The organism is Nitrospirota bacterium (genome assembly GCA_016212215.1).
GTDB lineage: Bacteria > Nitrospirota > 9FT-COMBO-42-15 > HDB-SIOI813 > HDB-SIOI813 > JACRGV01.
Genome location: JACRGV010000089.1, coordinates 1 through 57,671, shown reverse-complemented (window position 1 = coordinate 57,671; position 57,671 = coordinate 1). Strand labels below are relative to the sequence as shown.

The following is a 57,671-nucleotide window of genomic DNA, read 5'->3' as shown; positions in this document are numbered from 1 at the left end:
GTTATCCCTGGAACAGTTCCGAGCAGTTCGTTTAACGGTTTGATCAATATCTCCCGCTGACTCTTAATTGCATCAACAACGATACCGACCCTCTTCTCTGCAAGCCCGACCACAATAACATACTGCTTTCTTTTTAAATCCACCCTTCCCCCCTTTGCTGAAGGAGGGTTATGTGGAATTTGTTCGGACTGCATGAACACAAGGGTCTCTTGAAGTCTGATAACAGGAATAAAATGTCCCCTTAAATTAAAGACCTCTTTTATACCTGTCTTCTTTACAGCATGATCCTGAAATACAAGGATTTCCGAGATATAGTTAAAAGGAATTGCATATTGCCTTCCGGAATCATTTACTATTAAGGCCCTTGCAATAAGCAGGGTTAACGGAAGTATTATGGAAAACTTAGTCCCTCTTCCAAAAGCAGACTCAACATCTATCATGCCCCCGAGGGATGCTATATTTTTTGCAACTACATCAAGTCCTATCCCTCTGCCGGAGACCTCATCTATACTTGCCCTTGTGCTGAAACCCGGACTAAATAAAAATTTCACCATCTCCGTCTCTTCAGGATTTTCACCTTCTGTAATTAATCCCCTGTTTAAGGCAACGGCACTAATTTTACTGAAGTCTATACCTGCACCGTCATCTTTTATGTCAATTATGATCCTGCTTTCCCTGTGTGAGGCAGATAACTCTATAGTACCTCTCTGCGGTTTACCTTTCCCGATACGTATTTCTTCATCTTCAATCCCATGGTCCATTGCATTTCTGATAATATGCATCAACGGATCTGCAAGCCCCTCGATCATCGCCTTATCTAACTTTGTATCGCCGCCGGATAACTTGATTTCAACATCCTTTGATAACTCACTGCAAAGTTTATTCACAATCCCTGAAACCCTTTCAAACAAATAACTAATAGGGACAAGCCTGATGTCAATAATGTCATTTCGAAGGACTGTCAGTCTCTTGTAAAGTTCCTTCGATGCCTTTGCCATTGTACGAACATTCCTGTTATTATCTGAACCATTCTTTACCTCTTTAATTAATTGAGACATGGTATCGTTTAATAAAAATATCTCACCTACAGTGTTTAAAAGGACATCAAGCCTTTCAATGCCGACCCTGACCGTCTTTGTAATGCTTTTTGCCGATGCCCCCTTATTCTTATCTTCCTCTATAGTCACATTACTATGGGGAATATTGTATGATTCAATCTCTTCAATGTTAGTTAAATAATCTTTTACAATCTCATTTACCATTTCTGTTGTTCTTATCTCTTTAGAAGAAAAGATAATATTGAACGATATTAAATCATTACCTGAAAAACCTGATACAGGGATTAATGCTATTATCTCACCGGATTTCTTCATGGTTTCACGGAGTCTATCAATCTCAGTATCAATAGTATTAACAGGGAAACCGGCCTTGATCCTGTAAAGAAATTCTCCATCCCTTATCTTGTTCTCAAGAAGCGTTAACTCATAATCATTTAATCCATTCAGCATCTCGGTGCTCAGATAATCTGCCGGAGTAACTGAACCATTCTCACATCCCCCTTCAACATTCTCAAACAGGTCAATCTTTTCCATTATGGAATTTATATCTATATTTTCTACACCTTTTTCATTTATGCAGGTCAATAGCCTGACAAGGACATCAATCCCCTCAAAAAGTGTGTCGAGTAATCTGCCGGACAGCATTATCCTCCCCATCCTGAGGTCATCCAGCATATCCTCAAGCCTGTGACTTAATCTGGTCAGGTTGCTAAATCCGAAAGTTGAAGAGATCCCTTTCAAGGTATGCATACTGCGAAAGATGTCATTGATTAATTCTTGGTCAGGATATTTTGATGATAGTGCGGATGATTGCATACGGAGGAGATTGTTGCTGATAGACTGGACAATATCTTCTGATTCAACAAGGAATTCGTGGAATTTTCTTTTTTCAGGCATGAGGTTTATAAACAAAAGGGTTCAAGGGGTCCAGTGGTCAAGGGGAAAGGGTCCATGAGTAAAAGTTTTTCACTCGACCCCTTGTCCCCTCGAATCCTTGAACCCTATATTTGCCTTATTTCACGACCTCATATCGGAAATCTTCAATGATGGGATTAGCGAGGAGTTTACTGCACATCTCCTTAACCTTTGCATCAAGTTCTTGCTCAGGTGTGTCTTCAATATTCAATTCTATATACTTGCCGATTCTGACATCTTCAACTGTACTATATCCCAATGTGTGCAGGGATTGCAGCACTGCCTTACCCTGCGGGTCTAATATTCCATCTCTCATAGTAATATATATTTTCACAAGCACGTAAAACCCCCCTAATTTTCAAATACCCTTTTAAAGATATATTCGACGTTTTTCAGATGATAGGAAATATCAAAGCACTTTTTTATTTCTTCATCATTTAAGAAGTTATTTACATCAGGATCTTTCATCAGCAGTTTCTGAAAATCCTCACCGCTTTTCCACGACTCCATTGCATTACGTTGTACCAGACGGTATGCCTTGTCCCTGTCAGGGGTTTTTCCCACCAGCTCCAAAAGTACCCTCTGGGAAAATATAAGCCCGCCTGTAAGATTAAGATTCCTCAGCATATTGTCAGGATAGACAACAAGATTTTCAATAATATTTATAAACCTGTTCAGCATATAATCAAGCAGGATTGTGCTGTCCGGAAGTATAACACGTTCAACCGACGAATGGCTTATGTCACGCTCATGCCATAAGGCTATATTCTCCAGCGCTGCCATCGAGTTGGAACGGATTAGACGGCTGAGTCCTGTGATGTTTTCAGAACCGACAGGGTTACGCTTGTGGGGCATAGCTGAAGAGCCTTTCTGTCCTGATGTAAAAGGTTCTTCTGCCTCCAACACCTCAGTCCTTTGAAGGTGTCTTATTTCAACTGCAAACTTCTCAAGTGTCCCTGCAATTAATGACAATGCACACATAAATTCAGCATGCCTGTCCCTTTGAATTATCTGGGTTGACACAGGGTCCGGAGTTAAACCGAGTTTAGAGCAGACATACTCCTCAACATAAGGAGAGATATTGGCAAAGGTTCCTACTGCACCGGATAGCTTTCCATAACTGATCGCTTCCTTCGCCCTCTCAAGGCGGGATATATTTCTTTTGATGTCTTCATACCACAAAGCCATTTTGAGCCCAAATGTAATAGGCTCTGCATGTATACCATGAGACCTGCCCATCATCACTGTATCTTTATAAAGAATTGCCTTATCTTTCAGGATTCCTTTCAGTTTAGTCAGGTCATCAAGTATAATATTTGCGGCATCAATAAGCTGAAGCGATAGACCGGTATCAAGGACATCAGAGGATGTAAGCCCCTTATGCATGTACTTTCCCTCTTCCCCGATGTTCTCTGATACTGCGGTCAGAAAGGCTATTACATCATGCTTTACCTCATTCTCTATCTCATTCACCCTGTTTGAATCAAAAGATGCCTTCTCTTTTATAACCTTTACAGCCTCTTTTGGGATCTCCCCCAATTCAGCAAGCGCCTCACATGCCAGTATCTCAATAGCAAGCCACTTACTATACTTATTCTCCTGCTCCCAAACCTTTTGCATCCCAGGTAAAGAATACCGATCTATCATTACAAGTTCCCTTTCATCCGAAAATCAACCCCATCCCCACCCTACCCCTCCCCTTGAAGGGGAGGGAATCAACATAGCCCCCTCTCCCTCAGGGAGAGGGTTAGGGTGAGGGTGGGGTTTTCATTGCCCTTTGTGAACCCTGGTTCATGTGGGTTCATCCGTAAATCCTTCCGGCGGGGTTAGAAAACCCCGCCTATACAGCTTTATATTTAACGATATGCGGGACATTCTTGTCCCGCTCATTTTCATCATCCTTTGTGAACCGGAGGCTCATGAGGCTTATCCTATTTTCTTTCTTACTTCTTGCCTCTTGCTTCTATCTTTCTTACTTCTTGCCTCTTACATCTAACTTCTGTTTACTGCTTACAGCTTACTGCTAACTTTATCTTTATTATCCCTTACAATCCTGTCAAGGATGCCGTTTATAAAAGAGCCGGACTCTTCTCCGCCGAACTTTTTGGCAATCTCTATTGCCTCATTAATTGTAACCTTTACAGGGATTTCCTGAATGTTTAAAAATTCATAAGCTGCTATGCGCATGATATTTCTATCCACTACTGCCATCCTGTCTATACTCCAGTTCTCGGCTGACCTATTTATCATTTCATCTATTGAAGTTTCACCTTTAATAACACCCTCTACGATATTACCGGCAAACTCTTTTATGTCATCCGGTACATCTTTATTACTCCAGAACTCATCTATCAGATGTTCGAACTCATGACTAACGTCATACTGATACAACATCTGCAGAGCAAACTCCCTTGCCTTTCGCCTGTAACCCATATTTTTTACTTACCCTCTGCTTTACCCGAAAATGCTCCATAGCTCACCCTCCCCCTAACCCCCTCCCGTCAAGGGAGGGGGAATAAAACCATGTACCCTCTCCCCTGGCGGGAGAGCTGCAATTAAATTCCTACCAAATTCCTCCCCCCTCCTTTGCGGGGGGGAGGCAGGAGGGGGGCATGGTGAGGTGGCCTTAATTTTCATCATCCTTTGTGAGCCGAAGGATCATGACTGTTTACCCCAACAGTTTATATAGATTCGCCATTTCAACTGCATGGACAGCCGCATCCCAGCCTTTGTTCCTGTTCTTTGAGCCTGCCCTTTCAATGGCCTGGTCTACTGTATCAGTTGTTAAGACACCGTATATCACAGGTATTCCTGAGTCAAGGCTTATCCCTGCAATCCCTTTTGTAACTTCTGCTGCAATGTAATCAAAATGAGGTGTCGCCCCTCTGATGACTGCGCCAAGACATACAACTGCATCATACTTATTTGATTCAGCCATCTTCTTTGCAACCATTGGTATTTCAAAAGACCCGGGAACTTTTGCTATTGTTATATTCCCATCTTCTACAGCGCACTGTTTGAATGCCTCCAATGCACCTGCCAACAGCCTGTTAGTTATAAAATCATTGAACTTACTTACCACTACCCCAACTTTGAGACCTGTCCCAATAATATTCCCTTCAATAGGCTCCGGCATAATTACCCCCTTTATTCATCCGAAAATGACCCCAAGTAAGCAGTAAGCGGTAAGCAGTTAGCAGATAAAGACTGCCTTTCCTGTTTACTGCTCACTGCTTACTATTTTCATTTCCCTTTGTGAGCTCCCCGCTCATGACGGTTCATCCGAAAATCACCTCCGGCGGGGTTGGAAAACCCCGCCTATCCCTTTTAACGAGGATAGGCGGGACTTTCTTGTCCCGCTGATTTTCATGGCCCTTTGTGAACCCTGGTTCATGTGGGTTCATCCGAAAATCCCTTCCGGCGGGGTAAGAAAACCCCGCCTATCCAGATATAGATCAAGGATAGGTGGGACATTCTTGTCCCACTCATTTTCATCCCCCTTTGTGAGCGCCCCGCTCATGAAAGTTCATCCGAAAATGACCCCAAGTAAGCAGTAAGCGGTAAGCAGTTAGCAGATAAAGACTGCCTTTCCTGTTTACTGCTCACTGCTTACTATTTACTATTTTCATTTCCCTTTGTGAGCACCACACTCATGAACGTTTCATTTACACACCCTGCAACAAATGGCCCTGCTTGTCTTTTTTTGTTTTTAAATAATCTATGTTATCAGCGTGGGCCTCAACCTCCACAGGAATCCGCTCAACCACATTAAGACCATATCCTTCAAGCCCTACAATCTTTCTTGGATTGTTGGTCATTAATCTGATATGCCGCACACCGAGGCTTACAAGTATCTGAGCGCCTACACCATAATCCCTTAATACCGGTTTAAAGCCTGCCGGCACATAATCAACGTGACCGGCCTCTTTTCCCTCATCCTGAAGTTTATATGCGCTGATTTTCCTGAGTAATCCTTTTCCAACATCATGATTTATGTAGAGCAGAACACCTGCGCCTTCTTTTTCTATCTTTTTCATTGCCTGATGAAGTTGTTCTCCGCAGTCACATCTCTTTGATCTGAATATATCTCCTGTAATACAACCTGAATGAACCCTGACAAGCACCTTGTCCAAATCCTTTATATCACCTTTCACAAGGGCAAGGTGATAATTATGGTCAATATCATCTTCATACACTATTACCCTGAAATCACCATATTCAGTAGGCAGGTTAGATGACTCCACCTGATGTACAAAGGACTCCCGCTGGAGCCTGTATTCAATAAGGTCTTTTACTGTTACTATCCTGAGGTCATTAGCCTTAGCAAAGTTTTTTAATTCAGGTAAACGTGACATAGTGCCGTCTTCATTCATAATCTCGCAGATAACGCCTGATGGATTCAGCCCCGCAAGTCTTGCCAGGTCAACGGAGCCCTCGGTCTGACCCGCACGTTTCAAGACCCCGCCATTCTGTGCCCTAATTGGAAAAATGTGCCCCGGTCTTGCAAGGTCGCCAGGTTTTGAATCCGTGTTTATTGCAGTCAGAATCGTAATTGCCCTGTCGGATGCCGAGATACCGGTTGTAATTCCATTCATAGCATCTATAGAAACTGTAAAGGCAGTACCAAATTGGGCAGTATTTTCCGATGACATCGGTTGAAGGGACAATTCTTCTGCACGTTCCTGTGTCACTGTGAGGCAAATAAGACCTCTGGCGAATCGTGCCATAAAGTTGATGGCATCAGGAGTAATCTTCTCCGCAGCCATAACAAGGTCCCCCTCGTTTTCACGATCCTCATCATCAACAAGGATAACCATCTTCCCCTGCTTAATGTCCTCTATTGCCTCGACAATTGTATTAAGACTCATATATCCTCTTTATCATGCTTTAAATGTTTCCTCAACTCTTTCAATTCCTTCTCCAGCCGCTCCATCTTATCTGCAACAGGGTCAGGCATGTGTACATGGTCCATCATCGCATCTTTAAGGCGCCTGCCGCCCTGTTTCACTACCCTGCCCGGAACTCCGACTACTGTTGCATCAGATGGAACAGGCTCAAGAACCACCGCATTAGCACCTATCTTGACATTATCACCAATAGTTATATTTCCTAACACCTTCGCACCCACCCCCACTACTATATTATTTCCAAGTGTCGGGTGACGCTTCCCCTTTTCCTTACCTGTACCCCCTAAAGTAACACCCTGAAAAAGGGTAACATTATTCCCGATTATGCTTGTTTCTCCAATTACAACCCCCATCCCATGATCAATAAAAAAACCTGTACCAATACTCGCACCGGGATGTATCTCTATGCCGGTTAAAAACCTTCCAATATGTGAAATAACCCTCGGCAGAACAGGAACCCCCTTAACCCATAACCAATGCGCTGCCCTGTATAATATAATTGCATGAAACCCGGGATAAGCTAACAATACTTCCAGAAAGTTAGAAGCAGCAGGGTCCCTTTCAAAAACAGCGTAGTAATCCTTCTTTATAACTTCTAACACTATTCCCCATTCTGACCATTCTTTAATGTCAGGATACAAACTGCATAAGCCGCTATCCCTTCACCTCTGCCTATAGAACCAAGCCCTTCATTTGTGGTTGCCTTTACATGAACCTGCCCTGGTTCTGCTCCAATTGCAGCAGAAATATTTTTTATCATTGTATCCCTGTATGGAGAAATCCTTGGTTCCTCAGCAAGGAGTACAGAATCAATATTAGAAACCTTATAACCCTTATTGCCGATAATCATGTTTGTCTTCCTGAGTAATTCTATACTTGATATACCTTTGATTGCAGGGTTATTATTCGGGAAATGTACCCCGATATCACCCTCCCCTGCCGCACCAAGTAGTGCATCACAAATAGCATGCAACAGCACATCCGCATCAGAATGTCCAATCAGGCTCTTCTCAAAAGGAATATAGACGCCGCCAAGAACAACCCCGTTGCCTGCACCCAGCCTGTGTATGTCATATCCAATGCCTATTCGCAATCTAAAATAACCCCATCCCCACCCTAACCCTCCCCTTGAAGGGGAGGGGATTATTTGAAATACCTAACCCTCCCAGTGAAATGGAGGGAATTTAATGTTGTTTCTTACTTCTTACATCTTGCTTCTAACGTCTTTCTTCTTGCCTCTTTCTTCTAACTTCTTGTTTCTAACTTCTTGTTTCTAACTTCAGCCTTCAGCCTTTCTACCTATTCTTCCTCGCCCTCAATATTAACTCTGCATGAATTAGATCTTCTTTTGTTGTAATCTTTATATTCTCATAAGATCCTTCAATAATCTTAACCTTCCCGCCTGTCCGCTCTACAAGTGATGCCTCATCTGTGCCAAAGAAATCATCATTGTATGCACTTATGAAGGCACTTTCAAGAACACGCTTCTTAAATGTCTGCGGTGTCTGTGCAAGCCAATATAATTCTCTCTTAGGAGTATCTTTTACCATGCCGTCTTTTGTGACCTCTTTTATTGTATCTTTTAAAGGTAACGCGGCCACAACACCATCAAAATACATTGCTGATTTAACAGTTTCACTTATCAATGCAGGAGAAACAAACGGCCTGACACCATCATGCACTACAACAATATCAGTATCCGCATCCAGTTCTTTTATTGCATGATACACTGAATCCTGTCTCCTCTCCCCTCCGATTACTACCTTCAAGACCTTCTTATATCCATACTTTTCCACAACCTCCCTGATGCAAAACTCCTCTTCTCCTGACCTTACAACGATAAAAACATGGTTTACCAGTGGGCAGCTCTCAAACGCATCAATCGTATAAGCAAGGATGGGCCTGCCTTCAAGACGCAGGAAATGTTTAGGCGTCTCCATCCCCATCCGCTTCCCTTTACCCGCAGAAGTTATAATGGCCGTTACTTTCATCTTGGAAACCCCATCCCCACCCTAACCCTCCCCTTGAAGGGGAGGGAATATAATTTTGAACCCTCCCCCCTCAATGGGGAGGGAATATAATTTTTGATTCTCTCCCCTTCAAGGGGAGAGAATCAACATAGCCCCCTCTCCCTCAGGGAGAGGGAATATTCTATGTACCCTCTCCCCCAGCGGAAGGTCCGGGTGAGTGGGCCTTATTTGTCTTACATCTTACATCTTACATCTTACGTCTTACTTCTAACTTCTTCTTTCTATTCACTATTCACTATTCACTGTCTTTAAGGTGATATCGTAATAAACAATGTCATCCCCTCACGGTATACAAGTATAAGCGCTCCTTCGCCTTTTTTTATCTCTCCCACTGCCTTGTTGAAATCCTTTGTATTCTTTGTCTGTTTTTTATTAATCTCCATAATCACATCTCCTGCCTTCAATCCATACTCCTGAGCAGGAGAGTCTGAATCAATAGCCGATATAATAACCCCCTTGACCTTATCCGGTATATCAAGCCTGTCGCGGTATTCAGGTGTAATGTTCTGGACACTTACACCTTTAAATATCCCTACAGCATCCTCTTCCTCACTTCTTCCTTCTTTTGTACCATCTGCCGGAAGTTCACCTATTGTTACCTTCAATACCTTTTCATGCCCCTCTCTGGAGACTTTTATTTCAACCACCTTACCTACGGCAGTCTGTGCTACCATATTTCTGAAATGACCTGTATTCTCAATCTCTTTTCCATTGTATTGTATAACAACATCACCACGTTCAAAACCTGCCTTCTCTGCCGGACTGCCGTCCATCACATCGCTTACCAATGCACCTTGATTTGTAGTTAACTTAAACTGTTTGGCAAGCTCAGGCGTAATATCCTGAATATAAACTCCCAGCCAGCCGCGTGTGACCTTACCCACTTTCACAAGACTATCCATAACAGATTTAACCATATTGCTTGGTACGGCAAATCCAATCCCCATATACCCGCCGCTTCTCGAAAATATAGCTGTGTTAATTCCAATAAGTTCACCCCTTATATTAACAAGCGCCCCGCCGGAATTTCCAGGATTTATAGCCGCATCAGTCTGAATGAAATCTTCATAATCAGCAATACCTACGTTGGCCCTGCCTTTTGCACTGATAATTCCGCTTGTAACTGTCTGGTTTAAACCGAAAGGATTACCGATGGCAAGGACAAACTCTCCCACTTCAAGACTGTCTGAATCCCCCCATGTAACTGCAGGAAGGTCACCGGCCTTTATCTTTATCACTGCAATATCCGTCTTGGGGTCTGCCCCGACAACCTTTCCTGTAAACTCCCTTTTATCGGATAAAACAACCTTTATCTCATCTGCCCCTGATACAACATGATTATTTGTAACAATATAACCATCCTCAGAAACAATCACGCCTGAACCGAGTGCCTGCTCTTTATGTCTCCTTGGCGATTCATGGGGTGACTCATGGTCCCTGAAAAATTCATCTCCAAAGAACCGTCTGAAAAATGGATCCTGGAAAAATGGGTTAAGCGGATTCCCTTCAACACCCTTTGTTGTCTTTGTGGTGGAGATATTTACAACTGCAGGGACAACCCTCTTTGATATTTCAACAAATGCCTTCTCAGTGGCCTCAAGATGTTCAGTTACTTTAGGGGAAATGGGTTCCAGCTTTGCCTGCCCTAAAGAAATCCAGCCGAAATTAGCAGAAATTACTACCCCGATAATCACCCCAATGGAAACAAGAACAGCGCCTGCTATCAGTTTTTTTCTTGAGACCTTTTGAAAATCAAACATAAATACATTCCTCCCCTTTATATCTGAAAGTTATTTTAATAACAACAACATTATATTATTTTTAATCCGAATTTGTAAAGTAAACCTTCTTACATTTTACTTCTTTTCACTATTCACCATTCACTATTCACCATTCACTGCTTTCCGCTCACCTATTACCTATTTTATTGACATGCATCATAAAATAATATAACTATAACGGGCAATGAATAAAAAAACACACATTTTAGCAGACAAAGACAGGGAATACTTATGGCACCCGTTTACCCAGATGAAGGACTGGGTAACAGAATCTCCGGTAATTATAGAGAGCGGCAATGGAGTATATCTTACAGATACAAATAAAAAAAGATACATAGACGGCACATCATCAATTTGGCTTAATATTCATGGCCATAGAAAGAAGTATATTGATAATGCGATTAAAAAACAATTAAATAAGATCGCTCACAGCACCCTGCTTGGACTGTCAAATATCCCTTCTATCGAGCTTGCAGAAAAGCTGATAACACTCACCCATAAATCCGGGTTCGCCTTAGATAAGGTATTCTATTCTGACAATGGGTCAACAGCAGTTGAGGTTGGCCTCAAGATGGCTTTTCAATACTGGCAAATGAGAGGAGGCAGATACAGGAAAAAGACAAAATTCCTGACTCTGGAAAACTCATATCATGGTGATACTATCGGTTCTGTCAGCCTTGGCGGCATTGACCTGTTTCATAAAATATATAAGCCGCTTTTATTTGAGGGATATAAGGCCCCTTCGCCTTATTGCTACAGATGCCCGATAGATAATACATACCCGGAATGTGAACTTGAATGTGCCGTTAAGATGGAAGAGATGCTAAGTGCTCATCATAAAGAGATTGCAGCAGTTGTTATTGAACCCATTATTCAGGCCGCCGCCGGTATGGTCATATCACCGCATGGTTATCTCAGCAAGGTTCGGGAACTATGCACAAAGTACAATGTCCTCCTGATTGCTGATGAGGTTGCCACAGGCTTCGGCCGCACAGGACGCATGTTCGCATGTGAACATGAGGATGTTAGCCCCGACATAATGGCAATAGCGAAAGGGATTACAGGCGGATATATGCCGCTCGCTGCAACACTTGTGAGGCAGGAGGTTTATGATAGATTCCTTGGTGAATACAAAGAATTCAAGACTTTTTTTCACGGCCACAGCTACACAGGCAACCAGTTAGGATGTTCCGCTGCCATTGCAAACCTTGAGATATTTGAGAAAGAAGACGTACTGAACAAAATACAACCCAAAATTAAACTTCTCGGAAAGTTATTATCCATATTAAAAACACACCCTCATGTTGGAGAAATACGCCAGAAAGGTTTAATAGCAGGCATCGAACTCGTCAAAGACAAAAATAAAAAGACACCATACCCCCTCGAACAAAAGGCAGGAATAAGAGTCTGTATAGAAGCCCGCAGGATGGGCCTTCTCCTGAGACCCATCGGCAATATCATCATCCTCATGCCGCCTCTCAGTATAAATAACAACCAAATAAAGAAGATGGTGACGATTACTGCTGAGGCAATAAAAACAATTACAGAAAAGGGTAATGACAACTTTTACTACTGAACAGGTAACTATTCAGCGTAAAGCAGATATTTTTGAGAAAAAACTAGATTTTTCATTATAAATATGGCACAATGTTCTCGATAACAATTGAGAACATTAAAATAGAAGAAGCAATTGAGCGTGTACAGCCAAATTTCGCTGAATAGTTACATCCGATGTCGTTATTCAAACGCAAAAAAGTTTTTTGAAAACACCTCAATACCCCCAATCCTCATGCCGTAAGGGCCCTTTATTCAGTTCCTCTTTATAAAATCTCCATCCCGGAAAAAACTTGTCCATGTATGCCTTAAACCTGTCATTGTGCAGACGCACGAACAGATGCACCATCTCATGTACCACAACGTATTCAATACATTCTACCGGTTTCTTTGCCAATTCTAAGTTTAACCATATCCGTTTTGCAGTCCTGTTACAGGTGCCCCATTTGGTCTTCATTTTTTTAATGAAAAACTCAGCCACATGCACCTTCATAATCTTTTCATGCTTTGCAATAAGTTCGGGTATCAGGTCCTTCAATCTCTGACGGTACCATTCATCTAATATCGCCTCTCTCTTTTCCATACCCGTATCCGGCCTGACATACATCTCAATAAATTCATGCTGTAATTCCACCTTGTGAAGGGTCTTATGTTCCGTGACTCTTAACAGGTACCGTTTACCCATGTAGTAATGGCTTTCCCTGTTAATAAATTCCCTCGGCGTTTCCCTCTCCTGGCTCTTAATCCTGTTTTGATGTTTTCTTATCCAGTGCAATTTTGATATGACAAATGTCCTGATGGTATCCATATCCATCCGTAAGGGTGCAGAAATTCTCACCCTTCCATCAGGGGGATGAACGCTCAGGTGCATATTCCTTATGCCTTTCTTCACAACATCCACACTTATATCTTCAAGTATTATCTTTTGCATATTAAAACTCTTTGTTCTCCTTAACAATCGAAAATATCCTTTCCACCTTTTTTTCATCTTCCAGTATTTTATACATTACCGCCTTAATCTCATTCTCTTTCTGGCGGTTACCTTTCCAGTCAGCCTTTTTTACCCCTTCAATACCATCATATATTTTGATTGCCAGCGCCTCATCCTTATCAAGATTATTATATAAAGCCTGCCGGCCAGGTGTTTTAATGCTTGCCGGTACATCTTCCCGCATCACCTTGCTTACCTTCAGTTTGATCACACGGTTTTGGGTGAGTCGTTCTTTTTGTCCGATATTATTCATTAGCTTTACCTTGAACTTTCCAATATCCGCCTTTTGCAGGACCTATGCGTTGGATTGTCCCTTCCTTTTTAAGACGCTTGATTTGCCATTCAATTCCTTTTTTTGAGATTCCTATTCTATTTGACATATCATCAGTGGAAATTGAGGGATTATCTAATATCATTTTTAGTATTTTCTCCCTAGTTTTCTCCCTATTTTTTACCCTAGTTTTTACCCCAGTTTCTAGGGCGGTAAGAGGATATATTTCCCCTGATTCTTCAATCTTTATTCCCATACCGGATTTAAAAGTTATCATCAATCCTGCATAATCATAATTGAGATTCGGTACAGGGACACCAGCCAGTTTACACTCATCATTGATCTTTTCTATTCCACGACCCCATGCTTCGATATAACCGGCCCTAAAAAATGCAGAGGCAACGAGCGGGTTGTATGGGATAGAAGGATGTTTTTTCTGTAACAATTCTAATGACAGCTCTTCAGGCAGACGGCCGGCATTCCAAAAAATAATTTTATCTTCGTAAACACTGATCTGTACAGGATTGCCGCTGCTGTAATCCTTGTGTATAACAGCATTGAGCAGGGCTTCCCGCAATGCCGGCGCTGGGAAGAGATAGCTTTCTACACGCTGAAGACCCTCATAGCTAATGTAGGCTTTCATGTATTTAGTTAACAGTAAGTCAAGGGTTTTATCCACCTGCTGAAACAGATTACCGTGAATTTCATCCTGATAAATCAGATCTGAATTGGATTTAAAAAACCCTATTTTCACATAGGCTCCCGTAACATACTGCTCAGGGTCTTCATGAAACAATAACGCAGCAGCCCTTTTCAGATAAGCCCCTTCAACTAAATGCAATTTTCTTAACAATGATTTCCTTTTTTCTTTCAATACCTCATCACCTAACCGTTTGCTTTTGACAGCCTTTTTAGCAAACAGTGCAAACGCTTTTTCTTCAAGAGATTCTGGTAACAAATTCGGAACTGGAACACTGTCCCAATGCAAACCATATTTTTTCAGAAGAAAGGCATCCAGAGCTGAACCTTTAAGTTCCTGTTTGGTACTGCCGCTGCGGTAATGATATTGTCCCTTATAACTAACCGGATAAGGGTGTGGCTCAACCATGATTTCTATGAACACCTTTCCCCTAACTCTTTTCAAATTCATATCAACGATTATCCCCATAATATCCCTAACCTTATTGGGAATATCCGCCATAAGTTTTCCAGCATGATCAACACCAGTAATATCCCCTTTGTTATTTTTCCCTATAACAAGGATGCCCCCGGCAGCATTGGCAAAACCGCAGATCCACTTGATATACTCATCCCGCCAGGTTTCTTTCCATTCAATGTTCTGGTTTTCTTTCATACGAGGCGTATCCTTAAAATTAAAATAACCACGACTGTTGTTTTAGATTATACATAAAAACTAAAATAGCATAACGTGTTATTTTAGTTTTCCTTGTGAACATCCATAAGGCCCCCTCACCCGGACCCTCTCCCGCCAGGGGAGAGGGAGACTAAGGTTTATTCCCCCCGTTGACAGGAGGGGAAATACGAGGATGCATCCAGAATTCCCCCTCCCTTGACGGGAGGGGTTAGGGGGAGGGTGAGCTATGGAGGATTTTGTAAACACATTATACAATCCGTATCCTTCCCGTCAGCAGCTCCTGCATCATCCCCTGCTTTATCATCCGGTATTTTGCCAGCTTCTGTTCTAATTTATCAATCTCTGCATCCATATCGCTGAGGATTTGAGCGATGGCGGTTTGTTCGGCAAAAGGTGGAACTGGCAACTCGCATTTAAAAATCTGCGGTGCAGTTAGTTGCGGAACTCCAGTACTTTCAACGACAAAATCAATCCGGTTATTTATAAACTCCGAAAAGAACCGGCCGTCAATTGCCTCCTTTGGTTCCAGAATTAGAACCCGGCCGATGGCTGTAAATTTATGATCTCTATAATTTGCAATGCCTAATGTCCCCCGTGCTGTTACTGTGATTGAATCTGCATTATGATCATTATATGAGCTATACCCATACAATCCTTTTTCAGAGATGGCGTTGGAATATATAGGATAGCAGTACGTTTCATCTTGAATGGATGAGGATAGTGAGTAATCAAAATCACCACCAGCGGTTACGTTAAATATTCCCCCCAGCCTCTTCACTTCCCACTCCCCTCTAAACCCCGGCAGGCGTTTTTTGCCGGTGAGCAGTTCCTGCATCGCCCCCTGCTTGATGTTCCGCTTTTTGGCAATGAGTTTTTCGAGGCTGCTGATGAGCACATCGGCATCGGAAAGGGCGGCGGCAATGGCGGTTTGTTCGGCTTTGCTGGGGGGGAGGGGGATGAGGATTTTAGCGATATTTGTCTTGCTGATTCCAGTTACTTTTGTACCCACAGCATAGAACTTAAATTGGCTTTTTACATAAGAAGGCTGAAAACAATAGCGCTTGTAACGATTATCAATAATGTCATTTTTGCTTTTTGAAACAATAGTATGTAGTCCTGAAATGAATGGTATTCCCTCAGAATTAAATAAAACAATATGTTTGCTTGCACCTTCATCATCTTCCGACATTTGATAATTGGTCTCTTGAAGCTGACAACCCACCGCTGAAAGTGAATAATTCTCCAATTGGTGTTACATCCCAATCTTCTGGAATAACCCCCACCTCAGTCTGTTTGTATCCCTTTGGTATATTACTCATCACTTCCTCGATCTGGGATATAACCAGATTCCCGCTTACAAACTGCGGGAAAGACAACAGGGGGACAAATAACAGTAATGGAGCTTCCCCGTACATCTATTATTGTTTTCTTGTCTTTACTCACCCTGTCCTCCCTGTTCAGTATCCCACAGGTCGCGATAGGCGTAGATATATGAAGCTGTTGCATCGGGGGCAATGGGAAAGTAATACCGGCACAGTTTTTTATATAAGGTTAACATCCCATCATCAAAACAGAAATCAAGCATACCATCGAGCAGATGCTCTATCCGTTTGCGACTATGGGATTGTTCACGGATGACAGCATCCACCTCCATCGAGTATTGTTGCCTCGCTTGCTTAGCAAGGCGTTGGATTGATAAGGCAATAGGTAGGACCTCTGAAAAAAGTGAGTTTTCCTCAGATTTACCTACTTCAAATCGTTTTTCACTCATAATACAAACCCCATCTTCTTGAGATGTGCATTGACCTTTTGTTCCAGTGTCCCCACTTCAGTATTCAGCTCCGGCAAGGTGGTTTCATATCGTTCCGCCAGCTCTTTAATCCGTCCTGTAAGCCTCTGGCTGATGCGGTCCATCTCGGTTTTGACATCTCTTTCGAGGGCTGCCATCCATTTATCTTCCACCAGCAGGGTTTTTATTTCAGTTTCTGTAAGGGCCTTGTATTTATCTAATACCTTTTCCTCCAAAGCAGACTGTGCCTCTTTTATCTTTTTGTTTGCTGATGTTTCATGGTCTGATAATGATAGGTATTGTTTTAATAGTATTAATTCATCTGTTATTTCACCATTCAATTCTTTAATCCGTTTCTGCACACCGCTCATGCGCGTTCATGCGAAAATCCCTTCCGGCGGGGTTGGAAAACCCCGCCTATCCATTTCTACGAGGATAGACGGGACTTTCTTGTCCCGCTGATTTTCATCACCCTTTGTGAACGCCCCGCTCATGGACGTTTCATTGGCATAAAATAAAATAGCAGTATCAGGTATGCTGGGTCAAGACGAAGTTCCTGTTGACAGCAAAATCTTATGCTGATATTCTCTCAAAAAATTATATTCCTCTATTAATTCATTGAGTAGCATAAACTGGAGACAGATACAATGGCCTTGCATCCTCTGGCAGGAAAACCTGCCCCATACTCTCTGCTTATTAACGTCCCGGAGCTGATAACCGCTTATTATGCCCTGCATCCTGATGTTTCCGATCCGGCCCAGTGTGTTGCCTTTGGCACTTCAGGACACAGAGGGGTGTCCCTGCAAAAAGGGTTTAACGAAGACCATATCCTTGCTATTACACAGGCTGTCATACAGTACCGCAAAGAGAATGGGATAGACGGCCCGTTATTTCTCGGCATGGATACTCATGCACTGTCTGAGCCTGCTTATGTGACGGCACTGGAAGTGCTGTCAGCCAATGGGATTGACGTATTGATCCAGTCGGGTCGTGGGTACACTCCCACGCCTGTTGTTTCACATGCCATACTGACCTACAACCGTGGTAGACAATCAGGTATGGCTGATGGCATTGTTATTACACCATCTCACAATCCTCCTGAAAGCGGCGGGATAAAATACAATCCTCCAAACGGCGGCCCTGCTGATACCGGTATTACAAGGTGGATAGAAAACAGGGCAAATGATCTAATGAGAAATAGCAACAGCAGTGTAAAAAGGATCCCATACGAAAGGGCGATTAAGGCAGGTACAACAAAAGAGTATGATTACATCAAATATTATGTTGAAGATCTGGCACAGATAATAGACATGGACTGTATACGCTCTGCCAATCTGAGGATTGGCGCCGATGCCATGGGAGGGGCCGGCCTCGCATTCTGGGATCCTATTGCAGAGAGATACGGCCTGAATATTGAGGAAAAAAACCGGCATGCAGATCCGACATTCCGTTTTATGACCGTTGACAAGGACGGCAGGATCAGGATGGACTGCTCATCTCCTTATGCAATGGCAAGCCTTATTGATTTCAGGGATCAATATGACATTGCTTTTGGTAATGACCCTGACTTTGACCGGCACGGGATTGTTACCCCGGGATCAGGTCTTATGAATCCGAATCACTATCTATCTGTGGCCATCCGGTATCTGTTCCAGAACAGGAACAACTGGAGGAGCGATGCTGCGGTTGGAAAAACCCTTGTCAGCAGCAGTATGATAGACAGGGTAGCAAGACATCTGGGGAGAAGGCTTTCAGAAGTACCTGTAGGATTCAAGTGGTTTGTAGACGGACTAATTGATGGTTCCTGCGGGTTTGGCGGAGAGGAGAGCGCAGGGGCCTCTTTCCTTAGGAAAGACGGAACAGTATGGACCACTGATAAGGACGGATTCATCATGGACCTCCTTGCTGCGGAAATGACTGCAAGGACAGGCCGCGACCCGGGGGAACAGTATCACGAACTGACAGAGATGTTCGGCAATCCTGTGTATGAGAGAAGTGATGTATCTGCAACAAGAGAACAGAAAAAGATACTTGAAAAACTCTCGCCGGAACAGATTAAAACAACTTCCCTCGCCGGAGAAAAGATAATTGCAACATTCACCAGAGCACCGGGAAACGGGGCACCCATTGGTGGTCTCAAGGTTGTTACTGAAAACGGATGGTTTGCCGCAAGGCCCTCAGGGACAGAGGATATTTACAAGGTCTATGCAGAGAGTTTCATAGGAAAAGAACATCTCAGGCAGATACAGGAAGAGGCAGAGATACTTATCAGTACTGCATTCAGTTCCTCTTGATTCATTAAACAGGCCGATGCTGCTAATCCTGAAACGCTTTTGCGTCTCATCCAGTCCGTTCCCAGCCCCAAGGCAGTAGGAGTATCACGCGGAGGCGCGGTAGTATAGTGAATGTCCAAATGGACAGTAATATTTTTAATTTTTCTGTCCCGTTGTTTTTTTCTATGTTTAACAATATAATTTGTTTATGTTACTTTATGCTCAAAAAAATAAAGTTTTCCTTATAATTTAATAATAATGTATCATCAGAAAAGGAGGAAGAATGTCTGTTACATTAAAACTCGACATACTGAGGTATGATGGAGAAAATTAATTGAAACGGGAAAAAACAAAGATTTACCTTGATACAAACGTCTATAACAGGCCATTTTTAGAAATGCTTAGAACACATCATCATAAAAACCTGACAGGCTCTGTTTTAAGAGAGGCCGGGTGGAATACCCTTGTAAAGAACCTCGGAATACTCAATGCCACAAGGTTTATTTTACAGTATGAATCAGGTTATGGAGACTACACTGAAATCAGAAAAGAGATTTTTAAAGGTAAAACAGTCAATGACCTTTGCAGAGAGATAGAAAAGCTTGAAAAGGTCGCTGTTAAATAACAGTCAAAATGACCAGCACACCTTCTGCGTCTCTGCTCTTCCGCATGAACCAAAAGGAGACGGTATGAATCTCATATGCAACCCTATCTCCCCACCAGCACCACTGTGCTTCTTGGATTAACAATGTAATGGTCAGATGGATTAATCAGTGGTTCTTTGCCGTCAGCAGCAAAGTCTTCTCCGCTTGTGAGGCTGGTATCTATGACACTGTACCAGTTTTTGCCATCCTCAATCGGCGGGATTTTGATGTCCTGTATTGTGAAATCAGCATTGAGGATAATGAAGAGCTGGTAGTTTCCTAATCTTGATTTTACTTCACCGCCGTCAAGTCTGTAGCATAATGTGCGGAGTTCAGGGTCATCCCATGCAGGTTTGCCGCCATCTTTTCCAAACCATGTAATATCAGGGATATGATTGGCATTAAGGTCATTACCAAGCAGGAACTTCCGTCTCTGTAGTATTGTATATTTTTTTGTAAATGCAACGGCCTTTCTGAAAAACTCAAGCATGTCAGAATTATTCCTTGTTTCATTCCAGTCAAACCAGCTTATCTCATTGTCCTGACAGTATGCATTGTTATTACCTTGCTGGGTTCGCATGAACTCATCCCCGCCGAGTATCATTGGGATACCTGATGAAAAAAGGAGATAGCAGATGTAATTCTTTATAAGCTGTTTCCTGAGCCTGATAATGCCTTCGTCTCCGGTCTCGCCTTCATCCCCACAGTTCCATGAGCTGTTATCATTTGAACCGTCATTATTATTCTCAAGGTTTGCATCATTATGTTTGCTGTTGTAGGTGACAAGGTCTTTCAACGTAAAGCCATCGTGGCATGTAATAAAATTGATGCTGTTATATGCAGACCTCCCATCGTCACCATAAAGGTCAGCAGACCCTGTTAATCTGTATCCCAATTCCCTTACCTGCCCTCCGTCCCCCTTACCGAATTTCCTGATAGTATCCCTGAACCTGCCGTTCCACTCAGACCAGTCAACAGGAAAATTACCGACCTGATATGTACCTAAATCCCACGGCTCTGCAATCAGCTTTACCCTGTTCAGAACAGGGTCCTGCGATATTGCATCAAAGAATGATGCTGAGCTTTGAAACATCCCTGCCTCACGTCCAAGCACAGATGCAAGGTCAAACCTGAAACCATCCACATGCATCACCTCAACCCAGTAGCGGAGTGAGTCCATTACAAAGCGGATTACATGGGTGTTGGAGAGGTTCATGCTGTTGCCGCATCCGGTATAGTTCATGTAATAACGATACGGATCTGACGGGCCGCCGGTAAGGCAGTAATATGTGGGATTATCAATCCCCTTAAAACATACAGTAGGCCCAAGCTCATTCCCCTCGCTTGTGTGGTTATAAACCACGTCCATGATTACTTCAATCCCGGCCTTATGAAGTTCCCGCACGAGCGTCTTGAACTCATTGACCTGACAGCCCGGGGAACCGCCTGTACTAAATGACGACTCTGGTGCAAAAAAACCTATTGTGTTATATCCCCAGTAGTTGGTCAGCTCCCTCTCAACAAGAAAGTCATCAATATAAAATTCCTGAAGAGGCAGAAACTCTATTGTATTTATGCCGAGTTCACGGAGATAAGGGATCTTTTCAATAAATCCCATGTAAGTACCAGGATATTTTACACCTGATGATTTATGTGCTGTAAAACCCTTCAGATGTACCTCATAAATAATCATCTTTTCAAAAGGGATCTCATGACGTATATCGCCTTTCCAGTCAAAACTGTCATCTACTACTATGGATTTTGGAACTATGTTTGTGTTATCCCTTTCATCAATAGACAGGTCTCGTGAAGGTAAATCAGGATTGTATGCCAGCAGAAGATTATCTTTATTGGTAAGCTTGCCGGTCAGTGCCTTTGAATATGGGTCAATCAGGAGTTTATTCTCATTAAACCTCATTCCATAGCGTGGATTATATTCACCCCTGACCTTGAATGCATAAAGCTGTCCGGGCTTAAGGCGATGAACAAACGTATGCCGGATATACTTTGTCCGGTTCTCAAGTTTTATTATGTCAGTCGGTTCACTGTCAGGCGTATCAAAGAGAAGCAGAAAAACTTCACTCGAATGTTGAGAGTATATGGCAAAATTAACGCCGCCCTTTGCTGTAGTAGCCCCTATCGGGTAGTATCTGCCTGCGGAGATTTTTTTATTGGTATTATGTTCAAGTTTGTAAGCCATACATTAACCCTCCTTTCTTAAATCCAAAATCAGGATACCAGCGTAAGGGATTTAAAGTCAATTGGATTCAGATTGGAGATTATGCCCAGTCTCCTGAACATTGACTAATCCTCCTGCCTGTGCCTGAGATGCAAGCTTGACAATATTAGCCAATATGTTCATTATTTTATTGTAAAAGTACAAACATGCTGTCATTCCAGCATGTTTTTAGGGGGAATATATTGTTTTATAACAAAAAATCATATCCGTCCCCGAATGTTTCTATCGGGGATGGAAGATTTCGGGGATGACAAAGACTTTTGCAAGAGCCTCGATAGAATAAATATTCTGTGGTTATGTTTTAACAATACCGGATTTAAGAAAAGGAGGTCTATATGAAAGATGAGATAGAAAATATACTGAATGAGGCCAGAACTATTGCCGTGGTTGGCATCTCGAACAGGCTCGGTAGGCCAAGCCTTACAGTATCAAGCTACCTTAAAAGCCAAGGGTACAATATCATACCAGTAAATCCTACTATTACCGAAGTCCTGGGAGTAAAGTGCTATCCTGACCTTCAGTCTGTGCCTGAAAAAATAGACATTGTTGACATATTCAGAAAACCACAGGATATAGTGCCCATCGTAGAATCTGCCGTCAGTATTGGGGCAAAGGTAGTCTGGATGCAGGAGGGTATAGTCAATGAGGAGGCCGCTCAAAAGGCCAGGGATGCAGGGTTAATAGTTGTTATGGACCGTTGCATGCTTAAAGAGCATATGAAGAGGAAAGGATAGTGACATAGGCAATCAAATCATCATAATTATAAATCTACTTGTGTTTTGGTTTGTAAAGTGGGTACAGGAATGTTAGCTGAGGGTGCTTTCAGCAAAATGTGGAATTACACATCCATAATAAAACGTCTGAAGAAAAATAAAACCATGGAGATTATTACGGCCGGCAAAATAGAATCCGGCCATCCTCTATACATACTTCAATGCGGTATTGGAAATAAGAAGATATTACTTTCATCCGGCATTCATGGGGATGAACCGGCCGGAGTAGAGGCTGTATTACGTTACATTGAAATGGGGGAAATGGGGGAAGGCGGCAGAGTTGCAGGAGAAGGTATTAATAAATGGTACAACAAATATCAATTCACTATATTCCCGTGCATCAGTCCCACCGGTATTGAAAAAGGCACAAGGGAGAATATCAGAGGCATAGACCTGAATCGCGAATTTGGTGGAAACGACCCGCCGGAAGAGGTTAAAATATATCAGCGTGCTATTGAGGGAAGGCACTTTGATTTATATCTTGATTTTCATGAAGATGTTGATGGAACAGGCTTTTATCTTTATGAGGTCATAAATAAAAAAGAGACTTCTATAGGAAAAAAGATTATAGAGACAATGTCTAAAAAGTACCCGATTGATATGAGAGAGAGAATAGATGGATTTCCTAATTGCGGGGGCGTAATATGTCCACAAAAAGGGAAGGCAAGATTCCCTGTCAGGAGGAAGAATATACCTCTTCCTTTATATCTATATCTTCATGGTACAAAACATTGCCTTACACTGGAATCGCCATCAACTTTTCCTATAGAGGATCGGGTGGCAATGCATTTATCCGCCTTAGAGCTGATCCTTGCACTATAAAATAAGAGGGATAAAGTAAAAGGAGTTATGAACTTATGAATAAAGAAACAATCTTAAAAAAGACTGAAGACTATGTAAAGAAACAAATGGAATCCGAAAGCTCAGGGCATGACTGGTGGCATATTTACAGGGTATGGAAGACGGCTATACATATCGGTAAAGAGGAAAAGGCGGATATCTTTACTATTCAGCTTGCGGCCCTTCTACATGATATTGCAGACCACAAATTTCATGGCGGTGATTTGACTGTAGGTCCGCGGGTTGCCGGAGAATGGCTTGAGGGGCTTAATGTAGATAAAGAGGTTATTGCAAATGTATGTGAGATTATAAAAGATATATCATTCAAGGGTGCAGGTGTTGAGACACCGATGCGTACACAGGAAGGGATGGTGGTACAGGATGCCGACCGACTGGATGCCATTGGTGCCATTGGTATTGCGAGGGCATTTGCTTATGGCGGATACAAGGGATTGGAAATCTACAACCCTGATATTAAACCGGCAGAACATGAGACCTTTGAGCAATATAAGAACAACAAAGGCCCCTCCATCAACCACTTTTATGAAAAACTCCTTTTATTAAAAGATATGATGAACACAAAGACTGCAAAGAAAATGGCTGAGGAAAGACATCATTATATGGAAGGTTACTTAGACAGATTTTATAAGGAGTGGGAAGGGGAGGAGTAACGACAGTGAATAGGGAGAGGGGACTGAGTTTATTCCCTACCCTTCCCCTTATAAGGGGAAGGGTAGGGTGGGGGTTATTTTCGGATGAACCCCCATGAGCCGAGGGTTCACAAAGGGCCATGAAAATCAGCGGGACAAGAAAGTCCCGCCTATCCTCGTAGATAGGGATAGGCGGGGTTTTCTTACCCCGCCGGAAGGGATTATCGGATGATAACTTGATAAATAATTATTATTTCGAGGGAATAAAATGCATAAATTTGATCCGGCAAAGATAGAAATACTGATGAATGAAGAGAGGAAGAGGGAGCTGGAACCGGTGGGATTTCTGCGGTCAAACGGGCTTTCTTCAGGGATGGCCTTTGCAGATATCGGCTGCGGGCCAGGTTTTTTCACATTACCTGCATCCGAGGTAGTAGGCAGTAAGGGAAAGGTCTATGCAGTGGATATTCAGAAAGAGATGTTAAAAGAACTGCAAAAGAGGAATCCTGACCAAAACATCCATGTTATACTCTCAACTGAAAATTCAATACCTGTTGAAGACGCTGTGTGTGATATGGTCTTTACTGCGTTTGTCTTTCATGAGGCATCGGATAAACCGGCATTTCTGCATGAACTGAAGAGGCTCTTACGGAATAACGGGAAACTAATCCTATTAGACTGGCAGAAGAAGGAAGAGGAACAGGGGCCTCCTTTTGAAGAAAGGATTGATATGACAGAGACAGAAGAACTCATGAAGGCAGCAGGTTTTAAGATAGAAGAAAAAGGGAACCTGTGTGCTTCTTATTATAAGATCAAAGGAATAAAGTAATTTAAAGGAGGGCACAAATGGAGAAGATAAAGGCTGAATATTTTACAGACCCGTTATGTTCATGGTCGTGGGGCAATGAACCAAAATACAGGAAGCTAAGAGAAGAGTTTGGTAACCGGATTCAATGGAGGCATAGGTTAGGCGGGTTAATGGAACGATGGTCAAAAGATTTCTATGACCCTTTGTACAATCTGTCCGGCGGTGATGGCGAGGCACTGGCAAAACATCAGGAAGAGGTTTCAATTAAAACCCAGATGCCTATTGATGTAGGTTTCTGGACAGATGGGCCTCCAATGTCTACTCATCCGGCATGTATTGCGGCCAAGGCAGCCGGGCTTCAGGGTGCAGATTTAGAAGATGCATTCCTGCGAAGGATCCGTGAAGGACTCCTAACAGAAAAGCGGCGGTTGGATAATAAGGAGGCATTATTAAAACTTGCAGAAGATATTCCCGGTATGAATATGGACAGGCTACGAATTGACATGGATAGTGAGTCTGCGATACAGGCATTCAGAGAGGATTGGGAGGCAGCCCGCCGCCCTGTGCCGGAGGCCAGGGATACAAAGGTGACAGAGGGACATTTGAGATATTCATTTCCTGCATTGCTTCTCACAAACGATTCCGGTGAATACAGGATACTTGATGGAGATAATACTTATGAAGATTATATTAAATCTATCAATGAACTGGCACCGGGAATTAAACGTTCTTCACCTCCTGATGTAGAAACATTTGTCAGAAAATACAGGCATGTAGCTACTAAAGAGGTATCTGTGGTTTGCGAGATATCATTTGAGAAAGCCACGGATGCATTGAAGAAGTTACGTGATGCCTCAATTGTCAGGAAGAGGCCTGTCGGACATTTTTGTATGTGGGAATGTATATAATATTGCTATGAATTACTTAAACGCTGTATGAAAATATAGAGCTATTAACGAACTTTAGTGATACAACGGTATCATTTTAGCATAACTATTTTTATATTCAACTACTTCCCGAGGTCGGTCTTTAACTTCAATACATGCATGATATCCCGCTGACTGATTATTCCAATTATATTTCCCAGCTCTATGACTACAAGGCGGCCGCGGTTATCTTCTACCATTTTGTCTAAGGCATCTTCAGCACTTAGTTCAGGGGATATGGTGAACTCCGCAGGATTGGTGCACATGATCTCTCTCACACGAACATCCGGCCACTTCTCTTTTTCAACATTCCTGACATCATGAAGGGAGACAGTACCAAGGAGCATGTTACCGGAGACTATCGGGAAGCTGTTATAACGGTAGCGGAAGAAATAGTCATTCACTACCCTGTCGAGTGTCATAAATTCATCATCTATGACTACTACAGGCGAGACCATAATATCGCGGACTTTTACAACAACGAGTGTGTTATGCAGTACGGTCTGTTTATATCCCTCTCCTGCTACCTGCTGGAGAAACATGCCTATAAAAATCGCCCAGAGACCGCTGATGAATTCACCATGCATAATATCCCATAGTCCCATTGCGATTAGAAATATGGCAAAACCCTTACCAATGCGGCTTGAGATAAGTGTGGCCTTGTTAAGATTCCCTGTCTTATGCCAGATAGCCGCCCGTAAGAGCCTGCCGCCGTCAAGCGGGAAACCAGGGATAAGATTGAATATGGCAATGGCTGTATTTGAAGTTGCAAGGAAATAAGATATGGCAAGCACAGGAGATGTTGCCATGCCTCTTTTAAAGATAAATGCAATAATCCAGAAGATTATCGCGAGACATAAACTTAATGCCGGCCCTGCTATGGCAATCTTCATCTCCCCCTTTGGGGACTTTGTCTCGCCGGCCATCTTAGCTATCCCCCCGAAGACAAACAGGGTAATACTGCTGATCGTAATCCCTTCTTTTTGTGCAACATAAGAATGTGCAAGTTCATGTAACAGGATTGAAGAAAACAATATTAAGGCAGAGAGAACAGCCATAAACCACCTGACTGAAGGACTGTAGTAAGGCCCCATATAAGGAAAATAATTTATTGCAAGGGTATAGACTACAAGGGAAAAGACAATAAACCATGTATAGTGTACATGAATGGGTATGCCCAGTACCCTGAAAAGTTTAAAGCCGGAAGTTACCATATAATGTAAAAAAACACTGAGACACTGAGGAAAATCAATATTAAAATATAAAAGGGAAAATTATTTTTTTACTTTGTGCCTTTGTGGTTACTCATTGTTTTTAATGTTACTTAACTGAATAATTGCAGGAATCCGCTCTTCAATGCTGTCTTCATCAAAGAACCGGCAATGCCCTTAAGCTCTTTTAAGAATTCTCTATAGCTGCTTTCACCCCTCAGCACATTGTAGTATTTTTCAGCAAGTTCAGGCTTATCAGTGAGGATGTCAAACCATGTCTTAGGGAAGGTATATACAAACTGAGATATTTTCTGTGCGGCCTTGAATTCAGGATACAGTTCAGAATCAAGAAGCCCATCATATCCGGAAAGGGTATCATATCCTTTGTTCCTCGCATCAATTACTACAGACGATGCAAGCTGACCGCTCCTTATGGCGTAATATATCCCTTCACCAAAAAATGGGTCAACAAGATTGCCTGCATCACCGGTTAATAAGACTCCGCCCTTTGTAAGACTCTGGTGGTTTCTGAATAATGGGATTGGATAGCCTTTATACTTATAGTTACTGACTTCACTGATTGAAGAATGTGCCTTAATAAACTGGTCAAAATATTTTTTGGGTTGTTTTACAACACCCCGGAAACCTGCAATGCCGGCAGACAATACACCATTCTTAGGGAAGACCCATGCATAACCATAAGGAATAGTGCCGAAGTCAATATGCACATAATTGTTATGCTTATCAATCAAGTCCTTTTCAACAGGGATCTCAGCCTCAATAGAGGCCGCCATGGTGCGTATCTCCCGCGGGCGGATAAATCTCCTGACAACACCATTTACGCCATCAGCACCAATAACATATCTGCCATGAAAGCTCTCTTCATCGCTGATGACATCATAGCCGCTACTTGACTCTGTTATCCCATTAACCTTTACCCTGTCCCTGAAAGCGGCACCGGCCTTTACAGCCTCTGAGACGAGTAATGTATCAAACTTATCCCTCATAACCATGTGGGCGATCGGTCTGTCGGACCATAGATAAAGCCCGTCTTTTTGCTGATAACTGAAGTAAGAACCGGTTATTGTAGATTCTATTACATCTTTAATGTTTACAGAAAGGATACGTTCTAGTTTAAGTGAAAGGCCGCCGCCGCAGGGTTTGTAGCGTGGAAACTTTTCTTTCTCAAGTATGAGGACACTCATACCCGCTTTTGCAAGCTCATAAGCAGTTGTAGAGCCGGAAGGTCCCGCCCCGACCACTATTACATCAAAATCCGTTGTACTGTCACCCATTACCTATTACCTGTTTTTGGAAAAAGTATTATTCCATACACCAAAATGAATGTCAAAAATTGGTTTCCCCTTCACCCGAAAATCCTCACAGCTCACCCTCCCCCTAACCCCCTCCCGTCAAGGGAGGGGGAAATCCGCACTTCTTACAACTCTATCGTATACCCTATCCCGTGCTGTTGGAACCATGTTGTGATGATGGTAAAGGAATTTGTAAAAATCATAACCCCTATCAGGATGAGGAATATCCCGCTTATTATGGTTATCCATCTCATATATCTTGCAATAACCTTAAATGTGGAGATGAATGTATTTATTGCAAGGGCTGAAATAAAAAGAGGCAGGCCAAGTCCAAGGGAGTAAACAGCGAGTAGTCCGATCCCTTTTCCAATTGAGCCGGTGGTACTTGCATACAGCAGTATTGTTCCTAATATCGGGCCGACACACGGCGTCCATCCGGCCGCAAATGCCATTCCAACTATATACGAACCTAAGTACCCTGATGGTTTATTTTCTATGTGAAACTTTTTCTCTTTTGTCAGGAAATTGAGTTTCAGTACCCCCATAATATACAATCCGAATAGGATTATCAGGACTGCTCCAATCTTTTGAATAATATCCTGATACTGCAGAAATACCTGTCCGATAAATGTTGCTGATGCACCGAATAAAATAAAAATAGTTGTGAATCCGGCGATAAATGCAAGAGAATTGCTGATGGTTATTTTTCGTATCCTTGCCCTGTCTTTATCAGATGTAATATCTTCAAATGTAAGCCCTGTTATGTAGGTTACAAAAGACGGTACGAGCGGTAATACGCATGGCGAGACAAATGACAGAAGCCCTGCGAGAAATGCCATGAATATAGAAAGCTGTGTTCCTTCCAATTTTATCCTCCCTTTTTTTCAGGCTCTGTACTGATATGGAGAAGCCCGAATAATTTCTCGACAGACCCGATAGTTGTCCAGTCACGGGGGCCGATGATCTTTTCAACAACCCTCCCTTCCTGATCTATAATATAAGTCTCAGGTACGCCGGTAAGTTTGTATTTTCCGTCTGTCTTGCCCCACGGGTCAAGGAGTACCGGAAAGGTAATTCCAAGACTCTTCACAAAACTGTCCACTTCTTTTTGCGTGGTTACCCTGTCCATGCTGATGGCAAGCATCTCAAAAGGGACATCTCTATCTTTCAGATATTTATAAAGTGTCTGCATAGACGGCATCTCTTCTCTACAGCTCTTGCACCATGTAGCCCAGAAATTTACAAATACAACCTTACCGTGATAAGAGGAAAGCGAATGTTCTCTGCCGCTCAAATCTTTAAGGGTAAAATCAGGGGCATCAGAACCTGTAATAACCGGGGCATATTTATTGCTCTTAAGCCATACCATACCGACGATACCGGCCAGTACAACAATACCGATAATAATGGCGCTGAGTTTGTTTGTACCGTTAGCTTTATCATTCATTTGAACAACCCCATCCCCACCCTAACCCTCCCCTTGAAGGGGAGGGAATCTTCCTTTATCTTTTTAATCTTGCTTCTATCTTCTTGCTTCTAACTTCTGCTATATGTTACGTGTGTTGCTATGCCCACCCTCACCCTGACCCTCTCCCTGAGGGAGAGGGAATCTTCATTACTGTTTTTCGTCCTCTTATTTCTAACTTCTTACTTCTTGCTTCTAACTTCTGCTCACTGCTTACTGTTCACTGTACTTATGCGTAGGCATGAAGTCCCGGTAATACAAAGCTGACTCCCCAGTAGAGAAAGATTACAGCTAAGAATCCTATTATTGAGAAATATGCAGTCTTTCTCCCTTTCCATCCCCTGACAAGCCTGCCATGGAAATAGCCTGCATAGATAAACCATACGATGAGCGACCATGTCTCTTTCGGATCCCAGCTCCAGTACCCGCCCCAAGCATAATTGGCCCATATAGCACCAAGAATTATTCCGAGGGTGACGAATGGGAATCCAATGGCAATAAACTTATAATTCATATCATCAAGAATCTCTGCACTTGGAAACCTGTCTAAGAAAGAGGGTCTGCCTTTTCGTTCAGCACTTTCTTTGAAAAGGTATAAAATCCCGATACCGAATGCAATCGCAAAACCGGCATATCCTACAAATGTTGTAAGTACGTGCAGAATCAGCCAGTTGCTCTGCAATGCCGGTATGAGCGGCTCAATTGCCTGGTATCTGTAAGGGAGCATAGCCGCAGCGCCGATAGCAAGAAATGCAAGGGAAATAATGACTACCCCTAACACGCGAAGTTTGGGAAATTTTAGAGCCATAGCAATAAAGCCCGCAACCACCATCCACGTCAGCAACACCATTGTCTCATACAGATTTACATACGGTGCCCTGCCTGTCTCCATCATCCTTACTATAAGTGCCGCAGTATTTACAATCCAGCCGATAACAGTAAGTATAAATGCTATACTGCCGATAGAATCCTTCTTTAGTGCTACATAAAAGATATAGCAGAATGCTGCTATCAGATATATCCAGAACAAAATGTCGAATATGAAAAATGAATTGACCATAAGCTGTTTCCTCCCATCCTCATCATTATAATAAATGAGGGATTAAAACTACCTTAAAAAGATTCTGTAATTACCTTCATCTCCTTCTCAAAACCGATAAAGTCTTTATTGGTCAGGCCTCCTATATAGATCAGTGTATTATTTTCAGAAGACACGACCTTAACCCATAGTCTCCTGTGAAATACAAAAAAGGAAATAAACAGACCTATCATCAGCATAAAACTCCCGACCCAGACAAGATTTACGCCGGGGTCTTTTGCTATCTGGAGGCCTGAATATTGCGGTGCATTGTAGCCGGCAAGTATAAAATTATATTTGGAGTTCTTAACCGGAAACATATTAGGATATTTATAAAATATCCATGGGGTTGAAATCAGCTTCCCGCCTTCATAAATATCGAGCTGTACTGCCGGGTTCTCATGTTCCGGCGACTTAGAGTAGATCTGATTACTCTGTGAATCATAAGCAAAATGAGAAAGAAAATTGGTAGCATTTATCCGTAAGTCTGTCCCCTTTATCTCCTTCTCCTTCCTGAAATCCAGAACATCCTCTGCCACAATATTCCCTGTCTTCTTATCCGTAATCTTAATAAAAGCCTTATCAATACGATCCCACGCCATGCCGTAACTGCTCTGGTAAAACCAGACCCCCTTGTATTGTAAAGGATCATTTACCTGAATGGTCTTTGTTAATACCTTCTTACCATGATCTATAACAGTCATCGTACTGAAATAATCTTTAATCATGCCGGTATCATAATAATCAATCCAGAACTTATCCATCTGTAAATAAAAATTCCCCTGAGGCACATAAACAGGTTCATGCTCATAAAATGGATAAAAACTTCTGTATCCTATGGCACTGCTTAATACTGCCCCCATGAGTATGATGAATATACTAATGTGGCTTATAATAGCGCCGAGTCTGCCTATCCTCCCTTTTGCCGCAACAATTGAAATACCTTTGGGGGTGTTCTCTGTAATTATCTTATACTTACGGCCTGAAAGCACAGATATAACCTTTGCCTTCGCATCTTCGATGTTTCCGGAATACTGTATTATTGTACTGTTCCTTAAATTCGTGACAAGATTATGGGTAAAATCAAGGTCTGCAAAACGGTAGGACTTCATTATTACCGGAACTCTCTTTGCCACACAAACAGAAAGGTTTATGGCAAGAAGTGCAAGCAGGGAGGTAAACCACCAGCTATGATAGGTATCGTTAAGCTTGAGCAGATTAATCCAGTATGCCTGCCTCTCCCCAAACTTTGCAAGATACTCTTCAGGAGAAAGCCCCTGCTCTATAACAGTCCCAATAATAGAGCCAAGCGCCAGAAGAAAGAATATTGCAACTGCCAGCTTAATTGAGGCAAAAACGTCAAATATTTTTAAAACAAACCCCTTCTGTTTAATCCGGGATCCTGTTTGATTTACTTTCACCAACTAAATATTTACCTTGGTCATTAAATTTATCATTTTTACAATCATTAAAAACAGTAGGGTTAGAATAAACCATGTCGTGCATAATTGTCAATAATAGGGAAACAGGTAATAGGTTAGGAGCAGATTAAAAAGGTAAACAAAGATTCCCTCCCCCTTGATGGGGGAGGGTTAGGGTGGGGGTGGGCATAGCAAACATAGGTAACAGATAGCAAGAAGCAAACAACAAGAATTGGCGGCTAAGGTAGATTTAGGGTTGACTTGTTTGTGACACTGTGTTTATCTGTTGAACTGCTCAAAAGAAAAAGGATCACAAAGGAAGATGAAAATGAGGCCCCCTCCCCTTAATCCCCTCCCGCAAGGGGAGGGGAGATATGAAAGATTGCCTAAGATTCCCCCTCCCTTGACGGGAGGGGGTAGGGGGAGGGTGAGCTATGGAGATTTTCGGATGAATAATCAAGAAAAGGTTACAAAGGCGGCGGCGATACTTGGAAGCACAACCCTGATAAGCAGGATATTCGGGTTTGTACGGGATATGGTTGTTGCGCGGGTATTTGGTGCAGGGATGGTGGCGGATGCATTTTTTGTTGCTTACCGTATTCCAGGACTTTTAAGAGAACTGTTTGCAGAAGGTTCAATGTCAGCGGCCTTTATACCGGTTTTCAGCGGTTACCTTCATGAGGAGGGAAAGGAAGAGGCATTGAAGGTTGCCAAATCCACTTTTACAATCCTGATTGTAGTTCTCTTGATAGTAACTGTTATAGGTATTGCCGCTGCCCCGTGGGTAGTGGCCCTTATTGCACCAGGCTTTCATGCCGCAGGTGACAAGTTTGTTCTTACAGTCCGTCTTACTCAGATAATGTTTCCCTACCTCCTCTTTGTGTCAATAGCTGCCCTGTTCATGGGCATATTGAATACACTCGGTTCGTTTGTAATACCCGGCCTTTCATCTGTGGCATTATCAATCTTAATGATCAGCGGTGTATATATCTTTGCCCCGCTCTTCAGTATCCCCATATACGGTCTTGCAATCGGTGTGTTTCTGGGCGGTATATGCCAGTTTGCACTCCAGATACCTTCCCTATGGAAAAGGGACATGAAGATGGGGTGGTATTTTAAGCCCTCCCATCCCGGCCTGATTCGGATCGGCAAGCTGATGATTCCGATGATTCTCGGTCTTTCTGTGACTCAGGTGAACATATTTGTGAACACAGTCCTTTCCTCTTATCTGGATGAGGGGAGTGTTGCATATCTCTACTATGGGATAAGGCTTATCCATTTTCCGCTCGGTATATTCGGGGTGGCAATGTCGTCAGCGATCCTTCCTACGCTTTCTGCTTCTGCTGTTAAGAAGGATTATGCAGAGGTACGGAATACCTATTCCTTTGCAGCAAGACTCCTGTTATTTATAACCCTGCCCGCCATGGTCGGGCTGATAGTATTGAGAATCCCTATTGTAAGTGTCTTGTTTCAATCGAGGGCATTTGATTTTACTGCTACACTCGGAACAGCAGATGCACTGTTGTATTATTCAATCGGCCTGTGGGCATTTGCAGGTACAAGGGTAACTGCCCAGGTCTTCTACTCCCTGCAGGACACAAAGACACCGGTCAAGGCAGGTGTAATTGCGGTGATAGTAAATATAGCACTCTCCATTGCCCTTATGAAACCGTTAAGGCACGGCGGACTGGCTCTGGCAACATCTGTTGCAGCGATGGTAAATTTATCATTCCTGATCTATGCACTAAGAAAGAAGCTCGGCAGGATAAATCTTAGGGAGATAATAGGTTCGATGAAAACAGTGATACCTGCCAACATACTAATGGGCATAGTGGGATGGTTAATTACCCGCGGGAATATCTGGGGAACAAACGGCAATCTTCTACTGAAGACAGGCATACTCATCGCCGGTATAGTTTTGAGTACATTGGCTTATATTGCTGTACTTCATGTATCTAAAAATAAAGAGCTGCAGTTTTTGTGGGGGATGTTGAAAAGTAAGCGGTAAGCAGTTAACAGTAAGCAGAAGTAAGAGGCAAGAAGTTGGAAGCAAGATTGCTATGAAAATCCCCCTTTTTCAAAGGGGGTCTGGGGGGATTTGAAGCGGTGATTTTCGGATGAACTTTCATGAGCGTGTCGCTCATAAAGGGGGATGAAAATGGATGGGACAAGAATGTCCCACCTATCCATAATATATATCTGGATAGGCGGGGTTTTCTTACCCCGCCGGAAGGATTTTCGGATGAAACAATGACAAGACAAGCTTCTGTACCAGACTTATTTCCAGAAGTTAAAAACGCTACGCTGGAACAGTTGATGATGCGTTTTCCGGATGAATGGAAACAGACCGGTGAGGCTATGGTGGCTGCATTGGAAAGCGGCCGCATTGAAGATGCTGTCCGGTTTCTGGAACGCTATCACGCAGAGGCCATGGCATGGCAGGAGCGGGTGCTTCGTGGTGGAGGCAATCCTCACGTTGAGCGTGAAGCACTGCCATACGTGGTGCGCGCACAGATGGCCAAACTTGCGTTGGAAAAGATCGCCATAGTGGCTGCGACCGGGCAGAAGGTTGGGACAGTCAGGCTGGGGCTGTGGAGCGGATGGATTGTGCAACGACTGCTTTTTGAGAGCGGCCTGCGGCGTAAACCCGTGTCTCTGACATCTTTCAAGCTGTGGTGGCCGATTGTGTTTGACCGGCGGTTAGTGATGCCGCTGGTTCAGCCCCGGGGAATCTGGTGCTTCTACTCACAGAAGTTGGTGCACGCCCTGGCCGGGCTCATTGGCACACGCCCGTGCGTGGAACTCGCTGCAGGTGATGGAACGCTTGCCCGCTTTTTACGCGATGCAGGTACGCAGGTAACAGCAACAGATGACCGCTCATGGAGGCACGTGATGGAATATCCCCCTGATGTGGAATGCCTTGATGCACTGGAGGCACTGAGGCGGTTCACGCCTCGTGCCGTTGTATGCTCTTGGCCGCCGCCCGGCAACCGTTTTGAGCGAGCTGTGTTTTTACAGAAACAGGTGGAAATCTACATAGTGATTCTATCTCGTCACAGGTTTGCATCCGGAGCGTGGAACGCTTACAAAGAACAGCAGACGTTTGACATGGCAGATGACCCGGAGTTGAGCCGTTTGGTGCTGCCGCCGGAAATTGACCCTGCGGTGCTGGTGTTCCGCCGCCGGTCCTGATAAACCTATATATACGCCTGAAGGTGTTGAGTCTGGCAGTATACTAAATCAGATGAGTTAATATGTAAGAACAAAAAAGCGATGTCAAAGAAGATAAATAATAGTTTTGATTTTTGTATTTTGCAGTGTTATGGTAATGTTCATGATTGTCCCGGATTAATCTTTTGGAGGTCCATAATGTCTTTTAAGTCCTCTCCCCAGATTCGTTTCATAGTATTACTTGCGGCGATAATATATGCGGGTGAATTTGCAATTATGCTGCTGTTCTCTCTAATTCCTCCCTTGCCCCCCCTTATCACGGCAATAATAGATGCCTCCTCCCTTATACTTATAACAGCACCCTTCCTGTACCTTTTATCCTTTCATCCAATGGTAAAGGAGATTGCCGGACGCAGGAAGTCTCAGCAGATGCTGAGTGAGAGAGAAAAACAGCTAAGTACAATTACGGAGACAGCCGGCGATGCCATTATCTGCCTTGAGTCGCCGGATATTATCAGCCTTTGGAACAGGAAGGCTGAGGAGATGTTCGGGTTTACGGCTGATGAGGCTGTAGGGAAAGAGCTGCACAAGCTGATCGTGCCCGAGAGATACCGTGAAAAATCCTACGAGGGACTTGATGAATTTTTCAAAACAGGGTTAGGGACTGTGGTCGGGAAAACCGTTGAAGTTGAAGCACTGCATAGAGACGGAGGCGAGTTTCCCATTGAACTCTCTGTCTCTGCAATGAAGATAGGGGATAAGTGGCAGACTACAGGTATTGTCAGGGATATTACAGACCGGAAAAAGGGGGCGGCTGAGATCAAGAGGCAGAGTGACGATTTGAGGAGAATCAACGATGAGCTGTCTATGCTTTACAAGGTCTCCATGGCAATAAGCCGGACAATAGACCTGCACAAACTCCTGTATGATATTCTATATACAATACTGGGCATTGAGATGTTCAATGTTGAACGGAGGGGCGGGATATTTGTAGTTGAGGAAGGGCGTATGAACCTTATATCACAGGTGGGGTTTAGTGATGAGTTTATAAACCTGCATAAAGGCATGAGGGTGGGAGATTGTCTCTGTGGTCTTGCGGCAATGACCGGGGAGATTGTTGTATCAACGAAGGCTGATGACGACCCTCGCCATACGATTCATTATGCTGACATGACAGATCACGGACATGTTGTCGTACCGTTGAAGGCGGCGGAGAAAGTTGTAGGTGTACTATGTCTTTATACACCTGAAGGTGTAGAGTTAAGCAGAAGAAGCATTGAGACACTCATGTCCATAGGCGGTCAGATAGGCGTAGCTATTGAAAACTCAAGACTCTATGAAGAGACTAAGGCACTTGCACTCCACGATTCCCTGACCGGTCTTGCAAACAGGCGATATATGGAGATATTCCTTGAGAGGGGGTTCAATGAGGCAAGGAGATATAACAGGATGTTCTCTGTCATACTTCTGGACATAGATTATTTCAAGAAATATAACGACGAATATGGCCATCCTGCAGGGGATGTACTCCTTGCGAGGATTGCAAAGATAATCTCGGAAGGGGTCAGGGATGTTGACCTCGCAGCGAGGTACGGCGGGGAGGAGTTTATCGTCCTGCTCCCGGAGGTGGATTATTCACAGGTACACGTTGTAGCTGAAAGGCTCAGGATGTCGGTTGCAGGAAATTCCAACGTTACAATAAGCCTCGGCGTATCTTCTTATACCCCTGAGATGCAGGCAAAAGAAGAGTTGATCTCTGTCGCTGACACCGCCCTCTATCAGGCCAAACAAAAGGGGAGGAACAGGGTTGAGTTGGGAAATAATATCAGGCATTAATTATTGGTTCATCCGAAAATCAACCCCATCCCCACCCTACCCCTCCCCTTGAAGGGGAGGGAATCAACATAGCCCCCTCTCCCTCAGGGAGAGGGTCCGGGTGAGGGTGGGGTTTTCATTGCCCTTTGTGAACCCTGGTTCATGTGGGTTCATCCGAAAACCCTCTCCGGCGGGGTAAGAAAACCCCGCCTATCCATTTCTACGAGGATAGGCGGGACATTCTTGTCCCGCTGCTTTTCATGGCCAATAGAAGGGATTAAGATGCGGCTAGCTGAATGGGTACGCTATGTAGCCGGGTACAACTTTATACGGCCTGTATGAAAGCTTTGCATTGCGAAGATTGGTCAGACCGGAATCACCAAGGGTATTGATGAACGTGTAGTCTGAAAGTTCCCGGCATAATTCCCTGAAGATAAACTGGGATAGTCCTTTAATTTCAGGATTCGTAATCTCCATCAGTATATAGAAGACATCGCCCCTCCTGAAACCGAATGTGTATCCTTCTATCCTCTCATCTATTTGCACTACACGGCCGGTTAATGAGAGGGACTCATAATTCGTTATTGCCTGCTTGTGCGAATATGATGCATCCTCAAGCAGTGCCTGATACAGGAAAAGGTCGTCATTAGGTTTCCTTCCTCTATCCTTTTTCCATCGCTCAAATAACCTCATACACTCTTCTACATGGGCGGACTGAAATTCTACAAAACTGTATGTATAATTTTTTACAAAATAATTATACATTGCCCTTTTGGATTTGAAGGGATTACCTTTGAGGGTTACCAGTTCTTCACGCAGGTAAACGTATTCCGGTTCTCCTGCATTGAGATTATAGCCCATAGACAAGAAGGCTTCTTTCATGGATTCATCAATATTTTCTATCCGGGAAACAGCAGGGTTATTGTTGATTCTGTGCATAATTGAAAAGAGTTTGGAGATTGTTTGCGCATAGTGTTCATCCGGAAATAACCCCATCCCCACCCTAACCCTCCCCTTGAAGGGGAGGGAATTTTGAAACTCCCCCTGCCCCCATCCCAACTTTTCAATTTGGAGAGTGGGAATGATCGAAGGTGGAATGGGCATGTAGATATAATCACCGTACACTGCAAACAGGCAGAAGTAGTTATCAATAATCCCCCAGTAAAATTGGAAAATATCCCTCCAGATGTAGTGGGTAGTGAATGTATAAGAAGATAGGATGGAATCAACGGTGTTGAGTATGTTGTCAATAAAGGGTTTGTCCGACAGCAAGAGGGGTTTTAATCCGAATTGACTTAAGGGTAAATCCATTTAAAGAAGGTCTGAGAGTTTTTTCAACATAATTAAAGAAATCACGTCATCCTGAAAAGGGCCTATGAGGTCTCTGTTTTCAGAGATAATTTCAATAAGGGGAGAGGACTCAATAGCATTTGCAATGTCACTCGCAGCGGCCGTGAAAATATTCGCACCTATATTTTCTCTTACATAAGGACACTTTGTATCAACCCCAATTACCACGTTTTCTCCTGACTCATCCCGCATTAAAGCATAAGGATATAATTCGCAGTCAAAGGGGCGGACATTATATATCAGGCAATGTGCAGTCGGCAGATCAAAGGCCGGGCATATATATGCTTCGCCTCCGGCTATCAATGTAATCTTGCAGCCTGATTTATTCGGAAATAACCCCATCCCCACCCTATCCCTCCCCTTGAAGGGGAGGGAATTTTTTGATTCTTCCTGACCTACTCCAGCCAAGGGAGGGGGAAATACCCTATTAATCTCTTCAGCAGTAAAATAAGGTGCAAGAAAGCTGGTACTCTCAGGAAACCTGCAGCATACATCACACTTGAAACACCAATCAGGAGGGACGATTTGTATGATTTTAAACTGTTCACTGTTCATCCAGAAATCTTTCCGGCGGGGTTAGAAAACCCCGCCTATCCGGATTATAAATTACTGTCGTTTATTCCATTCCATCATGCTTTAACAGTTTTGCAAACAGGAGGGAATTTTCTATTGCAATACCTATGTGACTTCCAATAGACTGAAGCATCTCTTCTTCTCTTGAGGTAAGTGCCCTTATATTTTTATACAGAAGGAACATTATTGCCAGAACCTTATCCTTTGACTTTAAGGGTATCCCCACAATCGCAAGGCAATCATCCTCAGGTATGGCCATCCCCTCAGTGCGTTCATCTACAGTAAGGTTTTCAGATGACCATAATTTCCCGCTCCCGATTACCCTGTCACCTATAAACTCAAATAACTCAGACATCTTCTGTTCTTTGTCTTTATTTAAAGTTACCCCCTGAGCAGCCACAATTGCAAAACTCCTCTTCTTGTTATCAAGCATCCATATCAGGCCGGAGTCCCCCTTCATTACCTCAATCATGGTTGTAAGGGATGCAGAAAATGTCTTGTCAAGGTCAAGCGACTGGTTCAAGGCAGTCACCATTGAATAGAGTATTGATATCTCTTCATTCCTCTGCTCAAGCTCTCTTGTCCTGTCTTTTACCATCTCCTCCAGCTTTATATAGAACAGCTTCATCTTTGATGCCATATCATTAAACTTCTTTGCCAGGTCTTCTATCTCATCTCCTGTATTAACCTTTATCCTGTAATCAAGGTCGCCTGCACCGATAAGGTCAGCCCCCTTTTGTAACTCTTTAACAGGGCCTACTATCTTCCCTGCATTTATGTACCCAAGAATAACGATCAGTCCTGCACCTATCAGACCGGCAATCGCTATTTTTACAAGCAGGGACAGTACCGGCATAAACGTCTCACTCTGATTCTGGCTTGTAAACACATACCAGCGTTTGCCGTTAAGGTTTTCCTTGCCGAGTGTGTAGGTAATCTTTACCGGTGCAAAACCTACAATTGATTGTTTACCTGGGAAATGGACATCAGATCTGGTGACAACCCATCCTGATTGTTCTTTTGATATATCCTCTAATAGACTCTTCTCAATCTTATGGTCTTTTGCCGGAGATACAGGGCAAAACAACACATCCCCTTCAGAATTGGCAATCATTACATGGTCTGTCTTACCGACCTTTGCCGCGGTTATTGCCTTAAAAAACATGTCCACATTATGCGACGTCAGTATGATGCCGATTGCCTTGCCGCCCTTCATAACAGGAACAGCAATATCAAAGGCCCTTGTCCCTAACTCCTCACTATCATAAATATCACTTACATAAATATTTCCAACTCCATTATTATAGGCATCCTTCCACCACTTCTGATCCCCATAATAGTAATGTTTGGTTTTTGAGGTAGACGCAACAACAGCCCCCCGCTCATTTGTAACGAGGATTAGGTTATGAATCCCCTGCTCACTGCTTCTTATAAATTCTTTAAGATAGTCTGTGGCCCTGTTGTTCAGGACTTCAAACAGGTATGCATTCACACCGACAGCGCCTGTCCATCTATCCTCAATCTCACGAACCCTTTTATGAATCTCCTCCGGTGATTGTCCTTCATAAACAGCGTTTGAATCTTCAACAGGGGAAAGGATACTCTGAGCAGATGCAAGCAGTTTTGATTCTTCTATATGATGTTCTATTGAAAGGTCTATATTACTGCTGACGGTCTCAGCAAGCTCACGAAATGTACTGCCTATGGTCTCCTTCAGAGCAGATTTGCCTGAAAAATATACAAGGCCGATTACCATCAGTATGGCAATAAAGCTTACAGCAAGGGTTGATAATACCAACCTCTTCTGGAGACCGGAGACTATATGAAGCTGATCCAATAATTTCAAATTATCTGACCTTATATTATCTGACTTTTCCTGAGGACATGACCCTTTCTGTAAAGGCCTTGTCGTTCAACCCCTTATCTATCTCCACATCACTAATGCTAAGGATTGTCTTTACACCTGTCTTAACATTTGTAATAACCACCTTTTCCCATATACTTGCATCTTTAACCTTTTTCCAGTTGATCATCTGGGTCTTTAACAATGTCCCATCTTCAGAATAATAATCAACACGCTCTTTAAGGAAGTCATTCTTCTTTATCCATCTGACAACCTTTCCGTAATTGTAATTGGGATTCTTCTCTTTTGGTGTGCTCTCTATTACATAATACTGCTGATTCTCTATCGTCTCTTCACGCAGTAGTTTATGCTTATCCAAGGTTGCATCCCTGCGCACCATGTCGGCAGGCTTCAGGTTTGAACCGCTGAATATCTCATCAGGGTGTTCAGGAAGCTTCTGTACTTTTCTAAGTATAGGAAGATAAATCCACATGTCCTCCGGCTTGTGAGATGTTGCCTTGTACGTCCAGACCATAAAAGCAGTGCCTTTTGTGTCGGGCGGATACTCATGAAAAACAAGCACCTTGGAATCCACTGACGGGTCATCGTGATAGTCTTTCCAGTACCTCCTCAAAACCACCTTCCTCTCATCTCCGCCTGTTTCCCTTATGGTAAATGTCAGTTTGGACTGATGGTCCTGCCCTGCATTCACATCCTCAGCCTTTCCCACAATCTGCTCCGGTGTCATCTCTCCGTACCCATTTGCCGGAATAAGACTAGCCAATACAAACAAACCGATAACCCACAAACCTGCAATCAGACTGCGCCTTCTGTTTACTCTGTTAATAAGCACTGACAACCTGTTTTCTTTTAACACTGATTATTTCTCCTTTCTGAAAATCCCTTTTTAAAAAGTTGATGTATTGTACCCTAATATTTTCCTATTTACAATAACCTGTCCCCTTTACTTATCAATAAGATATCTTTCCATGAAATTTCATTTCCCGTTGTAAATTCGGCTGCTGATAAATTAAGATTAACCGGATAATTAAACTTTCTCATTTCACCCATTATCTCATCAGATACTTCCTTCCATTTTCCTGAACAGCCTATTGCCCTGACCTTACCTTTAGTATCCTTTATAAGTACTATTTTCACAACATCTCTAACCACCCCCCCTATCCCCCCCTTACTAAGGGGGGGTGAGGGGGGGTGGTTTTCCTCTCTTCTTAATAGTTCTTCAAGCAAGTTCTGCAACCGGCTGTCAAGGGTAGTATAAATCTCAAGCCCGACATCATAGAGGAGATTTCTCCCGACTGTATCAGACAGATACTCTTCCATTAATCCTGCATAACATGATAAACCGTCTTTTTCATCATCACCGTTGTCCAATCTAATATTGTTATACTGTTTCTTTTTTTTATCCAACCGCAGGATAATGGGCAGATTTAGAGAACTTTCATACTCCTCCTTAGTAATCAGCCTGTGCCTGAGCATAAGCGTCAGAACAAGCTGCTGCCTTTTTACTACCTTATCAAGATTTTTATATGGATTATATAACGCAGGATTCCTGAGCATTGCTATAAGAAAGGCGGAATCAGCAGGAGTCAGCTCTGCCGCAGGTTTATCAAGATAGAATCGGGATGCGAGTTCAACACCATATATACCATAACCCCACCCTGCCTCGTTTAAGTAGATCTCAAGGATCCTTTCCTTAGGTAGTAGTGACTCTATCTTCCTCGCAAGAATATACTCTTTAATCTTTCGTGTAATGGTCTTCTCTCTTGTAAGATATACATTCTTTGCAACCTGCTGTGTAATCGTACTCCCGCCCCTTACAAACCGCCACACACGCAGATTCTCCTTAACAGACTCCCATGTCTGACGGTAATCTATACCTGCATGTTTAAAGAAATACGGGTCTTCAGTTGCAACTATCGCCTTTTTCAGATTGTCGGGCATATCAGAGAAGGAAATCCATATCTGACTCTTATTTTCCTTTAGAGAGGCCATCCGGACACCGTCTTTATCATAAATAACTGTAACTGCATTATGCGTAAAATCAGTTATCGCCCGATCATCCGGAATTTGACGTGAAAGGCTGTTCACCCATAGAATCGAGCCTGCAATGATTATCAGCACAACAAGGGCTGTAACCAATAAAACCCAGTATGAAATCTTTTTTAACCATGTCAGTATATGGGTCAGCATGTGGAAAATATAGTTTATAGGTTCATACAGCCGTGATAAGATTCAGGAAGGTCTTCTGCCTTTCTATTTATCCGCTTGCCGATATTATGCAATGATATTGCAAAATTGTCCAGACTCAATTAGTCATTTCTAAAAACCAATCTTTGACATTATCAAGTCTTTTATAGTATTTTAGTTTCCTGTTATGAAAACTGCTTTTATATATTCGCCTAAGTTCAGTATATTCGACTATGGGCCAAGTCACCCAATGAAGACTATGAGGTTGAAGTTGTGTTATAACCTGCTGGAGGAGTATGGGGTTTTTAAGAATCCTGATGTGCGTCTGATTGAACCTTCGCCGGCAACGAGGGAAGAGATACTCTTGTTTCATGATGAAGGGTATATAAACTCCCTTATGAATATGGAGCAGTTGGACGGCCACCCTGATCTGGAATATAACATAGGGACAGCGGATAACCCTGCGTTCAGGGGTGTGTATGAATGGTCATCGTTAGTTACCGGCGCCTCAATCCAGGCTGTCAGGATGGTTTGTAAGGGAGAGGCGGACATTGCCTTTAATATTGGCGGAGGACTGCACCATGCAATGCCGTCAAAGGCATCCGGTTTCTGTTACATAAATGACGCTGCAGTTGCAATCCATGACCTGATAAAAAATGGAAAGAGGGTTGCCTACATTGATATTGATGCACATCATGGTGACGGGGTTCAGCACGCATTCTATAATACTGACAAGGTACTGACGATCTCCATGCATGAAAGCGGAGAATTCCTTTTTCCTAATACCGGATTTGTTGAAGAGATTGGTACAGGGGCAGGCACCGGATATTCTGTAAATTTACCTCTCTACCCCGGAACAGGTGATGATGTGTTTGTATGGGGATTTGAACAGATTGTACCCCCTCTGATTGAGGCTTATAAACCTGATGTTATTGTGACCCAGCTCGGTGTTGATAATATGGAGACAGACCCCCTCACCCATCTCGGCCTTACAACAGAAGGCTTCTGCAGGATGATTGAAAGGATGAAATCATTCAGACTGCCGTGGGCAGCATTGGGCGGAGGGGGCTACGACATTACAAATGTGGCAAGGTCGTGGGCGCTTGCATTCGGGATAATGTGCGGAGTAGAACTGCCGGAGGCTATCCCTAAGGGGAGTATGCGGGTATTCGAGATGTTCGGATATGAGGGTGCGTCATTACGGGATAAAGATATACAAAAACGCGGGGATGAAACCACAAGGAAGTGGGCAGAGGAAAAGGTAAAACATATCCACGAAAAGATATTTCCTCTCCACGGGATTTAGTCTGGAACTTTCATGACACTATGTCACACAGGCAGATAAAAATAGCCCCGCAAATTAATAACTGTCATCCCCGAATGTTTCTATCGGGGATATAGTGTTAATAAAGAAAGATTCCCGCTTAAGACATGCGGGAATGACAGAAAAGGATTTTCGGGTGAACCACCATGAGCGGGGCGCTCACAAAGGGCCATGAAAATCAGCGGGACAAGAAAGTCCCGCCTATCCTCGTAGAAATGGATAGGCGGGGTTTTCTTACCCCGCCGGAGGGATTTTCGGATGAACCCAGATGAACCGGGGATTCACAAATGACAATGAAAACCCCACCCTCACCCGGACACTCTCCCTGAGGGAGAGGGTGCTTAGTTTATTCCCTCCCCGACACTGAATGGGGGAGGGTTAGGGAGGGGATGGGGTTTATTTTCGGATGAAAAGGTTTTTATTTCGTTTAATAATACTACTCTCTTTTCTCTCTGTTATTACCCCCCATATTTTAAATCATGCCTCAGCCTCTGACATCCCTTCGCAGATACTCAACCTACCTGTTGAAGGCTCTCCTTCAATGGTGTCTTTTGAAAAGGGTAAGATGCTTTATAATATAATGGCATGGGCTGATGCAGTCACGGCATTTTCAGGTATGGACGGCAGTTCAATTCAGGAGATACCTCAGGAGATTATTGACGAATCAAATTATTTAATGGCAAACAGCCTGTTAAAGACCGGGAAATTTCCAGAGGCAAAGAATTCAATAGAAAAGGTCCAGTCTAAGAGTAAATTCTATTATAAGGCATTATACACTAAGGCTTTAATAAGCATTAACACAGACAAATATAACGAAGCCGCAGAATCTCTTGAACAGATAATAAAAAATATCCCCGACAGTAAAACCGCAAAGCTGACAGAGAACCCTGAGGTAAAAGACCTTGGAGAAAGGACGCATCTTTTACTGGGATTTATTTACATGAATCAGGCTAATCATTCAGAGGCAGGAAGACACTTTGCCCTCATCCCTGAAGACAGCCCTTTATATTCACAGGCTCTGTATGGTTCGGGATGGGCTTATGCAAATATGGGTAGATGGGTAAGGACTGTAATCTTTTGGGAAGAGCTTGCCGTTGCCTCTCCTGACAGCCCTTATGCACGGGAGGTGATGCCGTACATCGGTCATGCATACACTACCTTAAGCGCCTACGGCAAGGCTTTGGAACAGAATGGCAATGCCATAAAATTTTATGAGGATTTATTGAAGAGGGTTCAGGTTATAGAAAACGATATCCCGAATCAGGATACCGGCAGGCTGAAACACACTGTGGAAATAACCGGAAATGATGACCTGATTGAGAAACTCAACCTTTATAATGGCCTTGTATCTATGGAAGAAACTATTACTGATATTAAAAACATTATTTCTTCCGACACAGGGCCGCTTATCAGCGATTCCCAAACCTTGAGAAAAGAGATTCTTGATACAATCAAAGAGGACGCGGGTAAGGATATTAAGGCATTAAAATTAAAATTATTGGAGGAGTCGGCAAAGACCTCGTTGGAAATGGCCCGCAATCTCCATCTGGAGGGCGGCGGCCGCATAAATAACGAAATGAACTTTAATCTCCCATGAAAAAGTTTTTACTATTACTCTCAATCCTCATGCTTGTTTCCTGTGCCGGTAACAACTCAGAAATAAAGAGAGATGATGAGGTCAGGTCTGCTACTGAGGCTATACTGACATTTCAGGACATGCCTCAGGAAAAGGCACTGGAGTATCGCTGGAGGTCATTAAGGGTTTATGAGGACTTTATAAGAGTTCACAAAGACTTCAGAAGTAAACTAATGGCAGACAGCATGGAACAACTTGCAGATATCTATATGGAGATTGAGGAAAACACATATCTCAGGTATAAGAAGAGATTCGATCATTCCAAATCACGGCAGATATATGAAGCTATTTTGAATGCATATCCGGACCGGCCTGAAAACGAAAATATACTATACCATCTTGCACGGGGTTATATGGAAGAAGGCAACCGGGAACGCTCTATTATATTCCTCGAAAGGATCACAAAAGAATTTCCAAACGGCATGTATAGCCATGAGGCAAACTTCAGGCTCGGAGAATACTACTTTGAGAATAATCAGATGCCTAAGGCAATACACTACTATAAACAGGTCATGAAGATTGATGACTTTAATCTCTATGACAAGTCACTCTATAAACTCGGGTGGGCACACTTCATTACCAAAGACTATGAAGAGGCCGCCGACAGGTTCATGCTGCTGCTGGACAGAAAAGGCGTCAGGCTTACACCTGAAGGAAAGGAAGAGATACATAACATATCTATTGTGGAACGGGACCTGATAAATGATGCCATAAAGACACTTGTTCTTGTATTTGAATATATAGGTGAACCTGCCAGATTAGCCAATTACTTTAAGGTAAGGGGTATACAGACCTTTGAGCCTTATGTCTATCGTAAGCTTGGGGATATATATATCGAAAGCGGCAGATTCAGGGAGGCAGCGGATATTTATGATGCGTTTGTAAATACAAATCCATTGCATGAAGATGCGCCGGTATTTCAGTATAAGATTATTGAGGCATACACAAAGGGGAACATGATAGACCTTGCATATAATGCGAGGGTAAAGTTTGTAGAATCTTACATGGAGGACAGCCTCTGGTTTAAGTCAAATAAAAGGGGTGCACAGAAACGGGTAAAAGAACTCGTTGACCTGAACAAGACCCTTGTAAAGAGTGATATGTACCAGCTCGCAAAATACCACTACTCCAATGCACACTCAACAAAAAAGGAAAAGGATTATAAGGAGGCCATCCTGTGGATACGCAGGTTTATTGACATATTCCCTCAGGAGCCTGAGTCTGCAACACTCAGGAACATGCTGATAGAGACAAACTTCCTCCTTGCTGAGATCTATTTTGAACTGAAAGACTATGACAAGGCCGCAGAAGAGTATGAGAAGGTTGCGTACAAATATCAGCAGTCAGACTACACCGGAGAGGCGAGCTACAGGGTTCTCCTCGCTTTGGAAAAAATCGCAAGGCCGGGCGGTAAGGTCAGGAGTGATAATACCTTTGCACTCAGATTTGCAGAGTCATGTAAAAAGTTTGTGGACAGATTTCCAAAGGACAAGAGGGTTCCGGAGGTCTTGCTGAATAGTGCAGAGACATACTTTATGGTCGGAAAATTTGAAGAGGCACGGGCCATGGCAAAACCTGTGACAGAGCATCCCCTTTCTTCGCAAAAGGAAAGATATATGGCACAGCGGTATATTGCTGAAAGTTTCCTTAAAGAACAGGTCTACAACAAGAGTGAGGATGAGATTAAGAAGGCCATCGCCTTAATCCCTGAAAGTGATAAACAGGACCTACCGCTTCTTGAAAGGGCGCTCGCAGGGTCATTGTATAAGCAGGCAGAGGATATTAAAGCAAAAGATAAGAAGTTTGAGGCAGCAGAGGCTTATGAGAGGGTATATAAGACAGTGCCTAATTCAGATATTGCGCCTGTTGCACTCTTAGATGCAGGTGTTTTATTCGAAGATGCATCTCAAATCGGAAGGGCCGTAAACAGTTATCAGGTACTTGTCAATAAATACCCTGAGTCGCGTTACTCCTTTGATGCAGCAAACCGGTGGGGGGAGTTGATGGAAGGTTATAAAGACTATACTGAAGCGGCGAAGATTTATGAAAAGGCTTCCGCTATAACGCCTGATGAGGCCAAAAAAGAAGAGATGCTTTTCAGGTCTGTTCAGATGTATGAAAAAACAGGCAACCAGGAAGGTTATAATAAACAATATAAAAAATTTGAAGAGACATTCCCGAAAAGTACAAAGACGATTGAACTTACCTTTAAGATGGCGTCTGCAAAGGGTGCGGCAAAGGATTTAATCTCTGAGAAGGAACTATATGATAAGGTAATCGCCTTACACAAAAAACTTGGGGCATCTGCTACAATAGAGGCCACTGAATTTGCGGCAAAGGCACAGGTTGTTCTTACTGATTCTAAAAAGGCATCTTTTGAAGATCTGAAACTCATAAGCCCATTGGAAGAAAATCTGAAAAAGAAGCAGGTTCTCCTGAAAGAGGCCCTTGCCGGTTACACTGCTGCTGCAAAATACAGGATAGGTGATGTTACAACAGAGGCAGTCTATAAGATGGGTGAGATGCTTGAACATATCAAAGAGGCAATCCTGAATTCTGAAAAACCGGCAGAACTGACGACTGAACAACTTGAAGAGTATGATATTATGCTTGAGGAGCAGGCGTCACCGTTTGAAGAAAAGGCCATAAGCACTTACGAGGGAAATGTCCGCAAGACCACAGAAGAGGGCATATACAATGAGTGGAGCAAAAAGAGTTATGAAAGGCTTTCAAAGTTATTACCGGCAAGGTACAAAAGGGTTGAGGCCGGAGAAAGGTTCACAGGTGATATAAATTCTCCTGTTGCTGAAGACCCTGTTGTATACAACAGCAGGGGACTAACTTACTTGGACAACGGGGAGTTTAAAAAGGCAGAAACGGATTTCCTTAAGAGCCTGTCAATAAAACACGATTTCAGCGATGCACTCTTAAACCTCGGTATACTAACCGAGTTATATCTCGGAAAACCGGCAGAGGCTTTAAAAAACTACAAAGAATATGTAAAATCAGGCGGTAAGAGAGAGGATGTAGCGGTATGGATAAATGTGCTGGAAAAGAGGGTGGGGATGAAAATAGGAGGCAGTGAGCAGAAGCAAGAAGGAAGAAGCAAGAAGTAAGAAGGAAGATAAAGGTTGAGATTGAGATTAAGATTGATTTCGCGGCTTTTGGGGTAGGCGAATTCTCCTAATTCCCTCACCCGGATCCTCTCCCTGAGGGGGAGGGTGCTTAGTTTATTCCCTCCCCTTCAAGGGGAGGGTTAGGGTGGGGATGGGGTTTATTTTCGAATGAAGGAAGGTTATAGTACATGCATATCATTGCCATAGACGGCCCTGTCGGGAGCGGCAAGAGTACTATTGCGAGACTAGTTGCCAAGACGGCTGGATTTGCATATCTTGATACAGGCGCAATGTACAGGGCCATAGGGTGGAAGGTATATTCACGGAATCCCCCTCCCCTTAATCCCCTCCCGCGAGGGGAGGGGAAGCCATGGGCATTTTCGGATGAATCATTTGACAAAATATGTGCTACCATCCAACTTGATATGGAACTGGTAGATGGTCATCTTAGGGTAATAGTTGACGGTAAGGATATCTCAGAAGAAATAAGGACACCGGAGATCAGCAGGATGGCGTCTGCTGTGTCTGTTTTTGCCTCTGTAAGAAAATATCTTGTAAGAATGCAGAGGGAGATCGGGCTTAGCTGGGCTAAAAAATATGGCGGCGTTGTTGTAGAAGGAAGAGACATCGGGACTGTAGTTTTTCCTGATACCCCCTTTAAATTCTATCTTGATGCGGATATTAATGAGCGTGGAAAGAGAAGATGGAAGGAATTGCAGGATAAGGGAGCCAATGTTACGCTGGAGGAAACTGTCAAAGAGGTAATCAGCAGGGATGAAAATGATAAGAACAGGGAGATTGACCCTTTAAGAAGAGCGAAAGACGCAATAGTTATAGATACCACTGGACTTTCAATTGAAGAAGTTGTAGAAAAAATCCTGAGTATTATAAATCAAAAATCCAATCCTTAATAACATAATGTTCTATTCATTTGTCTGCTTTCTCATCGGTTTATTTGCACGCACTATATTCAGGATACGTATCATAGGATGGGAGAATATTCCCAGGACAGGCGGAGTAATTATAGCAGCCAACCACCTGAGCTATTTAGATATTCCACTGCTTGGATACAGTATAGGGCGGGACGCTGATTTTATGGGGAAAAAGGAGCTTTTCAGCATCCCTTTGATAGGTACATTGTTCCGTATGCTTGGAGGATTTCCTGTTGACAGGGAAAAGTTAGACAGGACAGCATTGAGGGAGGCGATTAAGAGGCTTAAAATGGGAAAGGTGTTGGTGATATACCCGGAAGGTACAAGGAGTATTGATGGAATGCTTCAGCCTGGTAAATCAGGAGTCGGGTTGATAGTCAGGATGAGTGGTTATAAAGTAATTCCAACGGCCATCATAGGAACGGATAAGGCATTGCCTCCTGGAAGATGGATGATAAGACCGGCCGTGGTAACGATTAAATTCGGCATGCCCATTGATTTCAGCAGTATGATAGAAGATAAAAGAGATATAGAGAAGATAACAAATGTTATCATGGAAAATATAAGAACCTTGCTGGATCCAAAAATACTACTATGAATTTTTCTCTAAATATGTTAGATTAACAAAAAAAATTTGGAGGTGGTTAATTTATGACGGGTAAACCGGTGCAAAACAATAAGGTTTCTTCCGAGGAGTTGGCGCAACTTTACGAGGAATCATTTAAAAGAATTGAGGAAGGGGGTATCGTCAGGGGACAGATAATAGGCGTCTTCCCTAACGGTGTCGTAGTAGATGTAGGGTACAAATCAGAAGGCACTATACCCATTGCAGAGTTCTCTTCTGAAGAGCTAAAGGCAGTAAAGCCTGGAGACAACATAGAGGTATTTATAGAAGAGAGAGAGGATGCAGAAGGGAATATACTCTTATCCAAGGAAAAGGCTGACAGGCGAAAGATCTGGGAGAAGATGGATGAGTTGTTTAAACTCGGGAAGCCTGTTACCGGAAAGATTGTCGGTAAGGTAAAGGGCGGTTTAAATGTAGACATAGGTATCAAGGCATTTTTACCCGGGTCACAGATAGATGTCAGGCCTATTAAAGACCTTGACAGGATGGTTGGGCAGACATGCAATGTCAAGATTATCAAGATGGATCAGAAACGCGGCAATGTGGTTGTATCAAGGCGTGCCACAATTGAAGAGCAGATAAAGAAGATGCGCGAGCAGACCCTTGATGCACTCGAAGAAGGACAATTGCTGGAAGGGTATGTTAAAAATATTACTGATTACGGGGTATTCGTAGACCTTGGCGGGATAGATGGACTTCTGCACATTACAGATATTTCATGGGGCCGGATAGGGCATCCTTCAGAGGTGTTTAAGGTTGGAGAAAAGGTTTCTGTTAAAGTCCTGAAGTATGACCAGGATACAGGCCGTGTATCCCTTGGATATAAGCAGAAGACCCCTGACCCATGGCTAACGGTTGAAAATAAATACCCTATCAATTCAAGGCTTCATGGAAAGATTGTCAGCATAACGGATTATGGTGCATTTGTCCTGATTGAAGAAGGGGTAGAGGGGCTTATTCATATATCTGACATGTCATGGAGCGGTGAGGTAAAGCATCCTTCAAGGGTAGTGTCCGTAGGGGAGACAGTAACAGCGGCGGTATTAAATATAGATAAACAGAACAGGAAAATATCACTCGGACTGAAGCAGATAGAGCCGAATCCATGGGAAGTTATTGAAACCAGGTATCAGCCCGGCACGATTATAGAAGGTAAGGTAAGGAACCTGACAGAATTCGGTGCCTTTGTCGGACTGGAAGACGGGATTGACGGCCTTATACATGTTTCTGATATGTCATGGCTGAAGCATGTAAAGCACCCCTCTGAGATTTTGAAAAAAGGGCAGAAGGTTCAGGCAATAGTCCTTAAGGTTGATAAGGAAAAACAGCGTATCTCTCTCGGGATGAAACAGGTGGCCTCTGATCCGTGGTCAAAGGAGATCCCTGAGAAATATCCTGTAGGCAGTTCTGCTAAAGGTAAGATTGTACGGATTACAGACTTCGGTATATTTGTAGAGCTTGAAGAGGGGGTAGAAGGACTGATTCATGTGAGTGAGTCAGGCGTTGAACCGCCTGTCAGGGCTGAAGATGTTATGAATATGGGTGAGGAGGTAACAGCCAAGGTAGTAAAGATTGACACTGCCGATAAAAAGATTGCCTTATCCATTAAGGAATACAATAAAGACCTCGAAAGGAAAGAGGTTGAAAAGTACATGGGAAATCAGGGAGGCGGAAATATTACATTAGGAGAGGCCGCAAGGAAGATAACGCAGGGCTGACATTAACCTGATGAGGAAAAGACATCCAATACTATTCATGTTTCTTTCTCTGTTTGGCGTGGCCATATTTATTTTTATTGTAGCGTATATTGCTACTGTAGGTTTCGGCAGTCGTTCATGGATACCGGGTGAAAAGATTGCTGTTGTAAGGATTGAAGGTGTTATCCTTGATTCCAATGAGATTATAGAAGAATTAAAAGAGTACAGTTCCAATGATTCCGTAAAGGCGATTCTCCTCCGGATTGACAGTCCCGGAGGAGCGGTTGCCCCCTCCCAGGAGATTTATCAGGAAGTAAAAAAGATCAGGGATGAAGGCAAAAAGAAGGTAGTAACCTCTATGGGTGCTGTAACTGCATCAGGCGGCTATTACATAGCAAGTGCGTCCAATAAGATCGTTGCAAATCCAGGTTCAGTTACAGGGAGTATAGGGGTTATCCTTGAGCTTGCAAATGTCAGCGGGCTTATGAAAAAGGTCGGTGTGGAAAGTGTAGTTGTAAAGAGCGGAAAGTTTAAGGATATTGGTTCAATGTTCCGTGAAATGACTAAAGAAGAGCGGGAATTGATTCAGGGTGTTATTGATGATACGCACGACCAGTTTATTGAGGCTGTTGCTGAGGGGCGCGGTATGGAAAAGGATAAGGTTATTCCCATTGCAGACGGCAGGGTCTTTACCGGCAGACAGGCACAAAAGTTAGGGCTTGTGGATGAGATAGGTAATATGCAGGAGGCAATAAAGATTACTGCAAAGATGGCCGGTATCAAGGGAAAACCTATCTTACTTGAGAAAAAGAAACGGTTCTCAATAATTGATATGATAAGAAACCAGTCAGTAATCGGCTGGATAGCAAATGGGAAAACACTTCACGGACTTTCAGGACGTGACGGCTCATTCAGCATAAAATATCTTCTGGCATATTAAATTAGGAGGGATTTAATGACAAAGACGGACCTTATTGAAAGGGTTTCAATGAAGACCACAATCCTTACGAAAAAACAGACAGAGATTGTGGTTAACATGCTATTCGATAGCATTAAAGAGGCGCTTGCAGCAGGTGATAAGATAGAGATACGCGGGTTTGGAAGCTTTAGGATTAGAGCAAGACAGAACCGCGAGGGGAGGAATCCAAAGACAGGTCAGTCTGTCGTGGTGCCCCAGAAAAAGGTCCCGTTTTTCAAGGCAGGCAAGGAATTAAAAGAGCTGGTAGATGGTCATGGCGGCCTTATTTTCCCTGAAACAGTTTAAATAAGATAGCAGTCCCCTCAATCTCTTTTGCTATGATGTATTTCAGGGTTTCCTTTGACTCATTTTCATAGCTTTTTCCCTTTGAGATAACCTCATCTATTTTAAGATGTGAAAAATTATAAAGGAAGCCATTTGACTCTATATTTTCTGTAAGTTCTTTCAGATGCTTTTCAGAACATGAGATTACCTTAATAACAGTAACCTCGCCAATCTTATTGTAACCTATTGCGATATTTATGTTGCCATGTTTATATTCAAACTCCCGGATGAATAATGCCCCTGAAAAATTTCCTTCTTTATCCTTTGAAATAAAATAGGTATAGACCCCTTCATCAGGGGAATAACCCCAGCGTTTTACGGCATCCTTAACCTGCTCTTTTTTCAATAGCTCTTTTCTTTTGACAATCTTATCATCTTTGGGCAGCATGGTCTTTAATGCCTCTTTTTCTTCCATAAAGACCTTTGTCGGACCGGCATGGCCTTTATGTGCAAAGGCATTTGTTGTGTTTAAGAGATAGCAACCAAATAAAAGCACAGTAATTAAGAAGAATCTTTTAAAAATTATTCTATACATTATTAATCTCCTTTTATTTATTCTGTAAATACCTTTCCGGTTCTCTCTCAAACTTTTCTTTACAAACCTTTGCACAGAAAAAGTAGGTATTACCTTTGTACTCTGTTTTAGCCGCAGCCTTTTCCTCAATTACTTTCATCTTGCAGACAGGGTCAATAGCCATTATGTTACCTCCTTATCTTCTGAGTGAATATGATAGTGTTCCTTGTCCATATCTCCATGTGTATGGGGATGGTCATGAAAAATATCCCCATGGGCATGCAAGTGTTCATGTATAATATATCCGTCAATGTTATAACCTAACTCAACTATTGTGTTCCTGATTTTTTCAAAACTCACCTTTCCGGATTCATACGAGACCACAACCTCAAACCTGTCTGTCTCCGGTTTCAGGGTAACTAAAATAATCCCCTGAAGACCTTTTATGGAATTACTTACAGCCTGCATACACTGTTGACAGGAGTTTGTATTTGATATTTTTATGGTTACGCTTTTTTTCATATTATAACTGCACAACAAACAAAAAAGCCACGAAGTAATCCCCCCGCTTCATGCGGGCTGGAGGCCTTCGTGGCCTTATTATAATACCGTCGCATTGTCAGCACTACAATTATCAGACTGAGAGATTATTGTCAAGAGAAAAATTATTTTTGTCATTTAATCCTATGCTCACTTTGTCAGCAAATATCAGCAGACTGAACAGTGTCCTGTCTATCTGCTGAAGCTGTCACCTCTTAACCTGGAAAAAATTTTTATGCTCCGACCACCATGTTCCTCCCCCCTTCCTTTGCCCTGTAAAGTGCATCATCAGCCTTGCTGATAAGTTTTTCAATATTCGTCTCATCTGAAGGGTAAGTTGAAACTCCCACGCTGACTGTTATGGCGCCCATCGGCTGGGTTTCCCTGAATGGGAATGGATACTCAGATATGACTTTTCTAATCCTTTCGGCAAGTGCTGTAGCAGCCTCTTTTCCGGTTTCCGGTAGAATAACTGAGAATTCCTCTCCGCCATACCTGCAGGCCAAATCCGTACTTCTGACGGTTTTCCGTATCAGATTTGCAATCCCGCTGAGAATCTCATCTCCCATAGGGTGGCCGTGTGTATCGTTATAATGTTTAAATTGGTCTACATCAAATATTAAGAGTGAAAGATTACGGTTGTATCTTTCCGCCCTCTCTATTTCGATTTTCACTCCATCAATAAAAAACCTGTGGTTGTAAAGGCCGGTGAGTCCATCAGTAATTGCAAGAAGTTTAGTTTCCTCGAAAAGTTTTGCATTCTCAAGGGCAACTGCAACGTGCTCTGCTACTGTCCTGAATAGTTCAAGGTCGTACCACTCGAACGACTGCGGCCTGTCTTTGAATGCGCACAGGAGGCCAAGGACTTTTTCCCTCCTGCCGAACGGCACTGCAATAATTGACTGAATATCAGGGCTTAATATATCCTTTTTATCCAGGCCAGGCTCATTATCAACATCCCTTATCAGCCTTGCCATTCCTGTCTGTGCAACCAGACCATAAAGGCCTTCGCCGACCCTTCTACGGAAGTCCGGCAGGCCTTCTTTTTTGAAGTCTGTAAATGACGCCGCAGAAAGCTCCTGTGTCTTATAATCAAAAAGCATAATAACAACCCTGTGAACATTCATATTGTTACTGATGTCTCCAACAAGCCTTACAAGAAGCTGTTCTGTTTCAAATGTAGTGTTCATCACCTTACTTACATTGTAAAGTGTATAAAGCTCAAATATCTTTCTGTCCAGCTCCTTTTTGGCATCTTCCAGAGAGGCGGCCATTTTGTTAAATCCATCCGCCAGTGTCTCTAATTCATCACCTGTGTTTATGGAAATCCTGTGGCTTAGTTTTCCAGTGCCGATGACACCTGCCCCTTCGTGTAGTGTAATGATAGGTCCGGTTACATGTTTTGAAAGGTAAAAGGAAAGAAACGGCACTGACGCTATGAACATAAACAATATTACACCAAAGGTAATGTAGGCAGTCTTTTCCATTGCCCTGGCCTTTTGTTCAATCTTTTTCTGGTCTTCTTCAGCAATATGATGGAACCTCCCTGCCTCTTCAATGACCTGTTCAGAGAAGGCATCCATCTTTTCCATCAAATCCCCGGCGATCTTATTTCCAACCGGCTTATCAATATACAAAAGTTCAATAGACATTTCCCCTAACCTTACAGCATCTTTGCTCACCTTATCAGAAACTGCCTCCCAATCTTTTCCCCCTTTATGCCTCTTTAATTCTTCAAGTACCGCAGATACCTGAGTTATCAGTTTATCAAAGTTGTCCCTCTCAACTATATCTCCGGTTATAAGGTAATCATTTGCCGGCATAACAAGTTTATTAATATAAAGCTGGAGGTCGCCTGTAAGCTCAAGCCTTTTTGACACTGCCTTGATTTCATTTAATGTGGTAAATACATCCCGTATTAAAAAATAGGCTATGCCTGTTGTAAGAAGATAGAGACATGTTATTAAAAGGAATGACCCCATTATCTTTTTTACTATGCCTTTTTTCATTTTATTATCATAATGACCTTTAAAGCATTTAGATCATCTATTGCCTCCTTAGGAAGGAATCCTATCCCGCCCTTGTTATTTCTAACCAAGTTTAGAATATCACTAGGGTGGACATAAGTTTTTGGAACAGGTACCCCATCCTGAAACATCTTTCTGGTCCAGTAAACCTTAAATTGTTTGGGAGTCATTATTAACATGTCTTTAAGAAATATCTCTTTTATGCCGCCCTCAGGAAATAGAAATGGGACTATCTGTATGCCGCCTTCATACCTCTTGTCTCCGAGATAGATGTCCTTGACATCTGATTTAGAGGCATTTATTAAAGGCCCGGAGGCATTAACAATCACAGCGATATCGAGGGCATAACTATAAAAGGAGAGTGGAAAAATAAATATTAACAATCCTATTATGGAGCTGATTGCTTTTTTCATTGATATGAAATCCTGAGTCCTTAATTCTGATGATAAATGGTGAGGTGTCTGAATTCTGTGTGATTACTATGTGCAATATAACAAAGCAAAGATTGGGTTGTCAATTGACTGTAATACTTTAATGGGTTAATTTGTAACCCTTCAGTGAGGCGTGGTGACACGAAAAAACTACTTGCGTTCTGGTTGCCATCTATGGTACAACATGATGAATGGAGATGGCGGTCAGATATCGTGGCAGAGAATTCGCCCATGAGGAAATAGCCGAAGTACGT

The 57,671-nt window shown here is 42.9% G+C and carries 53 protein-coding genes (1 of these 53 running past the window's edge); 19 read left to right on the top strand and 34 right to left on the bottom strand.

Annotated features, from left to right (window positions below; all coding sequences use genetic code 11):
• The 10 genes from HZA08_08300 to HZA08_08255 all read right to left on the bottom strand — a co-directional run.
• Positions 1 to 1,955: the 5' portion of a chemotaxis protein CheA gene (locus HZA08_08300; GenBank protein MBI5193424.1), read on the bottom strand. Its footprint begins 79 nt before the window's first position; only the first 1,955 of its 2,034 coding nucleotides appear in the window; the start codon lies at positions 1,953 to 1,955; its stop codon lies beyond the left edge, outside the window.
• 115 nt (positions 1,956 to 2,070) lie between these two features.
• Entirely contained in the window at positions 2,071 to 2,289 is a 219-nt protein-coding gene (purS, locus tag HZA08_08295; protein MBI5193423.1) for a phosphoribosylformylglycinamidine synthase subunit PurS, read from the bottom strand.
• A gap of 35 nt (positions 2,290 to 2,324) precedes the next feature.
• Positions 2,325 to 3,620 (bottom strand): adenylosuccinate lyase, encoded by a 1,296-nt coding sequence (locus tag HZA08_08290; protein ID MBI5193422.1) that lies wholly within the window; start codon positions 3,618 to 3,620, stop codon positions 2,325 to 2,327.
• A gap of 363 nt (positions 3,621 to 3,983) precedes the next feature.
• Positions 3,984 to 4,406 (bottom strand): transcription antitermination factor NusB, encoded by a 423-nt coding sequence (gene nusB, locus HZA08_08285; protein MBI5193421.1) that lies wholly within the window; start codon positions 4,404 to 4,406, stop codon positions 3,984 to 3,986.
• A gap of 235 nt (positions 4,407 to 4,641) precedes the next feature.
• The gene (locus tag HZA08_08280) at positions 4,642 to 5,109 is read right to left on the bottom strand and encodes a 6,7-dimethyl-8-ribityllumazine synthase (GenBank protein ID MBI5193420.1); all 468 of its coding nucleotides are present in this window, start codon (positions 5,107 to 5,109) and stop codon (positions 4,642 to 4,644) included.
• Positions 5,110 to 5,638: 529 nt separating this feature from the next.
• Positions 5,639 to 6,841: a 3,4-dihydroxy-2-butanone-4-phosphate synthase gene (ribB, locus tag HZA08_08275; GenBank protein MBI5193419.1), complete on the bottom strand. Its 1,203-nt coding sequence runs from the start codon at positions 6,839 to 6,841 to the stop codon at positions 5,639 to 5,641.
• The gene (gene cysE / locus HZA08_08270; GenBank protein MBI5193418.1) at positions 6,838 to 7,482 is read right to left on the bottom strand and encodes a serine O-acetyltransferase; all 645 of its coding nucleotides are present in this window, start codon (positions 7,480 to 7,482) and stop codon (positions 6,838 to 6,840) included. The genes ribB and cysE overlap by 4 nt, the downstream gene beginning before the upstream one ends.
• Entirely contained in the window at positions 7,482 to 7,973 is a 492-nt protein-coding gene (locus HZA08_08265) for a 2-C-methyl-D-erythritol 2,4-cyclodiphosphate synthase (protein ID MBI5193417.1), read from the bottom strand. Before HZA08_08265 ends, cysE begins: the two co-directional genes overlap by 1 nt.
• A 202-nt stretch (positions 7,974 to 8,175) precedes the next feature.
• Positions 8,176 to 8,871, bottom strand: a complete 696-nt coding sequence (ispD, locus tag HZA08_08260) for a 2-C-methyl-D-erythritol 4-phosphate cytidylyltransferase (protein MBI5193416.1) — start codon at positions 8,869 to 8,871, stop codon at positions 8,176 to 8,178.
• A gap of 287 nt (positions 8,872 to 9,158) precedes the next feature.
• A complete protein-coding gene (locus HZA08_08255) occupies positions 9,159 to 10,670 on the bottom strand; it encodes a DegQ family serine endoprotease (GenBank protein MBI5193415.1) in 1,512 nt (503 codons plus the stop codon).
• Between the two features lie 205 nt (positions 10,671 to 10,875).
• Here HZA08_08255 and bioA point away from each other — a divergent pair, with 205 nt between their 5' ends.
• Entirely contained in the window at positions 10,876 to 12,267 is a 1,392-nt protein-coding gene (gene bioA / locus HZA08_08250) for an adenosylmethionine--8-amino-7-oxononanoate transaminase (protein ID MBI5193414.1), read from the top strand.
• A 195-nt stretch (positions 12,268 to 12,462) separates the two neighbouring features.
• Here bioA and HZA08_08245 read toward each other — a convergent pair whose 3' ends face one another.
• From HZA08_08245 to HZA08_08215, 7 genes are all read right to left on the bottom strand, one after another.
• The gene (locus HZA08_08245) at positions 12,463 to 13,176 is read right to left on the bottom strand and encodes a M48 family metallopeptidase (GenBank protein ID MBI5193413.1); all 714 of its coding nucleotides are present in this window, start codon (positions 13,174 to 13,176) and stop codon (positions 12,463 to 12,465) included.
• A gap of 1 nt (position 13,177) precedes the next feature.
• Positions 13,178 to 13,489, bottom strand: a complete 312-nt coding sequence (locus tag HZA08_08240) for a hypothetical protein (protein MBI5193412.1) — start codon at positions 13,487 to 13,489, stop codon at positions 13,178 to 13,180.
• Positions 13,482 to 14,861, bottom strand: coding sequence for a putative DNA binding domain-containing protein (locus tag HZA08_08235; GenBank protein ID MBI5193411.1), 1,380 nt, complete (start codon positions 14,859 to 14,861; stop codon positions 13,482 to 13,484). Before HZA08_08235 ends, HZA08_08240 begins: the two co-directional genes overlap by 8 nt.
• 268 nt (positions 14,862 to 15,129) lie before the next feature.
• Positions 15,130 to 16,071 carry a restriction endonuclease subunit S gene (locus tag HZA08_08230; GenBank protein MBI5193410.1) on the bottom strand — a complete coding sequence of 314 codons (942 nt, stop codon included), beginning with the start codon at positions 16,069 to 16,071 and terminating at the stop codon, positions 15,130 to 15,132.
• Positions 16,058 to 16,297, bottom strand: coding sequence for a hypothetical protein (locus tag HZA08_08225; GenBank protein ID MBI5193409.1), 240 nt, complete (start codon positions 16,295 to 16,297; stop codon positions 16,058 to 16,060). Before HZA08_08225 ends, HZA08_08230 begins: the two co-directional genes overlap by 14 nt.
• A 20-nt stretch (positions 16,298 to 16,317) precedes the next feature.
• A complete protein-coding gene (locus tag HZA08_08220) occupies positions 16,318 to 16,653 on the bottom strand; it encodes a hypothetical protein (GenBank protein MBI5193408.1) in 336 nt (111 codons plus the stop codon).
• Positions 16,650 to 17,042 carry a hypothetical protein gene (locus HZA08_08215; GenBank protein MBI5193407.1) on the bottom strand — a complete coding sequence of 131 codons (393 nt, stop codon included), beginning with the start codon at positions 17,040 to 17,042 and terminating at the stop codon, positions 16,650 to 16,652. The genes HZA08_08220 and HZA08_08215 overlap by 4 nt, the downstream gene beginning before the upstream one ends.
• Positions 17,043 to 17,318: 276 nt before the next feature.
• Here HZA08_08215 and HZA08_08210 point away from each other — a divergent pair, with 276 nt between their 5' ends.
• Complete coding sequence (locus HZA08_08210) at positions 17,319 to 18,965, top strand: alpha-D-glucose phosphate-specific phosphoglucomutase (protein ID MBI5193406.1); 1,647 nt, start codon at positions 17,319 to 17,321, stop codon at positions 18,963 to 18,965.
• 313 nt (positions 18,966 to 19,278) lie between these two features.
• Positions 19,279 to 19,569: a hypothetical protein gene (locus HZA08_08205; protein MBI5193405.1), complete on the top strand. Its 291-nt coding sequence runs from the start codon at positions 19,279 to 19,281 to the stop codon at positions 19,567 to 19,569.
• A gap of 83 nt (positions 19,570 to 19,652) precedes the next feature.
• Here the strand turns inward: HZA08_08205 and glgX are convergent, their stop codons facing one another.
• Positions 19,653 to 21,788: a glycogen debranching protein GlgX gene (gene glgX, locus HZA08_08200; GenBank protein MBI5193404.1), complete on the bottom strand. Its 2,136-nt coding sequence runs from the start codon at positions 21,786 to 21,788 to the stop codon at positions 19,653 to 19,655.
• Positions 21,789 to 22,162: 374 nt separating this feature from the next.
• Here glgX and HZA08_08195 point away from each other — a divergent pair, with 374 nt between their 5' ends.
• From HZA08_08195 to HZA08_08175, 5 genes are all read left to right on the top strand, one after another.
• Complete coding sequence (locus tag HZA08_08195; GenBank protein ID MBI5193403.1) at positions 22,163 to 22,561, top strand: CoA-binding protein; 399 nt, start codon at positions 22,163 to 22,165, stop codon at positions 22,559 to 22,561.
• 96 nt (positions 22,562 to 22,657) lie between these two features.
• The gene (locus HZA08_08190) at positions 22,658 to 23,422 is read left to right on the top strand and encodes a M14 family metallocarboxypeptidase (GenBank protein ID MBI5193402.1); all 765 of its coding nucleotides are present in this window, start codon (positions 22,658 to 22,660) and stop codon (positions 23,420 to 23,422) included.
• A 35-nt stretch (positions 23,423 to 23,457) separates the two neighbouring features.
• Positions 23,458 to 24,111, top strand: a complete 654-nt coding sequence (locus HZA08_08185) for an HD domain-containing protein (protein ID MBI5193401.1) — start codon at positions 23,458 to 23,460, stop codon at positions 24,109 to 24,111.
• A 247-nt stretch (positions 24,112 to 24,358) separates the two neighbouring features.
• Positions 24,359 to 24,919: a class I SAM-dependent methyltransferase gene (locus tag HZA08_08180; GenBank protein MBI5193400.1), complete on the top strand. Its 561-nt coding sequence runs from the start codon at positions 24,359 to 24,361 to the stop codon at positions 24,917 to 24,919.
• 17 nt (positions 24,920 to 24,936) lie between these two features.
• Positions 24,937 to 25,806 carry a DsbA family protein gene (locus HZA08_08175; GenBank protein ID MBI5193399.1) on the top strand — a complete coding sequence of 290 codons (870 nt, stop codon included), beginning with the start codon at positions 24,937 to 24,939 and terminating at the stop codon, positions 25,804 to 25,806.
• A 101-nt stretch (positions 25,807 to 25,907) separates the two neighbouring features.
• Here the strand turns inward: HZA08_08175 and HZA08_08170 are convergent, their stop codons facing one another.
• From HZA08_08170 to HZA08_08145, 6 genes are all read right to left on the bottom strand, one after another.
• Complete coding sequence (locus HZA08_08170; GenBank protein ID MBI5193398.1) at positions 25,908 to 27,038, bottom strand: site-2 protease family protein; 1,131 nt, start codon at positions 27,036 to 27,038, stop codon at positions 25,908 to 25,910.
• 110 nt (positions 27,039 to 27,148) lie between these two features.
• The gene (locus HZA08_08165) at positions 27,149 to 28,330 is read right to left on the bottom strand and encodes a geranylgeranyl reductase family protein (protein ID MBI5193397.1); all 1,182 of its coding nucleotides are present in this window, start codon (positions 28,328 to 28,330) and stop codon (positions 27,149 to 27,151) included.
• A gap of 143 nt (positions 28,331 to 28,473) precedes the next feature.
• Positions 28,474 to 29,187 carry a cytochrome c biogenesis protein CcdA gene (locus tag HZA08_08160; GenBank protein ID MBI5193396.1) on the bottom strand — a complete coding sequence of 238 codons (714 nt, stop codon included), beginning with the start codon at positions 29,185 to 29,187 and terminating at the stop codon, positions 28,474 to 28,476.
• Positions 29,188 to 29,216: 29 nt separating this feature from the next.
• Positions 29,217 to 29,795, bottom strand: a complete 579-nt coding sequence (locus tag HZA08_08155) for a TlpA family protein disulfide reductase (protein MBI5193395.1) — start codon at positions 29,793 to 29,795, stop codon at positions 29,217 to 29,219.
• 247 nt (positions 29,796 to 30,042) lie between these two features.
• Complete coding sequence (gene ccsB, locus HZA08_08150) at positions 30,043 to 30,873, bottom strand: c-type cytochrome biogenesis protein CcsB (GenBank protein MBI5193394.1); 831 nt, start codon at positions 30,871 to 30,873, stop codon at positions 30,043 to 30,045.
• A gap of 53 nt (positions 30,874 to 30,926) precedes the next feature.
• Complete coding sequence (locus HZA08_08145) at positions 30,927 to 32,312, bottom strand: cytochrome c biogenesis protein ResB (GenBank protein ID MBI5193393.1); 1,386 nt, start codon at positions 32,310 to 32,312, stop codon at positions 30,927 to 30,929.
• A gap of 427 nt (positions 32,313 to 32,739) precedes the next feature.
• On the opposite strand from HZA08_08145, the gene murJ reads away from it, so the two are divergent.
• From murJ to HZA08_08130, 3 genes are all read left to right on the top strand, one after another.
• Positions 32,740 to 34,320 (top strand): murein biosynthesis integral membrane protein MurJ, encoded by a 1,581-nt coding sequence (murJ, locus tag HZA08_08140; GenBank protein MBI5193392.1) that lies wholly within the window; start codon positions 32,740 to 32,742, stop codon positions 34,318 to 34,320.
• Positions 34,321 to 34,439: 119 nt separating this feature from the next.
• Positions 34,440 to 35,504: an SAM-dependent methyltransferase gene (locus tag HZA08_08135; GenBank protein MBI5193391.1), complete on the top strand. Its 1,065-nt coding sequence runs from the start codon at positions 34,440 to 34,442 to the stop codon at positions 35,502 to 35,504.
• Positions 35,505 to 35,681: 177 nt separating this feature from the next.
• Positions 35,682 to 37,319 (top strand): diguanylate cyclase, encoded by a 1,638-nt coding sequence (locus HZA08_08130; protein ID MBI5193390.1) that lies wholly within the window; start codon positions 35,682 to 35,684, stop codon positions 37,317 to 37,319.
• A 267-nt stretch (positions 37,320 to 37,586) separates the two neighbouring features.
• On the opposite strand, the gene HZA08_08125 is transcribed toward HZA08_08130, so the two are convergent.
• The 5 genes from HZA08_08125 to HZA08_08105 all read right to left on the bottom strand — a co-directional run bounded on the left by HZA08_08125 (position 37,587) and on the right by HZA08_08105 (position 43,275).
• Positions 37,587 to 38,294 carry a DUF2156 domain-containing protein gene (locus HZA08_08125; protein MBI5193389.1) on the bottom strand — a complete coding sequence of 236 codons (708 nt, stop codon included), beginning with the start codon at positions 38,292 to 38,294 and terminating at the stop codon, positions 37,587 to 37,589.
• A 315-nt stretch (positions 38,295 to 38,609) separates the two neighbouring features.
• Positions 38,610 to 39,203 (bottom strand): hypothetical protein, encoded by a 594-nt coding sequence (locus HZA08_08120; protein MBI5193388.1) that lies wholly within the window; start codon positions 39,201 to 39,203, stop codon positions 38,610 to 38,612.
• Between the two features lie 61 nt (positions 39,204 to 39,264).
• Positions 39,265 to 41,067: a GAF domain-containing protein gene (locus HZA08_08115; protein ID MBI5193387.1), complete on the bottom strand. Its 1,803-nt coding sequence runs from the start codon at positions 41,065 to 41,067 to the stop codon at positions 39,265 to 39,267.
• 16 nt (positions 41,068 to 41,083) lie between these two features.
• A complete protein-coding gene (locus HZA08_08110; GenBank protein MBI5193386.1) occupies positions 41,084 to 41,941 on the bottom strand; it encodes an outer membrane lipoprotein-sorting protein in 858 nt (285 codons plus the stop codon).
• A 68-nt stretch (positions 41,942 to 42,009) separates the two neighbouring features.
• Positions 42,010 to 43,275, bottom strand: a complete 1,266-nt coding sequence (locus HZA08_08105) for a penicillin-binding protein (GenBank protein ID MBI5193385.1) — start codon at positions 43,273 to 43,275, stop codon at positions 42,010 to 42,012.
• A 256-nt stretch (positions 43,276 to 43,531) separates the two neighbouring features.
• Here HZA08_08105 and HZA08_08100 point away from each other — a divergent pair, with 256 nt between their 5' ends.
• The 8 genes from HZA08_08100 (at position 43,532) to HZA08_08065 (ending at position 53,866) form a co-directional block, all read left to right on the top strand.
• Positions 43,532 to 44,578 (top strand): acetoin utilization protein AcuC, encoded by a 1,047-nt coding sequence (locus tag HZA08_08100; protein ID MBI5193384.1) that lies wholly within the window; start codon positions 43,532 to 43,534, stop codon positions 44,576 to 44,578.
• Positions 44,579 to 45,002: 424 nt separating this feature from the next.
• Positions 45,003 to 46,193 (top strand): tetratricopeptide repeat protein, encoded by a 1,191-nt coding sequence (locus HZA08_08095; protein MBI5193383.1) that lies wholly within the window; start codon positions 45,003 to 45,005, stop codon positions 46,191 to 46,193.
• Positions 46,190 to 49,348, top strand: a complete 3,159-nt coding sequence (locus tag HZA08_08090; GenBank protein ID MBI5193382.1) for a tetratricopeptide repeat protein — start codon at positions 46,190 to 46,192, stop codon at positions 49,346 to 49,348. Before HZA08_08095 ends, HZA08_08090 begins: the two co-directional genes overlap by 4 nt.
• Before the next feature lie 188 nt (positions 49,349 to 49,536).
• The gene (locus HZA08_08085; GenBank protein ID MBI5193381.1) at positions 49,537 to 50,259 is read left to right on the top strand and encodes a (d)CMP kinase; all 723 of its coding nucleotides are present in this window, start codon (positions 49,537 to 49,539) and stop codon (positions 50,257 to 50,259) included.
• Between the two features lie 7 nt (positions 50,260 to 50,266).
• Positions 50,267 to 50,878, top strand: coding sequence for a 1-acyl-sn-glycerol-3-phosphate acyltransferase (locus tag HZA08_08080; protein MBI5193380.1), 612 nt, complete (start codon positions 50,267 to 50,269; stop codon positions 50,876 to 50,878).
• Positions 50,879 to 50,931: 53 nt separating this feature from the next.
• The gene (locus tag HZA08_08075; GenBank protein MBI5193379.1) at positions 50,932 to 52,623 is read left to right on the top strand and encodes a 30S ribosomal protein S1; all 1,692 of its coding nucleotides are present in this window, start codon (positions 50,932 to 50,934) and stop codon (positions 52,621 to 52,623) included.
• A 37-nt stretch (positions 52,624 to 52,660) separates the two neighbouring features.
• Positions 52,661 to 53,542: a signal peptide peptidase SppA gene (gene sppA, locus HZA08_08070; protein MBI5193378.1), complete on the top strand. Its 882-nt coding sequence runs from the start codon at positions 52,661 to 52,663 to the stop codon at positions 53,540 to 53,542.
• A 15-nt stretch (positions 53,543 to 53,557) separates the two neighbouring features.
• Positions 53,558 to 53,866, top strand: coding sequence for an integration host factor subunit beta (locus HZA08_08065; protein MBI5193377.1), 309 nt, complete (start codon positions 53,558 to 53,560; stop codon positions 53,864 to 53,866).
• Here HZA08_08065 and HZA08_08060 read toward each other — a convergent pair.
• The 5 genes from HZA08_08060 to HZA08_08040 form a co-directional block, all read right to left on the bottom strand.
• Positions 53,844 to 54,440 (bottom strand): hypothetical protein, encoded by a 597-nt coding sequence (locus HZA08_08060; protein MBI5193376.1) that lies wholly within the window; start codon positions 54,438 to 54,440, stop codon positions 53,844 to 53,846. The genes HZA08_08065 and HZA08_08060 overlap by 23 nt on opposite strands.
• 13 nt (positions 54,441 to 54,453) lie before the next feature.
• Positions 54,454 to 54,603, bottom strand: coding sequence for a YHS domain-containing protein (locus HZA08_08055; GenBank protein MBI5193375.1), 150 nt, complete (start codon positions 54,601 to 54,603; stop codon positions 54,454 to 54,456).
• A complete protein-coding gene (locus HZA08_08050; GenBank protein MBI5193374.1) occupies positions 54,603 to 54,941 on the bottom strand; it encodes a cation transporter in 339 nt (112 codons plus the stop codon). Before HZA08_08050 ends, HZA08_08055 begins: the two co-directional genes overlap by 1 nt.
• Before the next feature lie 251 nt (positions 54,942 to 55,192).
• On the bottom strand, positions 55,193 to 56,968 hold the full coding sequence (locus tag HZA08_08045) for a diguanylate cyclase (protein MBI5193373.1): 1,776 nt from the start codon (positions 56,966 to 56,968) through the stop codon (positions 55,193 to 55,195).
• Entirely contained in the window at positions 56,965 to 57,399 is a 435-nt protein-coding gene (locus HZA08_08040; GenBank protein ID MBI5193372.1) for a hypothetical protein, read from the bottom strand. The genes HZA08_08045 and HZA08_08040 overlap by 4 nt, the downstream gene beginning before the upstream one ends.
• Between the last annotated feature and the right edge of the window lie 272 nt (positions 57,400 to 57,671).

Coding starts and splice junctions, on each gene's coding strand:
- purS (MBI5193423.1), bottom strand. CDS start 2,289: ATGAGAGATGGAATATTAGACCCGCAGGGTAAGGCAGTGCTGCAATCC.
- HZA08_08290 (MBI5193422.1), bottom strand. CDS start 3,620: ATGATAGATCGGTATTCTTTACCTGGGATGCAAAAGGTTTGGGAGCAG.
- nusB (MBI5193421.1), bottom strand. CDS start 4,406: ATGGGTTACAGGCGAAAGGCAAGGGAGTTTGCTCTGCAGATGTTGTAT.
- HZA08_08280 (MBI5193420.1), bottom strand. CDS start 5,109: ATGCCGGAGCCTATTGAAGGGAATATTATTGGGACAGGTCTCAAAGTT.
- ribB (MBI5193419.1), bottom strand. CDS start 6,841: ATGAGTCTTAATACAATTGTCGAGGCAATAGAGGACATTAAGCAGGGG.
- ispD (MBI5193416.1), bottom strand. CDS start 8,871: ATGAAAGTAACGGCCATTATAACTTCTGCGGGTAAAGGGAAGCGGATG.
- HZA08_08255 (MBI5193415.1), bottom strand. CDS start 10,670: ATGTTTGATTTTCAAAAGGTCTCAAGAAAAAAACTGATAGCAGGCGCT.
- bioA (MBI5193414.1), top strand. CDS start 10,876: ATGAATAAAAAAACACACATTTTAGCAGACAAAGACAGGGAATACTTA.
- HZA08_08245 (MBI5193413.1), bottom strand. CDS start 13,176: ATGCAAAAGATAATACTTGAAGATATAAGTGTGGATGTTGTGAAGAAA.
- HZA08_08240 (MBI5193412.1), bottom strand. CDS start 13,489: ATGAATAATATCGGACAAAAAGAACGACTCACCCAAAACCGTGTGATC.
- HZA08_08235 (MBI5193411.1), bottom strand. CDS start 14,861: ATGAAAGAAAACCAGAACATTGAATGGAAAGAAACCTGGCGGGATGAG.
- HZA08_08230 (MBI5193410.1), bottom strand. CDS start 16,071: ATGTCGGAAGATGATGAAGGTGCAAGCAAACATATTGTTTTATTTAAT.
- HZA08_08225 (MBI5193409.1), bottom strand. CDS start 16,297: ATGTACGGGGAAGCTCCATTACTGTTATTTGTCCCCCTGTTGTCTTTC.
- HZA08_08220 (MBI5193408.1), bottom strand. CDS start 16,653: ATGAGTGAAAAACGATTTGAAGTAGGTAAATCTGAGGAAAACTCACTT.
- HZA08_08215 (MBI5193407.1), bottom strand. CDS start 17,042: ATGAGCGGTGTGCAGAAACGGATTAAAGAATTGAATGGTGAAATAACA.
- HZA08_08210 (MBI5193406.1), top strand. CDS start 17,319: ATGGCCTTGCATCCTCTGGCAGGAAAACCTGCCCCATACTCTCTGCTT.
- glgX (MBI5193404.1), bottom strand. CDS start 21,788: ATGGCTTACAAACTTGAACATAATACCAATAAAAAAATCTCCGCAGGC.
- HZA08_08195 (MBI5193403.1), top strand. CDS start 22,163: ATGAAAGATGAGATAGAAAATATACTGAATGAGGCCAGAACTATTGCC.
- HZA08_08190 (MBI5193402.1), top strand. CDS start 22,658: ATGTGGAATTACACATCCATAATAAAACGTCTGAAGAAAAATAAAACC.
- HZA08_08185 (MBI5193401.1), top strand. CDS start 23,458: ATGAATAAAGAAACAATCTTAAAAAAGACTGAAGACTATGTAAAGAAA.
- HZA08_08180 (MBI5193400.1), top strand. CDS start 24,359: ATGCATAAATTTGATCCGGCAAAGATAGAAATACTGATGAATGAAGAG.
- HZA08_08175 (MBI5193399.1), top strand. CDS start 24,937: ATGGAGAAGATAAAGGCTGAATATTTTACAGACCCGTTATGTTCATGG.
- HZA08_08170 (MBI5193398.1), bottom strand. CDS start 27,038: ATGGTAACTTCCGGCTTTAAACTTTTCAGGGTACTGGGCATACCCATT.
- HZA08_08165 (MBI5193397.1), bottom strand. CDS start 28,330: ATGGGTGACAGTACAACGGATTTTGATGTAATAGTGGTCGGGGCGGGA.
- HZA08_08160 (MBI5193396.1), bottom strand. CDS start 29,187: ATGGCATTTCTCGCAGGGCTTCTGTCATTTGTCTCGCCATGCGTATTA.
- HZA08_08155 (MBI5193395.1), bottom strand. CDS start 29,795: ATGAATGATAAAGCTAACGGTACAAACAAACTCAGCGCCATTATTATC.
- ccsB (MBI5193394.1), bottom strand. CDS start 30,873: ATGGTCAATTCATTTTTCATATTCGACATTTTGTTCTGGATATATCTG.
- HZA08_08135 (MBI5193391.1), top strand. CDS start 34,440: ATGAGCGTGTCGCTCATAAAGGGGGATGAAAATGGATGGGACAAGAAT.
- HZA08_08130 (MBI5193390.1), top strand. CDS start 35,682: ATGTCTTTTAAGTCCTCTCCCCAGATTCGTTTCATAGTATTACTTGCG.
- HZA08_08125 (MBI5193389.1), bottom strand. CDS start 38,294: ATGGGGTTATTTCCGGATGAACACTATGCGCAAACAATCTCCAAACTC.
- HZA08_08120 (MBI5193388.1), bottom strand. CDS start 39,203: ATGAACAGTGAACAGTTTAAAATCATACAAATCGTCCCTCCTGATTGG.
- HZA08_08105 (MBI5193385.1), bottom strand. CDS start 43,275: ATGCTGACCCATATACTGACATGGTTAAAAAAGATTTCATACTGGGTT.
- HZA08_08100 (MBI5193384.1), top strand. CDS start 43,532: ATGAGGTTGAAGTTGTGTTATAACCTGCTGGAGGAGTATGGGGTTTTT.
- HZA08_08095 (MBI5193383.1), top strand. CDS start 45,003: ATGAAAAGGTTTTTATTTCGTTTAATAATACTACTCTCTTTTCTCTCT.
- HZA08_08090 (MBI5193382.1), top strand. CDS start 46,190: ATGAAAAAGTTTTTACTATTACTCTCAATCCTCATGCTTGTTTCCTGT.
- HZA08_08085 (MBI5193381.1), top strand. CDS start 49,537: ATGCATATCATTGCCATAGACGGCCCTGTCGGGAGCGGCAAGAGTACT.
- HZA08_08080 (MBI5193380.1), top strand. CDS start 50,267: ATGTTCTATTCATTTGTCTGCTTTCTCATCGGTTTATTTGCACGCACT.
- HZA08_08075 (MBI5193379.1), top strand. CDS start 50,932: ATGACGGGTAAACCGGTGCAAAACAATAAGGTTTCTTCCGAGGAGTTG.
- sppA (MBI5193378.1), top strand. CDS start 52,661: ATGTTTCTTTCTCTGTTTGGCGTGGCCATATTTATTTTTATTGTAGCG.
- HZA08_08065 (MBI5193377.1), top strand. CDS start 53,558: ATGACAAAGACGGACCTTATTGAAAGGGTTTCAATGAAGACCACAATC.
- HZA08_08060 (MBI5193376.1), bottom strand. CDS start 54,440: ATGTATAGAATAATTTTTAAAAGATTCTTCTTAATTACTGTGCTTTTA.
- HZA08_08055 (MBI5193375.1), bottom strand. CDS start 54,603: ATGGCTATTGACCCTGTCTGCAAGATGAAAGTAATTGAGGAAAAGGCT.
- HZA08_08050 (MBI5193374.1), bottom strand. CDS start 54,941: ATGAAAAAAAGCGTAACCATAAAAATATCAAATACAAACTCCTGTCAA.
- HZA08_08045 (MBI5193373.1), bottom strand. CDS start 56,968: ATGAAAAAAGGCATAGTAAAAAAGATAATGGGGTCATTCCTTTTAATA.
- HZA08_08040 (MBI5193372.1), bottom strand. CDS start 57,399: ATGAAAAAAGCAATCAGCTCCATAATAGGATTGTTAATATTTATTTTT.